The organism is Hymenobacter terricola (assembly GCF_017921975.2).
Lineage (GTDB): Bacteria > Bacteroidota > Bacteroidia > Cytophagales > Hymenobacteraceae > Hymenobacter > Hymenobacter terricola.
This window is the reverse complement of sequence record NZ_JAGEMO020000008.1, coordinates 1-56,332: the sequence shown is the minus strand read 5'-3', so window position 1 is coordinate 56,332 and position 56,332 is coordinate 1. Positions and strand designations below refer to the sequence as shown.

Here is a 56,332-nt window from a genome sequence, read left to right as displayed (position 1 = left end):
CCAAGCTGATGGCCGCGTCGGACTGTGCCAGCTGCCACAAGGAGAAGGAGAAGCTGGTGGGCCCGGCCTACGCCGATGTGGCCCAGAAATATCCTTCCAACGAAGCCAATATCAGTATGTTGGCTAATAAAATTATTCAGGGCGGCCAGGGCAGCTGGGGCGCCGTGCCCATGACGCCGCACCCCGGCGTAACGGAGGCCGACGCGCGGGAAATGGTGAAATATATTTTGACCCTGAAATAACCTAGCCCATCATGCCCTCGCCTCCCACCCGCCGTACGGCCCTCAAAAACATTCTGGCGGGTACAGCTGCGGCTGGGGCCGCGGGTGCCCTCGGCGCTTTTGCGCCCGCCGAAAACGCCCTTGACCCGCTCGCCTTGAAAAACAACATCAACCATTCGGTGTGCCGCTGGTGCTACAACGATTTGACGCTCGACCAACTGTGCGCGTCGGCCAAAAGCATTGGCATCAAGGGAATTGACCTGGTGGGGCCGAAAGACTGGCCGACGCTGAAGAAGTACGGCCTGGATTCGCCGATGTGCAACGGGGCCGAAATTAACCTCACCGACGGTTTCAACGACCCGCAGTTCCACGCCACGCTGCAAAAAAGCTATGCCGAAATGATTCCAAAGGTAGCTGCGGCGGGCTACAAGAACCTGATTTGCTTCAGCGGCAGCCGGCGCGGTAAGGACGACGCCACCGGCTGGACCAACTGCGTGCAGGGCCTGACGCCCCTGCTGGCGCTGGCCGCCAAGCACAACGTGGTGCTGGTGATGGAGTTGTTGAACAGCAAAATCGACCACAAAGACTACCAGTGCGACCACACCGCCTGGGGTGTGGCGCTGGCCAAAAAGCTGGGCTCGGAGCATTTTAAGCTGCTTTTTGACATCTACCACATGCAGATTGATGAGGGCGACGTCATCCGCAACCTCACGGATAACCACGCCTACATCGCGCACTACCACACCGGCGGCGTGCCCGGCCGCCACGAAATCGACGAAACGCAGGAACTGTACTACCCGGCCATTATGCGGGCCATCGTGGCCACCGGTTTTAAGGGCTACGTGGCGCAGGAATTCATTCCAAAGCAGCCCGATAAAATTGCCTCGCTGCGCAAAGCCGTGCAGCTGTGCGACGTGTAAACCATTCATTTACCATGGAAAACCCAAAGAACCAGCGCCGAAATTTTCTCAAGCAGGCCGGCTTGTTGTCGGCCCTTGCCGTGGTGCGGCCGGGAGAGCTTTTTGCGAGGCCGACGGACCTGAAAGTGGGCCTCCAGCTCTACACTTTGCGCGACTACATCGGCAAGGACGTGCCGGGCGTGCTGGCCAAGGTGGCACGCGCCGGCTACGGCGAGGTGGAAACCTACGGCTACAGCCCGCAAACCCACTTCTGGGGCCTCGCGCCTAAGGAATTCAAGGCAGTGCTGGCGGCCAATGGCCTCACCACTTCCAGCGGGCACTACGAGATGAACGGCTTCGTGCGGGACGGCAATGCGGATGCCCTAAAGGCCTATCTGGAAGCCGCCGCAATCTGTGGCCAGGCCTATATCGTGGTGCCGCATCTGGATGAGCAGCTGCGCAAAACGCCCGATGATTTCAAGGCCATTGCCGACAAGCTGAACAAGGCCGGCGCGCTCTGCAAAGCGGAGGGCCTGAAGCTGGCGTACCACAACCACGATTTCGAGTTTAAGGCCATCGGGGGCACTTCGCTGTACGACGTGCTGCTGCGCGAAACCACGCCGGCGCTGGTTGATTTTGAGCTGGATTTGTATTGGGTGGTGCGCGCCGGAAAGGACCCGTTGCAGCTCATTGCGGCCCATCCGGGGCGCTTCACCATGTGGCACGTTAAGGATATGGACAAGGCCCAGCCGGAGCATAACACCGAAATCGGGGCGGGCAGCATCAACTTCAAAACCATCTTCCAGCACGCGAAAACGGCGGGGCTTACTCATGTTTTTATGGAGCAGGAATACTTCGCCATCGACGCCTACCAGAGCATCACCCAAAGCGCGGCCTACATCAGAAACAAGCTGCTTTCGTAACCGAAAACTACCCACGGATTAACTTCCTCGTCCCATGAAAATTCGCCTGTTGCTCACCACCCTTCTGGCCGCCAGCCTGGGGGCCGCGCACGCCCAGCAAACCGCCAAGCCCGAGGATACGGAGGTGTACGAGCCCGTGCCCCCGGTGGTGATGCCCGGCAAAACCACCGCCGACGCGCCCTCCGATGCGCTGGTGCTGTTCGATGGCAAAAACCTCGACCAATGGGTGCTCACCAGCGACCACAAGGCCCCGGCCAACTGGACGGTGGCCGGCGGAATAATGACGGTTAAAAAAGACGTGGGCAACATTGAAACCAAGCGCAGCTTCGGCAGCTACCAGCTGCATCTGGAGTGGCGCATTCCGGCCAACATCAGCGGCACGGGGCAGGCCCGGGGCAACAGCGGCGTGTTTCTGGCCTCGACGGGCAGCGGCGACCTGGGCTACGAGCTGCAAATCGTGGACGCCTACCAGAACAAAACCTACGTGAACGGCATGGCCGGCAGCCTCTACAAGCAGGCCATCCCACTGGCCAACCCCGCCCGCAGGCCCGGCGAATGGCAGACCTACGACGTGGTGTGGACGGCGCCGGTGTTCGGCTCCGGCGGCGCGCTGGTGACACCGGCCTACGCCACCGTGTTTTTCAACGGCGTACTGGTGCAGAACCACACCGCCCTCACCGGCCCCACGCAGTACATCGGCAAGCCCTCGTACCAGGCCGCGCACGGCCCCTTGCCCATCAAGCTCCAGGCCCACGGCGACAAAAGCGAGCCGTTAAGCTACCGCAACATCTGGATTCGGGAACTGCCGGCGGCGGCAACTAAATAGGGCTTACTAATTATTGTGCTGAAGAACAGAAGAAGAACGTCATGCTTCGGTTGCGCTCAGCATGACGTTCTCTACCCTTGGCCTTGCCCTTCTGCCCTACACCAGGTTTTTCTTGATATAAGCCAGGCTTTTGCTGGCGCTGTCGAAGGGTGAGCCGGGCGTGATGTCCTGCTCCACGAAGAAATATTGCAGGCCGGCCTCAGCAGCGTGGGCGAAGATTTTCTTGAAGTCGATGCTGCCGTTGCCGACTTCGGTGAACGAATGCGGCACGGCCTTGTCCATGTCCTTGACGTGCCAGAGCGGGAAGCGGCCGGGGTTCTGCTTGAACAGCGCCAACGGGTCGTGGCCGGCTTTGGTGGCCCAGTAGAGGTCCAGCTCCATTTTCACCAGTTTTTTATCGGTAGCGAGCAGGATATCATAGGGCAGTTTGCCATCCTGGGGCGCGAATTCAAAATCATGGTTGTGGTAGCATAGCTGCAGGCCCGCCTTTTGGCAGCGCTCGCCGGCTTTGTTAAGCTGCTCGGCAATGTACTTGTAGTGGTCGAGGTTGCCGCGCTCGGGCTCCGAGAGGTAGGCGCAGACCATGTATTTCACGCCGGCCGCCGCGGCATCGTCCACGGCGCGGTCCCAGTCGTGGAGGATGGTGCCCATGGTGGGGGCGCCGTTGGTGGTTTCTTCGCCCAGCCGGTAGTGGCTGCTGGGCATTATCAGGCCGTTTTGCTTGAGCAGGGCAGCGAAGGCCAGGGGCGTCATGCCGTAGAATTTCTGGCTGCCGGTGTAGGTGGCGCCTTCCACCGAGTTGTAGCCCATTTTGGCCAGCTGCGCCAGCGTGCCGGCGGGGTCCTTGGCCATGGCATCGCGCACGGTGTAGAGCTGGAGGCCGATGTACTTTTTGTTGTAGGCCTTGGCGCGGGCCAGCAGCGTCGGCGATACCAGTAGACCGGCCGAAAGCAGGGCGGCCGAGGCGAGGAAATCTCTACGAGTAGTCATGGGGGCAGCGGGAGTTGGGTGGGAAATTTGGATGGAACGCCGGAGCGCCGCGCGAAAAGATAAAGCAAGATAGCGACCCCGTGCGTTTCGGGTCATTTATTGGGCTAAACAGGCAAAAACCAGCCCCTTGCAAGGAGCTTGCCACGCGTGGCGCAACCAACTTCAATGAGTAGATTTGACCCGGAAAACCCGCCAGATTTTTGCCTCGCCTGATGAGAAAAAATTTCCCGCTGCTAACGGCCGCCACGCTGCTCTTGAGCGCCGCCTCGTTTCGGACTGCTCCGCCCAAAGGCTGGGAGCCCCTGCTCGACCAAAGCCTAAGCAAGTGGCAGACCTTTGAGAGCCACCGGCATGTGCCCGGCGACAAAGGCCAGCCGCCCACCGATGCCCAGGGCCAGCCCCTGCCGCCCATCGGCTACGGTAAGAACGAGGGGAATGTGTTTTCGGTCACCATGCAGGGCGGCGAGCCGGTGCTGCGCATTAGCGGGGAGATTTACGGCTGCGTGTTTACGAAGCAGGATTTCACGAATTACGACCTGAAGCTGAAGGTGAAATGGGGCCAGAAAAAGTGGCTGCCGCGCCTGGATGAGCCGCGCGACAGCGGCATTCTCTACAATAGCCAGGGCGAGTGCGGCGTCGACTATTGGCACAGCTGGATGCTGAGCCAGGAGTTTCAAGTATCGGAATACCAGAAGGGTAACTCCATGGGCGACTATTGGTGCATCGCCAATTCCGCCGCCGACATCACCGCCCGCCGCACCCAGGACACTCTCCGCTTCGACCCCGCCGCACCCACGGTAAAGCTGGGCGGCGGCACCGCCTACTTCTGCTACGCCGCCAGCCCCGAGCGCCCCAACAGCGAATGGACGGAGCTGGAATTAATCAACGTGAACGGCCAAAGCCTGCACCTCGTGAACGGCCAGGTAGTAATGGCCGTGAACAACTCCAGCTACGTAAAAGATGGCCAGCGCCAGCCCCTCACGCACGGCAAAATCCAGCTGCAAAGCGAAGCCGCCGAGGTGTTTTACAAGGGCATCGTCATCAAGCCGCTGGCGGCTATGCCGGCGCAGTATGCCAGGTATTTTGCGGGGAAGTAATCGGGCTTAAAAAGGGTCGTCGTTCACTTCCAGCCAGAAATTATCCGGGTCCTGCAAGTAGACTTGCTTGATGCCATCGGGCCGCAGGGTGGTTTGTTTTTCCTCGCCTTTCCAGGTGCCGTAATGCACGTTGGCTTTGTCGAGGTGAGCCATGAAAGCGGGCAGGTTTTTGACACTGAAAGCCAGGTGCGAGTTGATGTCGTGCGGCTCCACTTTGGCGGCCCCCTGGATGATGTGCAGCTGGCTGTGCGGCCCCGTCCGGAACCAGATGTGACGGCCATCCTTGAACGGCTCGGGAATTTCGGGCAGGTTCATCACGTCGCGGTAAAAGGCTTCGCTTTTTTTCAAATCGAAGACGTAGAGCGCCGTGTGGTTGACGGCCACGGGTACCTGCTGGGCAGCGGCCGGGGGCCCCGCCAGCAGCAACGCGGCCAGCGCCACCGTGCTTAGAAAAAGGAGGGGCCGGTGGGCGGGGATGTTGCGCATGGCGGCGGGTTTGAAAGGGTGGGAGCAGGCCAGCAATTTACTGAAAATATGGAGCCTTAGAGCCAGTGAAATCAGTCTCTACCTCGTTTCATGGATGTGCATTGACTGCCTTTTTACTGCGCCAGCAGCAGCACCCAATTCAGGAGCAGCACGCCCAGCAGGCCCACCACCGAGACAATGGTTTCCATGGCCGACCACGAGCGCAGCGTGTCGCGCACCGAGAGGTTGAAATACTGCTTAAACAGCCAGAAACCGCTGTCATTCACGTGCGAAAACAGCAGGCTGCCCGCCCCAATAGCCAGCACCATCAGGTTGGGGTTGACGGCTGAGTGGGCCATGGTGGGCAGCATCACGCCGGCCGCCGTGAGGCCCGCCACCGTGGCCGAGCCCAGGCACACCCGGATGAGGCCGGCCAGCAGCCAGCCCAGCACCAGGGGCGGCAAGCCGGTGTCGTGCAGGCCGGCGGCAATGGCCAGGCCCGCCCCGCTTTCCACCAGCACTTCCTTCAGGGCCCCGGCTCCGCCGATGATGAGCAGCAGCGGCGCCACGTCGCGGATGGCTTCGCCGTAGGTTTCCATCACGGCGGCCATGCTTTTGCCCTGCCTGAGGCCCAGGCTGAACGTGGCCACGCCCACGGAAAGCAGCATCACCACCCCAGGGTCGGCCAAAAAGGCGAGGGCCGGGGCCAGCGGCCCGCCGGGCGGCAGCACTGCCTGCAACCCCAGCACGGCCGCCAGCACGAGCACCGGCAGCAACGATGAGAGGAAGCTGTTGCGCGTGCCCGGCAGCGCAGTTTCCGCTTTCGCGGCACTCACAAAACCCGCCAGCGGCGCCGATACCATGCCCCGCAGCGTGCGCGCATACAGCGGCCCGGCAAGAACCACGGCCGGCACCGCCACCAGCAGCCCATAGCCAAACGTGAGGCCCACATTGGCGTGGAACAGCGCCACCAGCGCCGTGGGCGCGGGGTGCGGCGGCAGGAAGCCGTGCAGCACCGAAAGCGACGCGAGCATGGGCAGGCCCACGTACACGGCCGGCAGCCGGTACTGGTACACCACCGAGAATATCAGCGGGATAACCAGCAGGAAACCCACGTTGTAGAACAGCGGAATGCCGATGATAAAGCCCGTCACCATCATCGTCCACTGAATATTTTTTGCTCCAAACGCGCCCATGAGCACGGCGGCAATGCGCTGAGCCGCACCGCTTTCGGCCACCAGCTTGCCCAGCATGGCCCCCAGCACCACCACCAGCACCACCGAGCCCAGGGTATCGCCCAAGCCCTTTTGCACAGCGGCCAGCACCTGCCCCGGCGCCAGCCCCAAGGCCAGCCCCGCCGGAATGGTCACGAGCAGAAACGCCAGAAACGCATTGACTTTGCCCCAGGTACTGAGGATGATAAGGGCCAACACGGCCAGCACAATGATGAGGAGGGTCATGCCACGGGTAATCCTGGGTCAAAAATCTCAGGCTTCGGAAGCAAACATACCCCCGGGTGGCATAACTAATTCACCGGCAGTAACACACTGCCGCCCGTTCGGCGCCTGTGGGCGAAAGCGCCGCTGGCCGGGCGGCACTATTATCAGGCGTCAGGCAAGGGCCTGCTGGTCATTTGAAGGGTGGCCAGGGGCTAAAATCAATTGGAATAAAGTAAAGCGCGGCCGCGAATCGTTTTCTGCAACAGCCGCCTACATTCTGCGCAGTGACTTCCCCCAACCAGCAAACCCTCGTTCAGACCGTGAAGCAATACAGCAAGCAGCTGTTTGCGTTCGTGCGCGGGCGGGTGGCGACGGACGAGGACGCGGAAGATATTCTGCAGGACGTGTGGTACCAGTTCGGCAGCCAGTCCGAGCTGGGCGCCATCGAGCAGGTGAGCGGCTGGCTGCACCGCGTGGCCCGCAACAAGATTGTGGACAAGAGCCGCAAAAAGCACGAAGAGCGGCTCGATGACTACAGCTACGAGGACGAAGATGGCGGCGTCAGCTTCCGCGACATTCTATATGCCGAAGCACCCACGCCCGAAGCCGAGGACCTCAAGCAGCTGTTCTGGGACCAGTTATTTCTGGCTTTGGAGGAGCTGCCGGCTGCGCAGCGCGACATATTCGTGCAAAACGAGCTGGAAGAGCGCACGTTTCAGGAAATCGCCGACGAAACCGGCGAGAACATCAAAACCCTGATTTCGCGCAAGGGCTACGCCGTGAAGCACCTGCGCAAGCGCCTGGAAAGCCTGTACCAGGAATTTATCAACTATTAACCTTTCGCCCATGTCCTTCTTCCGACAACGCCGCGGCCCGTGGGGCCTGTCACTCTTCTTTCCGCTGGTGGCCGGGGCTGCTGCCCTGGTCCTGGGCGGCGTGGTGATGGCGCTCTGGAACGCCATTTTGCCGGAGGCCGTGCACGCGGGCCGGCTCAGCTACTGGCAGGGCGTGGGGCTGCTGGCGCTGTGCCGGGTGCTGTTTGGCTCGTTTGGGCCCGGCCGGGGCGGGCGGCCGGGCGGCGCCGGTTGGCAGCGGCACCACGAAGGCCGGGAAAAATGGCAGCGCATGAGCGAAGAAGAGCGGCACCAGTTCCGGCAGCAGTGGCAGGCCCGCGCCCGCGCCTGGGGCCGCCCGCCTCAGGGCCCGCCCCCCACGGCCTAGAGCCGTTAATTTCACTGATGCAAAATGCCCGGTTTCGACCAGGTCTTTTCGGTTTATGCGCTGGCTGAAAACTCCGCTTTTCCCCCAGCCCCAAAGCCTCATTTTAGCCCTCGGCAGCTGTTTTGGGGCGATATGAAAAAAAAGTTGGGGCCGGTTAGAGTAAAACCACCCCGTCATTCGATTTCTATAGAGAAGACCGGGCGGCCCACTTGCCCACGAATGCCAGGCTGAGCTAGCCCCGAAAACGGCTTGCATTCGAAACCGGGGCCCGCTGCCCGCGCCGCTTCATTCAACCATTTCCTGTTATGAAAAATATCCTGAAAATCATCGGGGCCTTCCTGGTCCTGGGCGTTGTATTCCGGCTGCTGCGCGGCGGCCGGCGCCGGTTTGCCGGCGCACTTTGGAGCCGCCGGATGGCGAAATTTGGGCCCGCCTTTGGGGCGATGTCCGGCGTCCGGCCGGTGCCCATCGACGACCAATGGTACCGGCCCGCCATGACGCCAAGCGGCCCCACCCGCTCCGTTAAAGTAGCGTAAACCACCTTTCTTTTCATCACCTAACTCCCTCAAATCATGTACAATCAACAAGCCACCGATTCTTATTCTCAACAAGGTGCGCACGCCGGCTGCGGCGGGCGGGGCCGGCACTGGGGCCGCCATTTTGGCGGCCAGCACGGCCACCGCGGCGGGCCACCCTGGGCCAAATTCTTCGGCGGAGCCTGGCAGCCCGTGCCGGTCAACATCGAAACCACCGAAACCAGCTTCGTCCTGACCCTGTTCGCGGCCGGTTTGGTGAAGGAAAACATCACGCTCAAAGTAGAGAACGACGTGCTGATCATCGCCTACCAGGGTGCCGACGCGACCCCGGAAGCTGAGGGCGCCGCCGACCCGCGCTACACCCGCCGCGAGTTCCGCAACGCTTCCTTCGAGCGGGCCTTCCAACTTAACGGCAAGGTGCTGGCCGAAGGCATCACGGCCAGCTACGCCGAAGGCATCCTGACGGTGACGCTGCCGAAAAACCCCGCCACCAACCAGCCCGCGCAAACCATTGGCGTGAGCTAGAGCAGGCCCCAAGCACCAATCAAAAAAGCCTCCAGGGAATTTCCCGGAGGCTTTTTTTAGTACGAATGGGCGCTGCGGCCGGGCTTACTGGCGCTCCAGAGCCGGCCGGTCCCATCGGGCGAGGGTGGCCGCGGCCTCATAGGTGCTTTGCAGGAAATCGAGCACGGTTTGACGCGGGCTGGCGGCCGTGCGGGCGGCTTCGTAGGGCAGGAAAAACTCGCCCATTTCCGGGCTGAAAATGGCTTCGGCCGGTTGGATTTTGGCGTGGGCCAGCTCCGGGTTGCCGGGGTAGGCGTAGCTGTAGAAGGCGGCTTCCTGGCCGTTGCCGCCGGGCCACCAGCCGGCGGCGCTTTGCTCGGCCGAGTACGACTCGCGGGTGACCCAGTCGGCCAGGTGGGGCATTCCGCCGGGGTGCGGCGGCGCGGGCCGGCCCGAAAAGCGCGTCACGGCCAAATCGAAGCTGCCCCAGAAAAAATGCACCGGGCTGCACTTGCCCAGGAAACGGCTGCGAAACTCCTGCAGCACCTGGTCGGCCCGCAGCAAGATTTCCCAGAACGTTTCCACCGCGGCGGCATCGTAGGCGCAGTGGTGCTGGTCCTGGTCAAACGGCGTGGCGTCCTCCACTTCCACTGGCACGGGCCAGATTTTTACGGCAATGCCGGCCTCGCGCAGCAAGGCCCGGTACTGGCGGTAGAAATCGGCCACGGAGACGGGTTCCAGGGCCATTTGGTGGGCGCGGCCGTCGCTGGTGTGCACCCGCAGCTGGTGCGCCCGGAAGTCGAACACCACCTCGCAGCTGCCGGCGGCGTAGGGCATCGGCCCCGTCGAAAGACCCCGCGGCGTGACGTACAGCGGCACCTGCCACCAATGGTTGAGCATGGGACTGAGGGCCAGCCGGGTTTTGCCCACCATCTGCGTCCACATGTGCAGGGTCTGGCGGGTATCGGTCCAGGAATCGGCCGGCAGCGCGGGCCAGGAGTCAGCAGTCATCAGGTTATTCACGGCAGTGGAAATTATGTACGAATGCATTGGTCCTCAGCTTTCTTCGCGATGGGTGGGCCGGGGCGGCATGCACAAGTTAAGGCGGGCAGCATTCTTTTCCGCCAGCTATGGCCAACCATGGCCGGACGGCTACTCCTGGTTTTTCTTCTTCACCATCGTGAGGATGGTGGCCACGGCCACGGTTTCGCCGGTCTGGTCGGTCACTTCCACGTACCAACGCACGATGCCCTTGGCCACGTCCTCCGCATCGCGCTTTTCCTGGCCGATTTTCTCCTTCACCGTCAGCGTCACGCCGATGGTGGTGCCGGGGTACACCGGCTTGGTGAAGCGGCATTCGTCGAGCCCATAGTTCAGCAGAACCGGCCCTTTGCGCGGGTCCACGAACATGCCGGCGGCCTTGCTCAGGATGTAGTAGCCATGCGCCACGCGCCCGGTAAAGAGCGTGCCTTCCAGCGAAGTAGCGTCGACGTGGGCGTAGAAATTATCGCCCGATACCTGCGCAAAACTGCTGATGTCGGCCTCCGTCACCGTGTGCTTGTGCGTGGTGTAAGTCTGGCCGATTTCCAGCTCCTCGAAGTAGTGCTGAAAGGGGTGCTTGTCCTTCTCAATCTGCTTCGCCTTCGGCTGATACACCTCCGTGATGGCCGTAATCATGCTCGGCGAGCCCTGCAAGGCCACGCGCTGCATGAAGTGCTCCACGCCGCGCATGCCACCCATTTCCTGGCCGCCGCCCGCCCGGCCCGGCCCGCCGTGAATGAGCTGCGGCAGCGGCGCGCCGTGCCCGGTGCTTTCCTTGGCCATCTCCTCGTTGATGACCAGAATGCGGCCGTGGTGCGTGGCCGCGCCCAGCACAAAATCCTGCGCCGTGCGCGCATCATTCGTGGCAATGGAGCACACCAGCGAACCTTTGCCCATGTTCACGAGCTTCACCGCCTCGTCGGTGTCGCGGTAGGGCATCAGCGTAGCCACCGGCCCGAAAGCTTCTATTTCGTGCGAATCGAGGTGGCGGAACGGCTCGGAATTAAGCAGCAGAATGGGCGAGCAGAATGCACCTTTATCAACGTGCGCGCCGCGCTCCTGGCCCAGGATTTCCACCTGGTCGAGGCTGCCGTACACGATGGGCGTGTGTTGGGCGAGGTGCTGCACTTGCTCGCGCAGGCGCTGGAGCTGCTCGCGGCCGGCCAGCGCGCCCATGCGCACGCCCTCCGCCAGCGGGTGGCCCACGGTGGTTTGCTTCAGCAGCTTGCCCAGGGCAATCTGCACGTCTTCCAGCACGTTTTCGGGCACGATGATGCGACGAATGGCGGTGCATTTCTGGCCCGATTTGCCGGTCATTTCCTTGCGCACCTCCTTCACGAAGAGGTCGAATTCCGGCGTGCCCGGCACCGCATCCAGGCCCAGCACGGCCGCGTTCAGCGAGTCGGCCTCCATCGTAAACGGCACCGCTTCGCTGAGAATGCGCGGGTGCGCCCGCAACTTGCGCCCCGTGGTGGCCGAACCGGTGAAGGTCACCACATCCTGGTAGGTGACGTGGTCGAGCAGGCCCACGCCCGAGCCCACCACCAGCTGCAACGCGCCCTCGGGCAGGATGCCGGAGGCGATAATCTCGCGCACCACCGCCTCGGTGAGGTAGGCCGAGGGCACGGCGGGCTTCACCACGGCGGGCATCCCGGCCAGCAGGTTCACCGCAATTTTCTCCAGCATGCCCCACACCGGGAAGTTGTAGGCGTTGATGTGCACGGCCACGCCTTCACGCGGCACCATCAGGTGCTGCGCCATAAAGGTGCCGCCCTTCGACAAGCCTACCGGCTCGCCCTCCACATAAAACGGCTTGTCCGGAAACTTGCGCCGCAGCGACGCATTGGCAAACAAATTCCCAATCCCGCCCTCAATGTCCACCCACGAATCGGCCCGCGTCGCGCCCGAGCGGTAGCTCAGCTCGTAGAACTGCTCCTTCTTCTCCTGCAAGTGGAAGGCCAGCGCCTTCAGCATCCGGCCCCGCTCGTGGAAGGTCATTTTGCGCAGCGCCGGGTTGCCCACGCTGCGGCCGTAGTCGAGAATGGCTTCGAAATCGAAGCCTTCGGTGTTGGCCAGGGCAATGACTTCGCCGGTACTGGCATCGAGGAGTTCCTGAGGAGAAGATGCGCCGGTGGTCCAGCGGCCGAGGGTGTAGTTTTCGAGGGTGGTGGGCATGGTGGTGCGGGTCACCTCACCCCCTAGCCCCCTCTCCCGCGGAGAGGGGGGACTAGTTTCTAGCGCTAGAAACTAGTCTTTTCAGTGAGTGAGGTGCTTTTTAGAGGTGGGAGTCTAACTGTATCAAAGACTAAAAACTAGTTCCCCCTCTCCGCGGGAGAGGGGGCTAGGGGGTGAGGTTATGCGAGGTTTACACGCGCTCAATAATCACGGCATAGCCCTGCCCCACGCCGATGCACATCGTCACCAGCGCGTAGCGTTTTTGCTGTTTTTGCAGCTCAATCGCGGCCGTGTTCAGCAGGCGGGCGCCGCTCATGCCCAGCGGGTGGCCGAGGGCAATGGCCCCGCCATTGGGGTTGATGCGCGGGTCGTTATCCGCCAAACCAAAGGCGCGGATGCAGGCCAGCGACTGCGCCGCAAACGCCTCATTCAGCTCAATAATATCGATATCCTTCAGCGTCAGGCCGGCTTTTTTGAGCGCAATGTGGCTGGCCGGCACCGGACCGATGCCCATGATGCGCGGCTCCACCCCGGCCACGCCCATGGACACGATGCGGGCCTTCGGTGTGAGGTGGTGCTGTTTGATACCTTCTTCCGAAGCCAGGAGCAGGGCGGCCGCGCCGTCGTTCAGGCCGGAGGCGTTGCCGGCGGTCACGGTGCCGCCGGTTTTGCGGAAGGCGGGGCGCAGCTTGGCGAGGCCTTCGAGCGTGGTGTCGGGCTTCAGGAATTCATCCTGGGCGAAGAGCACCGGCGCGCCCTTGCGCTGGGGAATGGGCACGGCCACGATTTCCTCGGCCAGACGGCCGCTGCGCTGGGCGGCGGCGGCTTTCTGCTGCGAGGTCAGGGCAAACTGGTCCTGGTCGGCACGGCTGATGTGGTCGCGGTCAACCAGGTTTTCGGCGGTTTCGCCCATGGCATCGGTGCCGTACAGCTCCTGCATCCGGGGGTTGATGAAGCGCCAGCCGAAGCTGGAATCGGCCATTTGCGAATCGGTGCCGAAGCCTTTGGACGGTTTCGAAACCACCAGCGGGGCGCGGGTCATGTTCTCCACGCCGCCGGAAACGAACAGGTCACCGTCGCCGCTTTGGATGGCACGGGCCGCCGCAATGCTGGCCGAGAGGCCCGAGGCGCAGAGGCGGTTCACGGTTTCGCCGGGCACCGTGGTGGGCAGGCCGGCCAGCAGCGCGGCCATGCGGGCCACGTTGCGGTTGTCCTCGCCGGCCTGGTTAGCGCAGCCGAAAATGACGTCGGCCACGGCGCTGGGGTCGGCGTTGGGGTTGCGTTGCAGCAGCTCGCGGATAACCAGCGCGGCGAGGTCGTCGGGGCGCACAGCGGCCAGCGTGCCGCCAAAGCTGCCGATGGGCGTGCGGATGCCGTCGATGATATAAGCTTGGTTCATGAGTTGGTTTCTTGCAGAATGTCGTTGCTGGTGCGGTAGGCTGTGCCTTTGAAAAGCGCCAGTGTGAGGCCGTTTTGGTTAATGACGCGCACCTGGTACACGCCTACTTTATGCTTCAGGCTTTCCTCCCGCGCTTCCACCGTGATGACGTCGCCGAGCCGGCCGGCTTCGAGGTAATCCACCGTCACGGTCAGGCCCACGCTTTGGCGGCCGTGGCTGTTGCAGGCAAAAGCAAAGGCCGAATCAGCGGCCGAAAACGTGACGCCGCCGTGCAGCGCCGCGAAGCCGTTGAGCATCTCGGGCCGCACCGTGAAGTGCAGGCGGCAGTAGCCGGGGCCTACTTCGTCCACCTCCAAACCCAGGAGCTGGCTGTACGAATCATTGGCCAGCATGAGGTCTTTCACGGCCTCGGCGCGGCGGTTAGGGCTGGTGGTTTCCGACGACGGGCTCATGCGTAAAGAACGTTTGGTTGGCCCGCACCATGCGGCGCAGCAAGGCGCTGGCGCGGTACCGGTCTTCGTGGTATTCGTCGTACAGGGCGTCGAGCGTGCCCAATACCTGCGGCAGGCCCAGCTCATCGGCCCAGGCCAGCAGGCCCTTGGGGTAATTCACGCCCTTGGCCATGGCCAGCTCCAAATCCTCTTTCGAGGCCACGTTAAGGGCCAGCGCATCCACCGCTTCGTTGATGAGCATGGCCAGGATGCGGCCCAGAATCTGGCGGCCCAGCGCTTCGTCGCGGTTCGGCTCGGGCGGGGTGGCTTCCGCCGCGTAATTGTAGAAGCCGCGGCCCGATTTGCGGCCGTAGTAGCCGGCTTCGAACAGGCGCTTTTGGGTGAACGAAGGCTTGAAGCGCGGGTCGTAGAAAAAGGCGGCAAACACCGATTCCGTAACGCGGTAATTCACGTCGTGGCCAATGAAATCCATCAGCGCGAACGGGCCCATGCGGAAGCCGCCCAGCTCCGTCATGGCCCAGTCGATGGTGGCAATATCGGCCACGCCTTCTTCCAGCAGCCGGATGGCCTCGCCGTAGAACGGGCGCGCCACGCGGTTCACGATGAAGCCCGGCGTGTCCTTGGTCAGCACCGGCAGCTTGCCCCAGCTTTGCACCAAATCACGCACTTCTTCAGCCAGGCCTTCTCGCGTCTGCACCGCCGGAATGACTTCCACCAGCTGCATAATGGGCGCGGGATTGAAGAAGTGGATGCCGATAAACCGCTCCGGCCTCTGGCAAGCCGCCGCAATGGAGGCAATGGACAGCGACGAGGTATTGCTGGCCAGAATGCAGTCAGCCGTCACCACGCCCTCGACCTGCCGGAACAGCTGCTGCTTCACGGTCAGCTCTTCCACAATGGCTTCGAGCACCAGCCCGCAGCCGGCGAAATCCTGCATGTTGGTAGTGGGCCGCAGCCGGGCTATGGCCGCAGTGGCCGCGTCAGCAGTCATTTTGCCCTTCTCAGCCAGCTTGCGCAGGCTGGTGGCGATGCCGGCGGTGGCGCGTTCCAAAGCCGTGGCGCTCTGGTCGAGCAGGAACACCTCGTGTCCCGCTACGGCCACCACTTGCGCAATGCCCGCGCCCATAGCGCCGCTGCCGATAATTCCGATGGTCATATGGTGAGGTGAAATGTATTCGGACGTCATGCCGAGCGCAGCCGAGGCATCTCGCTCGCTTCGTCCAACGATTGAATTAGTAGCGGCACGCGAGATGCCTCGGCTACGCTCGGCATGATGTTCTGATTTGTTGTTCGGTCAGCTAGTTGTGGCATTTGAAATAATCGAACGGCTCCAGGCAATCATCGCACTGATAATGCGCTTTGCAGGCCGTAGAGCCAAATTGGCTGACCAAATGCGTATGCTCGGACTTGCAGACAGGGCAACGCACGGCCGTGTCCTTGCCGAACAGATTCAGCATATGGCCCGTTGCCGTACCGTCCACGGGCGGGGCAATACCGTAGGCCTCCAGCTTCTCGCGGCCGGCCGGCGACATCCAATCGGTGGTCCAGGCCGGGCTGAGCTGGTTGTTGATAATCAGCTTGGCATAGCCCTCCGCCAGCAGCCGCAACCGGATATCGGTGGCAATAACGTTCATAGCCGGGCAGCCCGAGTAGGTGGGGGTGATGGTGACGATTATCTGCTTCCCCTCAACTAGTACCCCGCGCACAATGCCCAGGTCCAGGATGCTGAGCACCGGGACTTCGGGGTCCGAAACTTCCTCCAGCAATTGCCAGATGCGAGCTTCAGTAGGGGTGGGAGCGATGGGCACTACCACGTCAGGCCGGGATAAGTGCGTTGCATGTATTGCAGCTCCGACAGCAGGTAGCCGAGATGCTCGGAATGGCGGCCGGTTTTGCCACCCAGCTGCGCGAAAGCCGGCGCGGGCAGCGGCACGGTGGCCTGGGCAAAAACGTTTTCGGTATGCGCCTGCATCTCTGCCAACAGCGTGGCGTAGTCGGGCAGCACCCCGATTTCCTGCAAAGTCGTTTCGGCCGCCGTGGGCGTAGTCAGCTCGCCGGCAAAACGCCAGAGCGTGGCAATGGCTTTATCGAGCCGCTGCCGGCTTTCATCGGTGCCATCGCCGAGGCGAATCATCCATTCCGAGCTCCATTTGAGGTGATAAGCGGCTTCCTTTACCGACTTCTCCGCAATGGCAGCGAGGTGCGTATCGGGACCATTTTTCAGCGTTTTTAGCAAATGATAATGAAAATTGTCGAACAGAAACTGCCGCACGATGGTGTGCGCGAAGTCGCCATTGGGCTGTTCCACCAGCAGCGGGTTGCGGTATTCCACGGCGCTGCGCAGGTAGGCGAGGTCGTCCTCGGTGCGGCCCTGGCCTTCGAGCTCGGCGGCGTATTGGTAGTAGCTGCGGGCCTCGCCCAGGAGGTCGAGGGCAATGTTGGCCAGGGCTAAATCCTGCTCCAAAATGGGGCCGTGGCCGCACCATTCCGAGAGGCGGTGCGCCAGAATAAGGCTGGTATCGGCCAGCTGCAGCACGTACGGAAACAGCAGCGACGGCTCCGCGGCGGCAGTGGCTTTGGCGCTGGAAAGGTCTTGCGTCAGCATGGCAATTACATGTGTTTGATGGAATCCGGCACGTCGTAGAACGTGGGGTGCCGGTACACTTTGTCGGCCGCCGGGTCGAAGAAGGCTTCGGAATCGTCCGGATTCGAAGCGTGGATGTGGGTCGACTCGACCACCCAGATGCTCACGCCTTCGAGGCGGCGGGTGTACACGTCGCGGGCGTTTTGCACGGCCATCGTGGCATCGGCCGCGTGCAGGCTGCCGACGTGCTTGTGGTCAAGCCCCTGCTTGCTGCGGATAAAAACCTCCCAGAGAGGCCATTCGGATTGATTCATGTTGATTTGGGGACTTGGGGTCTTGGTCGTCATGCTGAGCGTAGCCGAAGCATCTCGCGTGGGGCAGTAACTAAATCGTAGAACGGTTTTGATTACTGCTGCCCGCGAGATGCCTCGGCTATGCTCGGCATGACGTTCTTTTTCCTGCTTTCAAAAAATTACGCCGCAACCGCTTCCCGCGCCGCGCGCTTCGCCGCGTGGGCGTTAGCTGCCTCGCGCACCCAGGCACCTGCCTCGTGGGCTTGCACCCGCGCTTGCAGGCGCTCGTGGTTGCACATGCCGTTGCCCTTCACCACGGCCCAGAACTCTTCCCAGTTCACCTCGCCGAAGTCGTAGGCCTGGCGTGCCTCGTTCCATTTCACGGCGGGGTCGGGCACGGTGAGGCCCAGGAATTCGGCCTGGGGCACCATCATGTCCACGAATTTCTGGCGCAGCTCGTCGTTGGTGAAGCGCTTGATGCGCCAGTTCATGCTCTGCGCCGTGTTGGGCGACTCGGAGTCTTTGGGGCCGAACATCATCAGCGTAGGCCACCACCAGCGGTTGAGGGCCTCCTGGGCCATTTCCTTCTGGGCCGTTGCGCCCTCGCACAGCGTCTGCATTATCTCGAAACCCTGGCGCTGGTGGAAACTTTCCTCCTTACACACCCGCACCATGGCCCGCGCATACGGGCCGTAGGAGGTGCGGCACAGCGGCACCTGGTTCAAGATAGCGGCGCCATCCACCAGCCAGCCCACGCAGCCCATATCGGCCCAGCTCAGGGTGGGGTAGTTGAAAATGCTGCTGTACTTGGCCTTGCCGGAGTGCAGGTCGGCCAGCATCTGGTCGCGGGTGGTGCCGAGGGTTTCGGCGGCGCTGTAGAGGTAGAGGCCGTGGCCGGCTTCGTCCTGCACCTTGGCCAGCAGGATGGATTTGCGCTTGAGCGAGGGGGCCCGGGTTATCCAGTTGCCCTCCGGCAGCATGCCCACCAGCTCGGAGTGCGCGTGCTGCGAAATCTGGCGGATGAGGGTTTTGCGGTAGGCATCGGGCATCCAGTCCTTGGGCTCGATGCGGATATCCGCGTCGATGCGGGCCTGAAACTGCTCTTCCGGGGTGAGGACTTTTTCGAGGGTTTCCATGGGGCTGGATGGGTTGAGTTTGGAAGGAAAAGAATAGAACAAAAGTCTACGAAAGAACGGTCATGCTGAGCGCAGCCGAAGCATGACCGTTCTGGTTTTACGGATTCCTGATTAATGGTCGTAATCCACCGTGACGGCGGCTGAGGTAGGACGAGCCTGGCAGGTAAGTACGTAGCCTTTGGCCACTTCGACGTCAGTCAGCGAGAAGTTCACGTCCATCGCGGCCGTGCCTTCGGTGACGCGGGCGCGGCAGGTGCTGCACATACCGTTCTTGCAGGAATACGGCGCATCGACGCCAGCGGCCAGTGCGGCATCGAGCACGGTATCACCGTAGTACGACATATCGAGCAAATAGGCCCGGCTGTCGAGGCGCACGGTCACCTGGCTTTTCTGGTCGTCGTCGCCCACCGGGCGCTGCACGGCGGCGTGGGCCTTGGCGCCGTTGGCAGAGGTGAAGAGCTCGAAGTGAATATTGTCGGGCGCTACGCCGGCCTCGGTGAGGGCGGCGCGCACGCCGTGAATCATTTCCTCGGGCCCGCAGATGAAGCACTCATCCAGCAGCGAGGCGGGCAGCACTTTCTGGAGCAGTTGGGCGGTCTTGTCGTGGTCGAGGCGGCCGAAAAACAGGTCGCTGTCGCCCTGCTCGCGGCTCAGGACGTGAAACACGCTCAGCCGATTCAGGAACTTATTCTTCAGGCCCTCAATGGCTTCCTTGAAGATAATCGAGTTGCGACCCCGGTTGCCGTACACCAGGTACACCTGGCTGCCCGGCTCGGTCAGCAAAATCGTTTTGATGATGCTCAGGATGGGCGTGATGCCGCTGCCGGCCGCAAACAGCGCGTAGCTCTTCGTGTGCGCTGGGTGCAAATTGGCGGTGAAGCGGCCCTGCGGCGGCATCACATCCAGCGTATCGCCGATGTGCAGGCCGTCCATAGCCAGGGTCGAAAACCGGCCTTCGGGTACCTTCTTGATGGCTACGCGCCACTCCTGCTCCAGCGGGCTGCTGCAAATGGAGTAGGAGCGTCGCAGCTCTTCGCCCTCGTGCTCGCGGCGCAGGGTCAGGTACTGGCCGGGCGTGTAGCGGAAAGCTTCGCGCAGCTCGGCCGGCACCTCAAAGGCCAGCGACACGCAGTCGGGCGTTTCGCGGGTGATGCTCTTGATTTTTAATTTATGGAAGCGACTCATTTTATTTTTCTGACTCTGCCCGTCATGCTGAACGCAGCCGAAGTATCTCTACTGCTCAACTAATTATTTATCATTGCAACGAAGCGGTAGAGATGCTTCGGCAAGCTCAGCATGACCGTTTTTACCACGTTCCGCTTTAGCGTGCTTTTACTTCAAATCCCGCAAATCTTTCACCCGGCTCAGCTTGCCGCCTTCGCTGCGCGGCAGCTGCCCGCAACCCAGCAAATTCACCCGCATGCTGAGGCCGATGTTGTCCTTGATTTTTTTGGCGAATGAGCCTTTCAGCTTCATCAAACAATCGTGCTGCTGCACCAATTCCTCGGTCAATGTATCGAACAGGCCGATTTCGCGCAGCACATGCTCGGCTACTTCCACGTTCACTTCCACCTCGTCGAGGCTGCCGCGGCGGGTGGCCACCACCTGGTAGTAGGCGCTGACTTCGGGCAGGCTGGCGATGATGTCCTCCACCTGCGTGGGGAAGAAATTGACGCCGCGAATGATGAGCATGTCGTCGGCCCGGCCGCGGATGGGACCCATTTTAACGTGGGTGCGCTTCACCGAATGGTTGTAGTAGATGTTGGTGATATCACCCGTCCAGTAGCGCAGGATGGGCATGGCTTTTTTGGTGAGGGTGCTGAATACGAGCACGCCCAGCTCACCTTCGGCCACCGGTTCGCCGGTGAGGCGGTCCACTACTTCGGGGTAGAAATGGTCTTCCCAGATGTAGCTGCCGGTGCCACGCTCGTCCACGTCTTCCTGCGACACACCGGGGCCGATAATCTCGCTCAGGCCGTAGATGTTTGTTGCTTGCACGCGGAGTCCGCTCTCTACCTGCTGGCGAATGGCTTCTGTCCACGGCTCGGCCCCGAGCACGGCAAATTTCAGGTTGATGGCATCGGGCGCAATGCCGCGCTTCAGCATTTCCTCGGCCAGAACCTGGGCGTAGGAAGGCGTGGCGCAGATGATTTCGGGCCGGAAGTCCTGTAGCAATTGCAACTGCCGGTCGGTGCTGCCGCCCGATACGGGAATGACGGTCAGGCCCAGTTTTTCAGCCCCGTAGTGAATGCCCAGGCCACCCGTGAAGAGGCCGTAGCCGTAGGCGTTCTGCATTTTCATGCCGGGCCGGCAGCCGGCGGCGGCCAGCGAGCGGGCCACTACTTCGGCGAAAATCTCCAAATCGCCGGTTGTGTAGCCGACCACCGTGGCTTTGCCCGTGGTGCCGCTGGAGCAGTGCAGCCGCGACACCTCCGTTTCGGGCACCGCGAACAGGCCGAAGGGGTAATTATCCCGAAAATCCGACTTCCTGGTGAAGCTTATTTTATGTAAATCTTCCAGGCCTCGAAAGGTGGTGGGGTCGATACCGGCCTCGGCAAACTTGCGCTGGTAGAACGGCACCCGCGCATTCAAATACCGCACCTGCTCTTTCAAACGGGTATTTTGCAAGGCCCGGAGCTGCGGCAGCGGCAGCTGTTCGATTTCAGGACTGAAAAGCATCGGGGTGGGAAGTGAGGGGTAAGACAAAAGTACCTTTCTTTTTGCAAAAGCTAACGAATGTTTGTTTTTCCAATGGGCAAAAAAATTGACTGTTGTAGAGACGCATACTTGCGTCTCTACAAACACGCTGCTAAGCCGTAGCCATTTCAGCACGAACGTGCGCTGGCGCGGCCAATTGCGCACCCTGCTTAATCATATCAGCCGCTGATAACTGGGCGCGGTAACGGGCTGCCTGGTATCGTGCATAACGGTGGCCAGCAGGTGGCTGTGCGGGTTTTTGCCCACGCCGGCCACCACATCAATACCCAGCGCCTTCAATTCCTCCGCGTTGCTGATGCCGGAGAGCTGCAAAATCTGCGGCGGCTTGATGGCTCCGGCCGTATTTTTGGCGAGGGCGATGTTAAATTCTTCGTAGGTCATGCCAGTGCCGGAAATAGTTGAGTGAGATTGAAGCTGTTTAGAAATTCAGTTCGAGGATGCAGAGACGCAAATATGCGTCTCTACGCCGTTCTGGTGAATTCCTAAACAGCTTCATTGCCTGCTAAAAGTGGGTGCTTACTCACCCGGCACGGTATGCCGATAGTCTCATTGTGCCGGTGAATCGTATCAAGTAGCTAAACGCGGCCGGCCCATGGTAGCCATGATGCTGAGTGGGCGCAAGGTGCTGCGCTGGCCCGAGCGGCCCACGTTTGCCTTGGGGCCGGGCGTGGTGTTTGTGCCGCCGGTGGCTGAGCAGCTGGCCGTGGATTTGCCCGAAGCTTCGTTCGAACCCCCCCGCGCTGCTTGGCGCATGTGGCAGGATACATCAAGCAGCACCTCCGCGAGCCACTCACAATTGCGCAGCTGGCCGGCCGGCATGAGCAATCCAAATTTCTTCCGCTGCTTCAAGAACGAGTTCGGCCTGAGCCCTGGAATACATTGAGCAGGAGCAAATAAAAACTGTCAACGCGCCGTTGCTCGACCCGCGCAACACGCTCACGGATGTGTGTTTTCGCACCGGCTTTCAGGGCATGAGCCACTTCATCAGCATCGTGAAGAAGCTGGCCGGCCACACGCCGGGCGAGCTGAATCGGCGGCTGATGACCGTCCAGCCTCGCGGATGCAGCGGCGAACGCCTGCTGCCGGCGCTACTCCGGCACTTCAAATACGCGTATTTTGCGGCCTCCCGGCAAGGCTTGGCCGCCTGAAAACCGCAACCAGGTTTTTTTCCACTTACGGGGGCAGTGCGGCGGGCCTGGCAAATTAAGCTCGGCAGCGGGAACACCGGGCAACCTTCTTACCGTTGAGGTCCAACGCCTAGTGTCGAATTAAGCCGATATATTAACGGTGTCAATACACCTCCATCTATCGGTCAACGCCCATGGCAAAACTCACAATCGGTATTATCGACTTGGTCTGCAAGGGGCCAACTACCACGCTCTGGGCCCGTGCCATGCACGCTAATCTGGCCAGCATCATGCCCCAGGTGGTGGCTACCTGGTGCGAGCAGGCGGGACACGACGTGACCCTTATCTGCTACACCGGCCAGGAGGATTTGCGCAAGGAACTGCCCCCGAAAGTCGACCTCGTCTTCATCAGCGCCTTCACCCAGGCCGCCCTGATGGGCTATGCGCTCAGCAATTATTTCCGCAGCCAGGGCGCCGTGACGGTGCTGGGCGGCCCCCACGCCCGCTGCTACCCCGACGATGCGGTGCGGTATTTCGACTACGTGCTGGGCTTCACGCACCAGGCCACCATTCAGGAAGTGCTGGATGAGTGCCAGCCGCAGCGGCCCGAGGGCAAGCACCTGTCGGCGGGGCGGCAGCCGGCGCAGTTGCCGGGCGTGCAGGAGCGCTGGAAATTCATTGCCCCAACGCTGAAAAAAGCCCCCGTACTGCAAATGGTGCCCATGATTGGCAGCGTGGGCTGCCCGTACACCTGCCCATTTTGCATCGATGCCACGGTGGATTATCAGCCGCTGAGCGTGGACGTTATCAAGGACGATTTGCGGTTTTTGCTCACTAAGTTCAAGCGGCCCGTGGTGGGCTGGCACGACCCGAATTTCGGGGTGCGCTTTGGCGAAACCATGGATGCCATTGCGTCCGCTGCGCCGTTGGGAAGCTTCCGCTTTATGGCCGAAAGCAGCCTGTCCATTCTCACCGAAGACCACCTGAAAGTGCTGAACCAGCATGGGTTTGAAGCCCTGCTGCCGGGCGTGGAGTCGTGGTACGAACTGGGCAACAAGTCGCGCACTTCCCGCATGGCCGGGGCCGAGAAAGTGGAGCGCATCGCCGAGCACGTCAACCTGATGTTCAAGTACGTGCCCTACGTGCAAACCAATTTCGTGCTGGGACTGGACAGTGATTCCGGCGACGAGCCATTTGAGCTCACCAAGCGGTTTGTGGATTTGGCGCCGGCCGCCTTCCCCGGTTACTCCCTGCTCAGCGCGTTTGGCGAGGCGGCCCCGCTCAACCTCGACTATCAGCAGAATAATCGGGTGCTGCCCTTTCCCTTTCATTTTCTGAACAACCACTTGTCCATGAACGTGAAGCCGCAGAACTACGGCTGGGTGGATTTTTACGACAAAGTCATCGACCTGACGGCTTATACGTTTTCCCCAAAGGCCATTTACCGGCGCCACGCCGCCTCGCCCACCTGGGCGGCCAAGTGGATGAATACCATGCGGGCAGTGTCTTCGGAAGGGTTCGGCCGCCTGCGCTTCTTCCGGCAGGTGCGCCGGAACCTGGTGCATAACCGCCCTTTTCGGGATTATTTCGAGGGGCAGTCGCAGGAACTGCCGGCATTTTATCGGCAGATTATTGAAAAGGATTTGGGCGAATGGCTGCCCTGGCTGCCAGCGGGCGCCATGGAGCACAACCCCAATGCTTACCTGCAGAAAACGAGGGCGGCGGCGTTAGTGCAGTAAACACGAGGGAAGAGTGCACACCCTGATAATATTCGGGCGTCGTGCGGGTTGGTGGGCCTGGGGAGAGTAGCTTCGTCAAGCGGCGCTTTGTCCGGCCGGCCGCGCTTTCGCTATGCTCTTATCTACTCCCTGCCGGCGGCGATATGCCGGGCTCGTACGTGTCTGGTGCCTGGCGCTGCTGCTGGGTTGGTCGTTGCGCGGGGCGGCTCAGCCCGCCCACGCGCCCGTCGTTTCGGGGGCTACGCTGCTCCGCCCTGCCGCGGTGTTCGATGGGCAGGACCTGCATCCGGGCTGGGCCGTGCTGGTCGAAAATGACAAGATTTCGGCCGCTGGCCCAGCGGCTCAGCTGGCGCTGCCGGCTGGGGGCCGACTGCTTGAATTGCCGGGATTGACGCTGTTGCCGGGGTTGATTGAAGGCCATTCGCACCTGCTGCTGCACCCTTATAATGAGAAACTCTGGAACGACCAGGTGCTGCTGGAGTCGCAGGCCCTGCGGGTGGCGCGGGCCACGGTGCACGCCCAGCGCACGCTGCTGGCCGGCTTCACTACCGCCCGCGACCTGGGCACCGAAGGGGCCAGCTACGCCGATGTGGGCCTGAAGCAAGCCATCGACGAAGGCATTATTTCTGGCCCGCGCCTGCTGGTGGCCACCCGCGCCCTGGTGGCCACGGGCAGCTACGGCCCCAAGCTGTCGGTGGATGAGAACGTGCCCCAGGGTGCGCAGGAAGCCGACGGCGTGGACGGCATCATCCGGGCCGTGCGGGAGCAAATCGGCAAAGGCGCTGATGTTATCAAGGTCTACGCCGACTACCGCTGGGGCATTGATGGCACGGCCCAGCCCACGTTTTCGCAGGAAGAATTAACCTTGATTGTTCAAACGGCGCGCTCCGCTGGGCGGGGTGTGGTGGCTCACGCCGTCACGCCCGAGGGCATGCGCCGCGCCATCCTGGCCGGCGTCGAAACCATTGAGCACGGCGACAATGGCACGCTGGAAGTCTTCAAGCTGATGAAGCAGCGCGGCGTAGCGCTGTGCCCCACCGTAGCGGCCACCGATGCCGTGGCCCAATACAAAGGCTGGCACAAAGGCCAGGACCCGGTCCCGTTGCGCATCCAGCAGAAACACGCGAGCATGGAAGCCGCCCTGAAAGCCGGCGTCACGCTGGCCTTCGGTGGCGACGTGGGCGTATTTGCCCACGGCGACAACGCCCGCGAAATGGAGCAGCTGGTGCGCGACTACGGCCTCACGCCGCTGCAGGTGCTGCACCAGGCCACCAGCGGCAACGCCCGGATTTTCCACCTCGCCGACCGGGGCAGCATCCGTCCCGGCCTGCTGGCCGACCTGGTGGCCGTGGCCGGCGACCCCACCCAGGACGTGGCCGCCGTGCGCCAAATCCGCCTCGTGATGAAGGGCGGCGTGCTGTATCGCCAGCCTTAAGAATAGCCTCAGTGTCTTTGCGAAGCAGGTTTAAGGAGAAAATCGCCGCTGAAAAAGGAGGAACAATCCTACTGTTTCAAGTAGCTTTGCTTCGCAATAGCTATGATTCCGCTCGGTATTTGAGGAGAAATGGCAATTGCACTCACCTTTCTCACCGGTTTTTAATGACATTTTCTACCCGTTTTCGAGTTGCTGTAGGCGTTCTGAGCGTGTGCACCCTGACCGCAGCCCATGCCCAAACCGAGGCCCCAGCCGCTCCCACACCGCCAGTGGCGACTACTCCGGCCGTAGAGCCGCTGCTTATGCCTGACAAGGTGAAGGGCAAGTACAAAGACTACCTCAACCAGCGCTACACCACCGACAAAGAGGCCCGCGCGGCAGTTCACATGTTTGGTCGCAAGCAGACGGGAGGTGCTGTCTGGCTCGTTGGCGGGGGCGCGTTTCTGGGTATTTTATCTTCGCAAACGGGCACTACCACCAACGGTTCAGGCACCACCACATTCACCATTTCCCCGCTGGGGTATGTGGTATTTATTGGGTTGCCCGTTGCCTTAGCCATCAGTAAGTTTTCGCGGTTTAATAACGGCGAGCTGTACGAAATGCTACGGGAATATGATAAGACGCATGCGCTGCCCGGCTACGTCGTGGCTAAGCTAAGCAAGTCGGATTATCAATAGCCGCCGGGCAGTATTCGCCCACAAAAAAAGCCCCCGCAAACATGCGGGGGCTTTTTTTACAACGCTGCAGGAGTATTGAGCTGCTAGGGGCGCGGCAGGGCGCGCCGAAACAAGTAGCGCGTCTGCGAACTGGTTTCAATGGAAGTGGTGCCGGTGTAAACCGGCGTGTTGGGGTCGTTGAACTTCAACGACTTTTCCACTTTTTGCACGGCTTGCACGGGCTGGTTCACTGTGCGGATTTCCAGTAGTTCCCAGCCCTCGGCGGCCATCTCATTCAGGGCCTGCATCAGCAGGGCATCCACCTCGCCGGCTGCGTCATAGTTCAGAAATTTGCGCGCCGGTTCCAGCTTGGTTTGCCCGCGCCAGGCCGGTGCCAGCCAGATACGGCCATCGTCAAGATGCACCAGCTGGTACTGGTAGCGCACGCCCGCTTCGGTGCTCACGGCGGTGGTGCTCACGGTAGCGGTGAGGCTGGTTTCGGGCAGCGCCGAAAAAGTGGGGGCGTGTTGGGCCAGTGCCACGGGCCCCGACAGCAGGGCCAGCCAGAGTAGACGGTAATTCATCAGCAAAAACGAGTAAGGGGTTGGTAGAAACGGCCACTGGGGCCACCTACCGACCCCTTACTCGAAATATTGTGCCAACCAATTAGTCCCGCTTGCCCTTGAGCATGGTCCGCAGGGCGGCCAGCTCGTCGCGCAGTTTGGCGGCCGTGAGGAAGTCGAGGTCCTTGGCGGCCGCTTCCATTTGCTTCTCGGTGTTTTTGACGAGCTTTTCCAGCTCGGGCCGGGTCATCATGGCCACCACGGGCTCGGCGGCCAGGGCCAGGGCGGCGCCTCCATCATCAGGGCCGGCATAGGCCTGCGTGTCGAGTACGCGGTAGTCGGAGAGCGAGGTCTGGCCCAGGATTTCGGCGTGGCTCTTGCGCACCGTGCGCGGCGTGATGCCGTGCTCTTCGTTGTAGGCCGCCTGGGTGGCGCGGCGGCGGTTCGTCTCGTCAATGGCGCGCTGCATCGAGCCGGTCATGCGGTCGGCGTACATAATCACCTTGCCCCGGTCGTTCCGCGCGGCGCGGCCCATGGTCTGAATCAGGCTGCGCTGGTCGCGCAGGAAGCCTTCCTTGTCGGCATCCAGAATGGCCACCAGGCTGACTTCAGGCAAGTCGAGGCCTTCGCGCAGCAGGTTCACGCCAATCAGCACGTCGATTTCGCCCAGCCGCAGCTTGCGCAGAATCTCCACGCGGTCCAGCGTTTTTACGTCCGAATGCACGTATTCCACCTTGATGCCGAGGCGGTCCATGTACTTGCTCAGCTCCTCGGCCATGCGCTTGGTGAGGGTCGTGACGAGTACCCGGTCGCCCATTTTCACGCGGTTGTCCACCTCGTCCAGCAGGTCGTCAATCTGGTTCACGCTGGGCCGGATGTCGATTTCGGGGTCGAGCAGGCCGGTGGGCCGGATAATCTGCTCCACCACCACGCCGCCCGCTTGGGCCAATTCGTAATCTGACGGCGTAGCCGAAACGTACACCGCCTGCCGGTACATGCTCTCGAACTCGTTGAATGTGAGTGGCCGGTTGTCCAGGGCCGAGGGCAGCCGAAAGCCGTACTCAATGAGGGCGGTTTTGCGGCTGCGGTCGCCGCCCCACATGGCCCGGATTTGGGGCATGGTGGCGTGGCTTTCGTCCACCACCAGCAGGTAGTCGTCGGGGAAATAATCGAGCAAACAGAACGGCCGCGAGCCCGGCGTGCGCCGGTCAAAATACCGCGAGTAGTTCTCGATGCCCGAGCAGTAACCCAGCTCCCGAATCATTTCCAGGTCGAATTCCGTGCGCTCCATGATGCGCTTGGCCTCCGAGTCGCGCCCTTCCTTTTCGAAGTAGGCGTGCTGGTGCACCATGTCGTCCTGAATTTCCTTGATGGCCGTGTTCAGCGTTTCCTTGCCGGTCACAAACAGGTTGGCCGGGTACAGGGCAATGCCGTTGGCCTCGTCGCTCAGCTTCTTGCCGCTCACCGGGTCAATCTTGTGCACCGACTCAATTTCATCGCCGAAAAAGTAAATGCGCACCGCGTAGTCGGCATAGGCCGGAAACACGTCCACCGTGTCGCCCTTCACCCGAAACGAGCCGCGCGTAAACTCCACCTCGGTGCGCGAGTACAGAATCTGCACGAACTGATAGAGCAGGTTATTGCGCGTGTAGCGCATGCCCGGTTTCAGGAAAATGACGTTTTTGGCAAATTCCTCCGGGTTGCCGATACCGTAGATGCACGACACCGAGGCAATCACAATCACATCGCGCCGCCCGCTGAGCAGGGTGGAGGTGGTGTGCAGCCGCAGCTTCTCGATTTCCTGGTTGATGGCCAGGTCTTTCTCAATGAAAACGTCGGTGCTGGCAATGTAGGCTTCCGGCTGGTAGTAGTCGTAGTAGCTGATGTAGTACTCGACGGCGTTGTTCGGAAAAAATGCCTTGAACTCGCCGTAGAGCTGCGCCGCCAGGGTTTTATTGTGGCACAGCACCAGGGCCGGCTTGCCCGTTTCGGCAATCACGTTGGCCATGGTAAACGTTTTGCCCGTGCCGGTGGCGCCCAGCAGTACCTGGGCGTGGTCGCCGTTGTTCACGCCCTGCACAAGCTGGGCAATGGCCGTGGGCTGGTCGCCGGTCGGCTTAAATTCAGAGGTCAGTTGGTACTCCATGCAACGGGAAAGGTAGGCCGAAAAGGTCAGCCTAACTTAACCCCAAACCGGTATTTTGGGTTTCGCCGGAAGTAAAATGGGCAGCCGAGAATTACCGGCCAAACTCCATGCCGGCTTCCAGGCCGAAGCTATAGGCGTGGCTCTGCGCGAAATAACTCTGCGCCGGGTGGGCATTCATCGACGTCAGGCCGATTTCGGCCACCGGGCCCAGCGTGAGGGCCCAATTGCCGGTGCCGGTGCGGAACTGCGCGCCCGCCCCGCCGCGCAGGCTGCCCAGCACGCGGCGGTACGGCATCCCCGCCGATGCGATTGAGTACGTGCGGGTAGCTTCCGGATTGCCTTCCACATCGCTGCGCGCGCCCAGCAGGGCGCTCACCACGCCGCCCAGGCGGCCGTAGAGGCTCCAGCCGCGCTTCACGGGGTTGGTGTAGCGCACTTCGACCGGAATGCTGGCCAGGCGGTAGCGGAAACCGGTGGTGTGCATCGGCCCGGTGCTGGACTGGCCCAAATCAAGCAGCTGCTCGCCCACAAAAGCCGTCGACGAAGCCGACCTGGCCGTGGCCTGGCTGAGTTCCACGCCGGTGCCGAGCGACCAGTGGCCCGTGAGGTGGCGGGTGGCCAGCAGGGCAATGCGCTGGCTGAGGCCGGGGCGCAGGTTTTGGCGGTACTGGGTGGCCGCCGCTTCGGTGAGGGCCGGCGAGCCCGCGCCCAGCGCGGGGTTGTAGCCATACTCGGGGGCGATGCCGGCCCGCGAAAAATTGACGTTGGGATTGAACACGCTTGCCGTGTAGCTGGCCCCATAATGCCAGCGGTGCGCGTCCACAGCTGCTTCGGGCTCGGGCAGCGGCAAGGGCGCCAGGCCATTCGGTAGCGCCGTGGCCTTGGCCAGGTCAAGCGCCGCCGAGCGGGCGGCCAGCAAGCTCATTTGCTCCGGCGCCACTACTGCCGCCGCCGATGTGAGGGATGCCGCTGGCGCAGCCGTAGCGGTACTGGCCAGGGGGCCGCCAGCCGCCGCTCCATTTGTTGCCGCCGTTGAGGCAGCAGCAGTCGCCGTGGCCGATTCGCGGGAAGCAAAAGCCTGGCCCGCCGTTTTAGCGGCAGCACTTACAGTAGCATGTTCAGCAGCAGGAGTTTGTGTAGCACTGGCTGTAATGGGTTGACTAGTTATGTTGGTGGTGGTATTCGCCGTTTGCAGGGCAATAGGACCGGCCGGGCTGGTTCCAATTGTTCCGGCCCCATTGGGGCCAGTCGTGGCCAGGCCAGTTTCCAAACCGCCGCGCACTGCTGCCGACCCAAAACCGGGCCGGCGCACGGCCATAGTAGCCGCTACGCCGGACCGACTGGCCGAATACGTGCTGCTACCCGTTGCATTGCGCTGCCCCAAAAGCTCGCTGGCCGCGGTGTTGGCCGAACCAGCCGCCGCTACCGAAGCCGTTGCCCCGTCGGCCCGGTATCCCATCGTGTTCGGGCGGGGGCTATTGCCGGCCGTCGCGCCATTATTGTTACCCCCAATCGAGCGCGTCTGCGAGCCGGCCGGCTCGCTGGTCGTGGCCATATCGGTGCCGCCGAGGCGGGAATCGCGGATGCTCCACCAGCCCGTGCCGGCCAGCGTGGCCAGCAGCAGGCTGGCCGCCGCCACCCAACGCGTGGCCGTGAGGCGCCGCCGATAGATTTCGTTCTGCCGAATCAACAGAGAATTGTCAATCTGGTCCCACAGCATGGGGCGCGGCGGCACGGCGGCCTCCTCCCCCAGGTGGTGGCGGAATAATTCCTCCAGGCTGCCGGTAGTTTTAGGCGTAGCGTTTTCGTCGATAGGATTAATTGACATGGCGGGTTGGAGCACTGAGGCGCTCCAGTTTAGTTTGCAGGATGACGCGGGCCCGGGAATATTGCGACTTGCTGGTGCCCTCGGTAATACTCAATAATTCGCCAATTTCTTTGTGCGTATAGCCTTCAATGGCGTACAGGTTGAAGACCATGCGGTAGCGCGGAGCCAGTTCCTGCACCATTTTCAGCAGCTCCTGAAAGTTATAATTGCTGAGGGTAAATTCTTCGCTGGCCAGGGTTTCGGGGTAGTCGCCGTCGCTCACCGCCACCAGTGAGGCATTGCGGCGGTGCTGGCGCAGGGCCGCATTAATCATGATACGGCGAATCCAGAATTCCAGCGGACATTCGCGCCGAAAGCTGCCCAGCGTGCGAAACACAGTTAGAAAACCCTCCTGCAGAACGTCTTCGGCTTCGAAAGTGGTTTGGGCGTAGCGCAGGCACACCACCATCATTTTGCCGGCGTACTTCTCGTAAAGGAGCTTTTGGGCCAGCTGGCGGCCGCGCAGGCAGCCGTCAATCAGCTCGGCTTCGGTGGGGGGGCTGGTCACCGCGCCCCGGCTGGCCGTGAGGCGCGGGGCCGCGGCCGTTTGGTTGGGTCGCACGTCATCGGCGCCGAACGCAAACCACGTCGCGGCGCTCATGCGGGCAGCCAATAACCCAGGCCAGCGGGGGAAAGACGAGTAGATAGGGTCATTTTCTGCAGCATAGAAAAGCGAATCAACCTGATAAAAACCGGCCTGTGAACGGCCTGCTGCTGAGGTGAGGCCCGGCCGGGCCAAAAGGTTGCAAGCGGGCGCGTTTATCAGTTATCAGTTAATAGTGAACAGTGAGCAATGTCAGAACAATATTGCTCACTGCTCACTGCTCACTGCTCACTGCTCACTATTAACTATTAACTGATAACTGCTTATTTCCCGTTCCAGATATTCCACGCGGCCTCGGCTTGCAGGCACAGCATCTCAAACCCGTTTTTTACCTGTGCCCCAGCCTCCTTGCCTTTGGTCATAAACAGCGTTTCCGTGGGGTTGTACACCAAATCGTACAGGTAATGCTGCCCGGTGAGGGCATCGTAGGGCAGTTGCGGGCACTCGTCGACCTGTGGAAAAGTGCCCACCGGCGTGGCGTTGATGATGAGCCGGTGCCCGGCCACCAGCTGCGGCGTCAGCTCATCATAGGTGAGGCCGGCGCCGAGCGGGTCACGGCTCACCTGCCAGCTCGGAATGCCCAGCTCCTGCAGGGCCACCACCACGGCTTTGGCCGCGCCGCCCGTGCCCAGCACCAGCGCGCGGGCATCCTGCCGGTCCGGAAAAAAGGTGCGCAGCGAATCGCGGAAGCCCACATAGTCGGTGTTGTGGCCCCGCAGCAGGCCGTCGGCGGTGCGCTCAATCACGTTCACGGCGCCCACCCGGCTGGCCGAGGGCGCCAGGTCGTCGAGGTAGGGCACAATGGTTTCCTTGTAGGGCACGGTCACGTTCAGGCCCACCAGGGCGGGGTGCGCGGCCAGCAGGGCCGGAAACTCGTTCACCGCGGCCAGCTCAAACAAGTCGTACTGGTGCTCAGTCAGGCTCAGCGAATAGAATTTCTGGTTGAAATACGTCTGCGAAAACGAGTGGCTGAGGGTGCGGCCAATAAGTCCAAATTCACGCATAGTATTGGGTATTATAATATAGTAGTGTAATAAGAATCCGCATTGGCCCAGGCCAAAGCGGCAAGCAAATCCGGCCTATGCCCGCTTGCCCAGCTTGCCTTTCACAAACGACCACAGCGGCGGCACCACCGATACCAGGATAATGGCGTAGATAACCAGCGTGAAATTGTGCTGCACCCACGGAATGTTGCCAAAAAAGTAGCCCGCCAGCGTCAGCACAATCACCCACAGGGCCGCCCCGGCTATGCTGTACGAAGCAAAATAGCGGTACGTCATGGTGCCCACCCCGGCCACAAACGGCGCAAACGTGCGCACAATGGGCACGAAGCGCGCCATGATGATGGTTTTGCCGCCGTGCTTGGCATAGAAAGCCTGCGTTTGGTCGAGGTACTTCCGGTTCAGAAACTTGAAATTTTCTCGAAACACCTTGGGGCCTAAATAATCGCCCACGACGTAGTTGAGGTTGTCGCCGATGAAGGCGGCCGCCATCAGCAGCGGGATGAGCACGGCGATGTTCAGCAGCGGATGGCCGGTTTCGGGGTTGGGCTGGGCGGCCAGGGTGCCGGCCACAAACAGCAGCGAGTCGCCGGGCAGGAAGGGAAACACGATGACCCCGGTTTCGGTGAAAATGATGAGGAACAGGATGAGGTAGGTGAGGTTGCCGTAGTCGTGCACCAGCAGCTTGAGGTGCACATCCAGGTGCAGGATAATGTCGAAAAAATGCTTGAGAAGTTCCATGCCGAGCGTAAGTGAGCCACAAAGAAAACCGGCTGCTGCCGAAACTGCCTCACGCCCGCTCACAGAGTTGCCAGCAGGTTAGGGTAAGGGCGCAGAATACGGTACCTTTGCACGCCGTTTGACGACCTGATTGTATTTGGGTCGGTATTATTTGTTTATTTTCTTCATTCAGTGAAGGTCCAAAAAATGGCCATTCGTGGCCGCAAGGCTGTTTTTGGTGGTTTTCGAGCACCCCTGATTCGCCTCACCCGCAACCATATAGCGCTAAAGTGGCATGACCTATGATATGGCCGGCGGCGAGTACGCCAGCCAGTGTCGCCCTATTTTGGGCATGGTTACCGTTGCGCTTCTAATTGGCCCAACCTCAACAGGGCCTTCGCCGTTGCAGGACAAAAATTACTTATTCGATGATAGTTTATCAGGGAGGAGACTGGTGGCGTGCCTTGGTGCACTTCCACACCTCTTCAGTTATTCGCTTGCTGCTGAAACGCGTGGCGCTGGTGGGCCTCTATGGTTCGGCCCTGGCCATCGTCAGCATTGACTTTCACAGCCTCAACGTCCGAATTGGGCGCGAATACCTGTCCATTCTGGGCATTCTGCTCAGCTTATTGCTCGTGTTCCGTACCAACACGGCTTACGACCGCTACTACGAGGGCCGCAAAGTGTGGGGCGTGTTGGTGTCGCAGTGCCGGGGCCTGGCCATGGAAATGAACGCCTTGCTGCCCCGCGAGGCCAAATCGAGCCGGCGCTACTTCGCCGCCCTCATCTCCAACTTTCCCATTGCCCTCGAAGGCAGCCTGCGCAACAAAGTACGCTTCGACAAGATGGAAGCCACCCCCGACGTCATCGAGCGCCTGCAAAAGGCCGAGAGCGTGGCCTCCACCATCATTGCCGTGCTTATGGAAAGCGTGGAGCAATTGCGGCAGGTGCAGATTTTCGACCCCATTCACCTCATCAATATCAAGCAGCACTACTTGGCCATGATGTCGGTGAGCGGCACCTGCGAGCGCATTAAGGCCACGCCGATTCCGTATTCCTACAGTTTTTTCATCAAGTGCTACATCACCGTTTTCATCATGATAATGCCTTTGGTGCTGGTCGATTCCTGCGGCTGGTGGATGGTGCCCGTCACCATGATTGGGGCCTACGCCATGCTGGGCCTGGAAATGATTGGCAACGAAATCGAGAATCCGTTCGGCTACGACAGCAACGATTTGCCCATCACCCAGCTCTCCAACAAAATCCGGGTGAGCGTGCACGACCTGTTGGGCGTGGAGCTGCCCGCCGAGAAAAAAGCCCTGGCCACCGTGCCCTACAGCGTGGTGCATTGATGAATATTAAAACATCATATATAAGAGATATAAAAGCCGCTAAGCCTCTGTACTGTTGTACTTAAAACAGTCTGGTTGTACTTAGCCAACAACCTGATAATTTTTTTCCTCAAGCCCTTACCCTTTTTTTAAGCACTGCGTATAGCGCCTCATTGCGATACGCTCCCCTCGCGTTTCATTCCTCGTTTACTTCAATTTTTAATCATTTCCATGCACACGTTAACCTTTACTCAAAAGCTGTTGCGACAGCGCCGCTTCCTAAGCACTTTACTTCCGCTCTTCGCCATCTTCTTGGGGCTGGGCGCTTCGCAGACCGCCCAAGCGCAGACGCTTAATACCTCAAGCGTTTTCGTTGATGCGAATGCAACGGGCACCAACACATCTTACTCGGCTAAAGCAGGGGCTAACCCCCAGTTCCAGGCTGCTAACCTTGGGACCTTCGATATCAACACGGGCCAACTCATGTTAAACGGTGGCCAAGTGACTACCACTGACGGTGATGACGGAACCGACGTTTACACGTTTAACAACGTAACGCTGCAGTACGCTGTCTACAAAGCAGGTACTACAGCACCTGCTTTTCAGAATCTTACCCTTAACCTGACTAGTGGGCCTGATGCCAGCGGCAACCGGATTTTTAGCTTAACGACTGCTCAGCTTAATCTCATTCGCCAATCGGCTGTTACCACGAATGGAGGAGGAGCTACACCGGGTACTACATATAATATTAAGGTTCAGTTTTTGGCAAGTTTTATTGCTAATTTGGTTTCGGATGGTACGCGCGACCCCGACAATGATGGTACTATCATCGATGCACGCAATGTTAGTAATGGTGGTTATGTAGCCAATTTTAAAGTTACCGGCACTATTCCTCCTCCTAGCAGCGTAACATTCTCTAATCCAACGGTTCTAGTAGACCAGGGGAATGGCAGCCAGACTTACACTGCTCCTGCTTTCAATACTACGCCAATTATTGACCAGAAGCCAAGCTCTACTACGACTCCGGCATTCGACATCAATGCAGGCCAACTCATCATTAATGGTGGTTCCATCACGACAACTGAAACTGGTGCCCGCCAAGTAAATGGTGCGTTCTTAGATTATACTGTCTATGACCCTAATGGCACCCCTCTTTCGAATGGTACACTCCAACTGACACAGACGAATACCACTGTAACCAACGGTGTACGCAATTTCGCTCTCACAACGGGTACCACCAATGTGATTCCTTTATCACAGGTTGCAGCTAGCTATGTTCTTTCGGTTACTTACCACGCAACTTACCGTGACAATGGGGTGGTTACGAACCCTCCACTGCGAACTAATTATGACCCTAATGGCAATGGTTTCAATGGCCATTATGACGTAGTTGGTACCCGCTTCCCGGCACCTACGGTTTCGGCCAGCACGATTGTTATTGCCCCCAACGGCAACGCCGACGTGACTTATAACATTAACCCGTCGACCCCTCGCCCATTCCAGGGTGCTGATTTGAGCGCTGCTTCCAACAACGGTACTGGTTACGACGTGAACAACGGCCAGCTGCGCCTCAATGCCACAACGGTAAACACCGACGAAGCCGGCAACAACATCATCAGCAGCGTGGTGCTATACTACCGCACGCGTTTGAGCGGTACCAGCGGCGGGGCTTTCCAGCCCATCACGCTCACGCAGACAACTGGTAGCAACGGCGGCCCCAAAACCTTCGTGCTCGACCCCAACCAGGGTGGCAACAGCAACCCCCAGCCCAACCTGATTGCCACGCCTGCCGTGACCGCCGCCGGTACTTACCTGCTGGATGTGTACTACCAGGCCAACGGCTACAACTCTGCTACCAACGCCACCTTCACGGTGACTGACCCGCCCACGGGCGCTTACACGGCCAGCTTCACGGTGACGGGCACACCAATTGCTACAACCATCTGGACCGGTGGCAAAAACGACAACTGGTTCGATGATGCCAACTGGAGCAATGGCAAACCCACTGCTACCACCAACGCCCTGGTGCGCGACCTGGGTGCTGGTATCGCTGTGCCTTACCCCAATATCAACTCCGATGTACGCGTTATGACGGCTGGCGGTGCTTTGCTCTACGACAACACGGGTTCGGGCCCGGCAGTGGCACTTAACCTGACCATGGGCGGTACTTCGCAGGCCGCGCGCTCCATTACCCGCCTGGTAGTGGGCCAGTTAAAGGTTTTCGGGGACTTCAGCAACTCATACGACAGTTTTGTGCAGCGCGAAGGCACGATAATGGAATTTGCCGGTGGCAATCAGGCCATCACGGGCGGTTCGTTTGTACGGGTTGATATCTCCGGTGGCGGTACCAAGACAAATGGTGGCGTTATGACCATCGCGGAGTCGCTCAACTTCCTGACTCCTGACGTATATACCAACTCTGCTAATCCGATTATTGTCAATCCCTATACTGCTCTCAGCGCCAATGCTGGCGTGTTGGCAACTGATATTAGCCGGCCCACTGTATCATTGGTAACCCTGGCCGACCGTGCGCCAACCAACTTCAACAACGGCGCTCAGCTAAACGGCGAAACAGATGCTTCCTTCCTGTTTGGTTTCGTGCGGACCACCCGCCAGACGGTACTTGTCGGCGAAACCCGTACCTACGGTAACATTGGCCTGACCATCACTTTCACCGGTGCCAACTCCCCCGGCAACGTGGACGTGACCCGCAACACGGTGGAAGCATACTCGCCGATTAACAGCAAGTATGGCATCCGCCGCATCTTCGGCGTGCGTCCTTCCGACCCGCAAACCAACACCGGGGGCTTGGTTGCCACAATGGTTTTCCACTACCGCGATGCCGAAACCATGAACCTGGGTGGCCCGAGCACTACCACTCCGGGCACCCAGAGCATCACCGAATCCAACCTCGTACTGTTCGTGTCGACCAACTCCGGCAACACGTTTGGTTTCCTGGGCCGCGATGTGCCGGTTGATGAGACGAACAACCTGGTGACGAAGTCCGGCATTACGACCTTTGCCACGTTCACCCTCGGCGATAAAACGAATCCGCTGCCCGTGCGCCTCACGGCGTTCGACGCCAAGCGCGTTGGCACCGATGCTTTGATTACCTGGCAGACGGCCAGCGAAGTGAACAGCAAAGGCTACGACATCCAGGTATCGACCAATGGCACCGAATTCCGCACCCTGACTTCGGTACCCAGCGCCGCACCTAATCTCGTGCGCACCACGGACTACCGCTACGTCGACAAGGAAGCCAACAAGTCAGGCCTGCGCTACTATCGCTTGCGCCAGGTGGACCTGGACGGCAAAGAAACCTTCTTCGCCCCGGTTAGCGTGAGCTTCGACGGCAAAGCCGCGGCCTCCTCGCTGTCGGCTTACCCGAACCCCTTCACCAGCGGCGACGAGCTGAAGCTGGATGTTCAATCGGCTGCTTCGGGCAAAGGCCAGCTGCGCATCACCGACATGACAGGCCGCACCATTCGTCAGGAAGCCATCGACGTAGCCTCGGGGGTTACTACCATGACGGTAAGCAACTTCGGCAGCCTGAAAGCCGGTGTGTACCTCGTGCGGGTATCGTTGCCCTCGGGCGAAACCAAGAACCTGAAAGTGGTGAAGCAATAAGCGCACTGCCCAAGGCACAAAAAACGCCGGTCTCCGTGAGGAGGCCGGCGTTTTTTGTGTTCGGAGGGATACCGCAGCGTTCGTAGCTACCTTACCGCCTTAGGTGTTTTAGCCGCGGGGCATGGAGGTGCCGGGCTTGCCGGTTTTGGCGGCCGGGCGGAACATAGGGTCCACGGCGTCCATGTCGAGGAAGTGCGAGAACGTGTCGCCGCGCAGCCCCAGGCGGATGGTTTCGAGGCTCACCGCCTCGTTGGGGGCAATGTTGCCGAGGTTCACATTCGCGCCCAGCAGTTTGATGAACCACACTTGCTGCGCTTTCTGCGGGGCTTCCCAGATGATTTTTTCGGAGGGAATCTTGGTCAGAATTTCTTCGACCAGGCCCGAGCGCACCTCGCCGGTGCTACGGAACAGGCCCACGTTGCCGCCCTCGCGGGCCTCGCCGATAACCTTGATGGCGCCAGCGGCCAACTCGGTTTCCATCTGCGAAATCCACTTGTAGGGCGGAATGATTTTCTCGGCGTCTTTCGAGCCGACTTCGCTCAGCACCCGCACCGACTTGCTCAGCTCGCGGATGTACTCACATTTACGCTCGTGGTCGAGGTCGATGCTGCCGTCGGATACTTCGGCGTAGCCCATGCCGTATTGGTCCAGCAGACGGCGGTAATCGTCGAACTGATTGCGGATGATGAAGGCCTCGAACAGTGTGCCGCCGAAATACACCGGAATATCGGCCGCCCGGTATATTTCGAGCTTGCGTTTCAGGTTGGGTACCACGTAGGACGTGGCCCAGCCCAGCTTCACCACGTCGGTGTAGGCGCCCGCCACTTCCAGGAAATCCTCCACTTCGCGCATACTCATGCCCTTGTCCATGACCATGGTGTAGCCTTGTTCGCGGGGTTTTTCGGTACGCTCGGGGAGTTGAGAAAGGTCGTAATTCATCAAAATAGGGGTAATAGTTGGGGTGTTGAAGAGAAAACTGCCGGTCGCAAAACGGGTGGGGCCGGCAAAGAAAAACCGCCCGTCGGGTAACGGGCGGTTGCAAAAGTAACGTCGAAGCTAAATGTTATTTCCGAAACTGCTCAATGAGCTTTTTCAGGCCCGGCTGCTCGCGCAGCTCCGGGAAGTAGTCGAACAGCAGCACATGCTGCTCATAATTGAGCGTAAGGGCTGTTTCCAACGTGTTATAAGCTTCGCGCATCCGGCCATCGGCCAGCAGGTAAGCGCACAGCATGTAATGAAAATGTGCCTCGTGCGGGTGCAGCTCCACGGCATGGCGCACCAGCTCTACGGCTTCGGCAAAATGGCCTTGCTCGTACAGGATGGCGCTCCAGCTCACCCAGCCCTGCACGTCGTCGGGGGCCACTTCGGTGGCTTTCTCGTACGATTCGAGCGCGCTTACCACGTTGCCTACATGGTTTTCGGCCGCCCCCAGCGCCGACCAGTACTCGCCGCTTTCGGCGTATAACTCGGTGGCCTTGCGGAAGTAATGAATGGCCTCAAACCAGCGCCCCTGCTCTTGCAGCAGCACGCCCTGGCCAAACCAGGCCTCGTCCATCTGCGGGTTCAGCTCCAGTGCCTTGCGGTAGTACTTGCGGGCGGGCTCCCATTCGCGCAGCTTCTCGTAGCACTCGCCAATGTTACACAGGGCCTCATCCGTGGGCTCGCCCGTTGGGTAAGCGAGCTCGAACTCCGGAATGGCCTTCTCATACTCCTGCTGGCACACAAATGTGTCGGCCAGCCAGTGGTGGGCATCGTGAAAATCAGGGCTGATGACCACGGCGAAGTCAAACGCTTCGGCGGCTTTGGTGAAATCCTCGCGGCGGTACCAGTACTGCCCCAAGTTGTACCAGGCCGTGGCCGAATACGGGTCGTCGTCGGTGAAGCGCTTGAAGAACTCCTCGTGCTCCTCCAGCCGGGCCGTGATATCGAGGCAATGCAACAGCTCCTGCACGCCGGTTTCGTTGTCGGGGTTGAGGCGCAGGCTCTGCTTGTAGTGCTTGGCCGCGCTCTTGAATTTCTGCCAGCTCTGAAACGCCAGGCCGAGGTTGAAGTGAATGTCCTCCCGCTCCGGTTCCTGCTCCAGCCCGGCCCGGAAAAACTCAACCGCCTGCGCAAACTCGCCCCGCTGCGTGCTGATGATGCCCCGCGTCACGGCCACGTCGGCGTTGGTGGGGTCCAGGGCCGCTACTTCGTCAATCTGGCGTTCGGCTTCGGTGTAGTCGCCGCGCATGGCCGTCACCTGCGCGCGGTCAATCAGTAATTCCGTCGAGAAAGGATACTGGCCCAAAGCGGCCTCACAGGCTTGCAGGGCCTTATCAAATTCGGCGTTGGTGACATAATGGTCAATAATGTTCTCGAAGTCTTCTAAGTCGAAGAAAACGGGCTCCTGCTGAGCCACCATGCGCTCGAAGCGGCGCACGGTATCCAGCACAGCCCGGTGGTTTTCAAAATGTTCGTTCATGCGCATAAAATCGCAGTTAAGTGGATTAATCCGGTTTTGCGGCTGGCCGAATCCGGCGGCGGGCTCTTGTTGCCACGCTGCGCCTCAACGCCCTTCCCCTCCACTTGCTAGTTGTCTATCAATAATAACAAATATTAGCCAAAACCGTGCAATTCGGTTATTGCTAAGATACGATAACAGTCGGAGAGGTGGTTGAGTTATCGGCTAATTCAGCGGCGCACCACGCCAGTGTATCGGCTAACGGGCGGAATGCGAGGCCGGTAGCGCTTTGTACTTTGGCGTGCGCGTACACCACGGGTTGGCGGCCGGCACGGGCTGTATCCCTGGTGATGAGCGGCCGGGCCCCGGTCACTACGGCCCGGGCGTGCTCCAGGCGCCAGATGATTTCAGCGGCCCAGTCGGGCACGGCCACCGTGGGCGGCCGGCGCTGCATAGCCGCCGCTGCCCGCCGAAAAAAGTCGACCAGCGGCAGGGCCTCCGCACTCAGAATAAATCGCTCGCCATTCACCGCCGGCAAGTCCAGCGCCAGGGCCAGAAGTTGGTCCACCACGTCGCGCACATCCACGAAATTGACCAGGCCCTTGGTATAGAAGCGGTGCTGCTGGTGGGCATACCGCAGCAAGCGGGTGCTGCTGCGGTGCCAGTCGCCCGGTCCCAGCACCACCGACGGATTAATGACAACGGCCGACAAGCCTTCCGCCACGCCACGCCACACCTCCAACTCTCCCAAGTACTTGGAGGTGGCGTAGGCCGGATGCGCCGCGCCCAGGTCCCAAGTGGCGGTTTCGGTCACCGTCCGGACTGCATTCGGGGCGGGACTGCTGCCCGCAGTCGAGCCTCCCAACGCCGCTACCGACGACACATGCGCCAGCCGAACACCCGGCCGCTCCAGGCAGGCATCAACCACACCGGCTGTACCCTGCACGTTCACGGCCAGCAGCAAGTCCTCGTCCTGCGGGGCATACGACACCAGGCCGGCGCAGTGAAATACATGCGTGACGTCGGGGGTGAGGGCGGCCCGGAGTAAATCAGTGTCGAGTAAATCGCCGGCTAGCCACTCCACGCCCGGTGCGGCCCCGGCCGGCACCGCGCCCCGATGCAGTGCCCGCACGGCCAGGCCGCGCGCCCGCAGCGCCCGCAACAGAAAAGAACCCACGAGGCCTGTGCCGCCGGTAACAAAAATCATGAGGCTGGTCGTCATTCGGTCGCTGGCCATTGCCGTTTGTTGGAGCAGTCGGTTAAGACTGACAACGAGCAAGTGCCAACGAATATTCTTAAAGCGTCTTATTCAGCAACGGCATCTGGAGCAGCCGCTCCATGTGCGGATGGGGCAGCGTACGGCGGAGCAAGGTATCGGTGTGACGCAGGTGGTGCGTGTCGGTCCCCACGAAATCGACCAGGCCAGCTTCAATCAGCATCTCGGCTACTTTTTTGGCTGGGGGTGAGTAGTAGCCGGCCAGCGAGTTGAGGTTAACCTGGAGCAGCACGCCGTGGTCGCGGCGCAACTTTTCCAGGTCGGCAAAGCGGCCGTAGAAATAGGTGTAGCGCTCCGGGTGGGCCAGCACCGGGCTATACCCCTGGGCCTTAAGCTCAAAGATGATGTCGAACAAGTTGAGCGGCTCGTTCATGTACGACGTTTCGAACAGCAAATACCGCTTGTCGCCACCAAAGGTGAGCATCTCGGTGCCATCGGCCAGCTTGCGTCCCAGAAATTCGTCGAGGTAGTATTCCGCCGCGCAGTCGAGCTCAACATCGCCCAGGCCGGCTTCAATCGCCGCTTCACGCAGCCCCTGCAAGGCCGCCCGAATGCCTGCCGGCGTGTTTTTATAAAAGTCGCCCATGATGTGGGGCGTCATTATCAGTTTCCGATAGCCCAGGTCCCGGAGCGCCCGCAGCAGATCCAGGGAGTGCTCCATTGTTTCGGCCCCGTCGTCGAGGCCGGGCAGCAGGTGCGAATGCATGTCGGCACCAAGCACGGCCAGGGAGGGCAGGACCGCCGGAGCGGGCGCAGCCCCACCAAAAAGTCGTTGCCAGAGCGAAGCCATCTACAATATTGCTGTTAGGTGAAAAACTTCTTCAGCTTTTCGCCAAAGGTGAGCGGCTTGGTGGCCGGCTCTTCGTAATAGCCCTGACCGTAGGCACCATACCCGTACCCGTAGCCATACCCGTAGCCATACCCGTAGCCGCCGCTGTTGGAGTTGGCATCGTTGAGAATGGTACACATGCGCGTGAAATTATTGCTGCGCATCAGCCGGTTCATGTTTTTGATAAAGGCCTTGCGTGAGTAGTCAGCCCGCACAATGTACAGCGGAATATCAGCCTTGCGCATAATCAGGATGCCGTCCGTTACCAGGCCCACCGGCGGCGTGTCAATCAGCACGACGTCGTAGGTTAGAAACAGCTCCTGAATCATCTGGTCGAACCGGTCGCTCAAAATCAGCTCCGAAGGATTTGGTGGCGTAGGGCCGGCCGAGATAAACTGCAATGAATCAATGGTAGTGGGCTGAATGCACTCCTGCACGCTGTGGCGTTCAATAAGAATGGTACTCACGCCGCGCGTGTTTTCGGCACCGAAAGCGAGGTTAATCTTAGGCTTGCGCATGTCCAGGTCCAGAATGATGACCCGCTGTCCCGAAAGAGCGATGATGCCGCCCAGATTCACCGTCACAAAAGTTTTGCCCTCACCCGAGATGGTCGAAGTCACCGAAATCATCCGTTTCTTCTTGGCCGAGCTGATAAAATCCAGGTTGGTTCGAATGGAGCGGATGGATTCCGAAATAGCGGATTTGGGGTTCTTGTCCACCACCAGCCGCGATATTTCCATCTTCTCCTTGTCGTAAGTCGGGATAATGCCCAGCACTGCGGCTTTGGTGTTGCGCTCCAACTCGCGCACGTTGGTCACGGTGTTGTGCATGAAGTACCGCACCGCCGTCAGCCCCAGGCCCAGCAGCAGGCCACCGGCCAGGCCCACGGCGTACACAATGAGCCGGTTTGGGAAAATAGGTGCAGTGGGTGGTGAGGCCGGCGACAGAATCTGGAAATCGGCCGTATTGCCGGCTTTCTGAATATTGAAATCAATCTTTTTCTCAAACAGCATCAGGAAGTTTTTGCTGTAGAGTTCCAGCGGCCGTTGCAGGCGTGCTTGTTGGGTGGCCTTCTCGGGCAAGCTCATCAGCAGGCCGTTCAGCTTGGCGCCCTTTTGGTCCAATAGCTCCACTTTGCGCCGCAGCAGCTTTTGGTCCTGAAGCAACAAACGCCGAATATTTTCGCGGGTGAACGCCAGGTTAGCTTTCCGCTGCTGTACCGCTTCCGTTTTATCGGTACTAGAGCGCAACAGACGCCGCATGTCCCACTGCTGGCTGTTCAACTCATTCAGGGCCGTGGCCAACTGTGGGTCTTCGAGACTAGGCAGGGTAGGAATGCTTTGCTCAACGGTTTCATTTTCCGAGTGGGTAAGTCGTTCCTGGTCGGCTAGTCGGGTTATGTCGGCCAGCAGAGTTATCTTTTCTTCCAGTTCGGTCCGCGCGGACTCCAGGGCATCTAATTTATTGGCAATCAGGCCAACGTCCGACTTTACGTCGTAGGTTTTGGTTTGCTCCGTAAAGCCTTGCAACCGGTCTTCGGCCTGTTGCAGGTTGCGTTCGGTTTCGTGCAGCGTCTGGTCCAGAAAGCGCAATTGCAACGCCGTCGATTCCGACATCCGGGCCACCTTTTCGTGCAGATATACCGTGTCGATTTTATTGACGATGCTCTGAGCCTTGGATGGATTAAAATCCGTGAATGAAATCAGAATCGTATTGGCTTCCGGATTGACAATTTCAACGGATAGGTTTCTATCTAGGTAGCCGTTAACCGTGCTTTCGTCCTGTATCGTGAAGTGATAATCTTCTTCAAGCGCTTCCTTTGTAAGCTGCGGGGTCCCGGTTATCTGAAGCTTGAGGCCAGGAAAGGTGATGCTCTGTCCCAAACTGTATTCGCCTGCCTGGGGCCGGCCCTGGCCCACGAAATCGAGTTTGAAGCGTTGTGGGCTAATAAACTTCAGATTGAATTTTCGGTTGTATAGCGACGGGTCGGTAACGGCGTATTGGACGTGAAACGGCGAGGAACCATACAATTCCGTTTCGAGCACGGTGCCCTGCACGTAGTAGTTGACGTCCAAAGCAAGCGAATCCTTCAAACGGCGATAGATAATCCCCGATTTAATCAATTCCACTTCGCCGGCGAGTTTGCTGCCACGGGCTTTATCCGTGACGGGGGCTGCTTGGCTGGCCAGGCCCAGGGCATTAGCCTCAGTCCGTTCGTCAATCTTCAGCAACGAGGCTGACTTATACACCGGCTTAGTATAGCGCAGGTAAAGCCACGACGCTGTAACCCCCAGAACGATGAGTAGCAGCATCCAGAGCAGACTACGCCGGGCCACCAGCACTAAAGTGGAAAGGTCCAGTCCCGCCGATTCATCATCGTCGCCATCTGACGCGCCGGCAAAAGGGGCAGTTGGCGGCGTAGCCACGCCGCCAGTGGCATTGCGGATGAGTTCTTCCAGTTCGGTGTTTTCGTTTATAGCCATTGCAATGGAATTACCAACCTTAACCTAATTAATACAACAATACCAAGTGTTAATACGCATGACTGGGTAAGCCAGAGATGTTTCTTCTTATCGAATTTGGCTGATAATAAAATAGGTGGTTGTCAAGATGATACTACTCAGGCTAATAATAGGGCCGGCGTCAGCCAGTACATCCAGGAAAGGGCGCCGAATAGGCTCTACATAGATAATGTCATTGGGTTCTACTTGCAAATTTGCGCGCCGCATGCCGTCGAGGGTAGATAAGTCGATTTGCTGCACTCGTGGATTCTTCAAATCACCCCGAATGATACGGATATTGTCGGCCCGGCCACCGTTGCGATAGAATCCGGAGCCGCCGCCTCCCCCCGCCCCGTCAATGCCCCCGGCTAAGGCCAGTACTTCCAGCAGGTTCATGTTGTCGTTGGTAAGCGGAATGACCTGCCCGCCAGCCGCACCCAGTATAATTACCCGGTTGTTGTTCACGACGGTCGTCACGAAGGCATCCTTATAGTATTCATTGAAACGAATGGCCAATGTGCTGTCGGCTTCCAGCAGCGTCAAGCCGCTCAGGCGTATCCGGCCCACCAGCGGCAGTACCACCGTGCCATTTGCCTGCACCAAAAATCCTGAGCCGGAAGTGGCAGGGCCAGCGCCCAGGCCGGTGCTGCGTGAAGAACCTCTTGCGCTGCCTGTGGCAGCGCCGCGGCTGGGCAGTGTGCCGCTGGGCTGGCCGAATTGCAGCTCGCCGTTGGGGTCCAAAATGCGTTCGCCCTTGTTGGTGTTCACCCGTACATCCAGGTAATCATTCGGCTGAATGACATAATTGCGCTCCGAGCGGTTCACCGCAATCCGCAGCTTGGTGCTGTCAAGCTGCCGGCCCTGGCTATCGGTAAGCCGAAACAAGGTGCGCTGGTGGTAGTATTTGGTCGAAACACACGACGAGAAAAGCAGCGCCACCGGTAGGGCTAGCAACCACAGCCGCCCGAGGCGACGAAGAAAAAAATTCGGCATGAAGGCCAATTAGTACAGAATCAGATGAATAAAAACGCAGGAAAAGCTGACTGCAGCGGCCAGATTCTCCCCAAAAAGCCTCAAAAGTAACGCTTTTGCCGTGCCCATTCAACAACAGGCCGTTACGGTATCGCTTCCCGCAGGCGATTTCAACAACCTAAACCGTACTTTCGTGGACCCAAAGCCAGCAGTTGATGGTTGCGGGAATACCGGACTTTACTTTATCACCAATCCCACCCCTAGTTCCCCGTTTATGGAAGCAGTAGCCACCGAAAACCAAACCATGATTGCGCAGATGGTGCGCGACTTTGGCGCCCAGCACATCAAGCCCAATATGATGAAATGGGACGAAAGTCAGGAATTCCCCATCGACGTTTTCCATAAGCTGGGCGAGCTGGGCCTGATGGGCGTACTCGTGCCCCAGGAGTATGGCGGGGCCGGCTTCGGCTACGTGGAGTACGTGACGGCCATTGCGGAGCTATCCAGGATTGATGGCAGCATTGGCTTGAGCATGGCGGCCCACAACTCGCTGTGTACCGGCCACATTCTGCAGCATGCTTCCGAAGAGCAGAAGCACAAGTACCTGCCCAAGCTGGCCTCCGGCGAGTGGATTGGCGCGTGGGGCCTCACCGAGCCCAACACCGGCTCCGATGCGGGCAACATGCGCACCACCGCCGTGCTCGACGAGAGCGGGGATTATTATATTATTAACGGGGCCAAAAACTTCATCACCCACGGCAAGTCCGGCAATGTGGCCGTGGTCATCGTGCGGACCGGCGAGGTGGGCGACTCTCATGGCATGACGGCGTTCATTATTGAGCGTGGCACTCCGGGCTTCGCGGCTGGCCGCAAAGAAGACAAGCTGGGCATGCGTGCCTCGGAAACCACGGAGCTGATTTTTACCGATTGCAAAGTGCCCAAGGAAAATGTCATCGGCAAAGTCGGTGACGGCTTTGTGCAGAGCCTGAAAGTGCTTGATGGCGGCCGTATCAGCATTGCGGCGCTCAGCCTGGGCATTGCCCAGGGTGCCATGGCCGCCGCCACGCAGTACAGCAAGGAGCGGCACCAGTTCAATCAGCCCATCAGCAGCTTCCAGGGCATTGCCTTTAAGCTGGCCGATATGGCCACCGAAATCGAAGCCGCCAGCCTACTCACTTACCGCGCCGCCGATATGAAAGACCGTGGCCTGAACGTGAACCTGGAATCGGCCATGGCCAAGCTCTACGCCTCCGAAGTGGCCGTGCGTACCGCCAACGAAGGCGTGCAGATTTTCGGTGGCTACGGCTACACCAAGGACTATCCGGCTGAAAAATATTACCGTGACGCCAAGCTGTGCACCATCGGCGAAGGCACCAGCGAAATCCAGAAGCTGGTTATTGCCCGCGCCCTGCTGAAGGAGTAAATCTCATGCATTCAGCCGACTTGCATTGATAATTACTTGTTTTGCCTAACAATTCTAATTATCTTTGCGGCCCGATTTACTCGGCTCCCCTCCTGAAAATCTCCCTCATTCCCTGATATGATTATCATTCAAATCAAAGACAACGAATCGGTTGACCGCGCCCTGAAGCGCTTCAAAAAGAAGTTTGAGCGCACCGGCGTGCTGAAAGAGCTGCGTCGCCGCACTTTCTTCCAGAAGCCCAGCATCACGGAGCGGAAAATGAAGCAGAAGGCTGTGTACAAGCTGGCCACCTACGGCCAGCCTGGCGAATAGCCCTAAAGTTTTAGGGCCGTTTAGCGTTGCTAAAACCGGCTGGCTTGCTTCAAAGGGCAAGCCAGCCGGTTTTTTCGCGCCCGTACGGTAGCGGTTTGGGTTGTGGAAAATAAAAAAATGCTACATTGGATGCCCGGCCCAAACGCCGGGCATTTTTGGTGTTGGTATGGATGCTTTTCTTGATTTTTTGCGCTTTGAGCGGCGCTACAGTCCGCACACAATTGTGTCGTACCAAACGGACCTGGGCCAATTTGCGGCCTACCTGAAATCGGCCTATGAGCTGGCCGACCCCGCGCAGGCCACGCACCCGCTCATTCGCGGCTGGGTGGTGGAATTGATGCAGGAAAACCTGGACCCGCGCACCGTGAACCGCAAGGTGGCCTGCCTGCGCTCCTACTATAAGTTCCTGCTTCGTGCCGGGCGCATCGAGGCCAACCCGATGCTGCGCATCAAGGCCCCGAAAATGGCCAAAAAGCTGCCCGAGTTCGTGCCCGAAGAAGCGCTGAATGGCCTGCTGAACTCGTTTGAGTTCGGCGATGACTTTGCCGGCCAGCGCGACCAGTTGGTGCTGGAGATGCTGTACGGGACTGGTATTCGATTATCAGAGCTTATTGGCATTCATGCGGATGATGTGAGCCTGGGGGCCAGCACGGTGCGCGTTACGGGCAAGGGCAACAAGCAGCGGTTGGTGCCCCTGAATCCTACCCTGAAACTGGTGATTGAGCGCTATCAGGCCCGGCGGGCCCACGAATTTGGCCCGGTGGCCGGCCCGCTGTTGTTGACCGACAAGGGCGAAGCGATGTACGAAAAGTTTGTGTACCGCACGGTGAAACACTACCTAAGCCAGATTACTACCTCGAGCGCCCAGCAGCACCCGCACGCGCTGCGGCATGCCTTTGCCACGCACTTGCTGGGCAAGGGCGCCGACCTCAATTCCATCAAGGAATTGCTGGGGCACGCGAGCCTGACGGCCACGCAAGTGTACACGCATCTGTCCGTAGACCGCCTGAAATCCGTATTTGAACAAGCCCATCCCCGGGCTTGAGTTTCTGTTTACCCTTTTACCTCTTAATCACCCGCTTTATGAAAGTACAGATGCATTCGGTGCACTTCGACGCCGATAAGAAACTGCTCGATTTTGTTCAGCAACGCCTCAATAAGCTGGAAACTTTTTACGATAAAGTGACCGAGGGCGAAGTCATCATGCGCCTCAACAACAAGGACGGCATCGAAAACAAAACCGTGGAAATAAAGCTGCTGGTTCCCGGCAACATCCTGTTTAGCCAAGAAGACGCGGCCTCGTTCGAAGCGGCCACCGATGCCGCCGCCGAAAGCCTGCGCCGGCAAATTACCAAACATAAAGAGAAGGCCATCGCCCATTGATAAGTCTGGCATCCGCCAACAAAAAGCCCCGCCTGAATTTCAGGCGGGGCTTTTTGTTGGGTTTCTGGTGGCTTACAAGCCGAACTCCGCCTTAATCTGGGGCACGTAGTCGAGCTTTTCCCAGGTGAAGGTTTCGAAGGTTTTCTTTTCACCGTCGGGCATCACTACGTCCACGGTGCCGGGCTGGCGGCCCATGTGGCCGTACGCGGCCGTTTGGCCGAAAATGGGGTTCTGCAGGCCGAAACGCTGCACAATGGCGTAGGGGCGCAGGTCGAACAGCTTATTTACTTTCTCGGCAATCTCACCGTCGGTGAGAAGGGCACCGTTGGCGCCTTTGGCTTTGGTGGTGCCGTAGGTGGTCACAAACACGCCTACGGGCTGGGCCACGCCAATGGCGTAGGCTACCTGCACCAGGACCTGGTCGGCCACGCCGGCAGCCACCAGGTTTTTGGCAATGTGGCGGGCGGCGTAGGCGGCCGAACGGTCTACTTTCGAAGAATCTTTGCCGGAGAAGGCGCCACCGCCGTGGGCACCCTTGCCACCGTAGGTGTCCACGATGATTTTGCGGCCGGTGAGGCCGGAATCGCCATGGGGACCGCCGATGACGAACTTGCCGGTGGGGTTGATGTGGTAGGTAATCTGGTCGGTGAACAAGGCTTGCGCGTCGGGGCTCAGCCCAGCTTGCACGCGGGGGATGAGCACGGCGAGCACATCGGCTTTAATCTTGTCCAGCATCACGCTTTCCGACGCATCAAACTCGTCGTGCTGGGTGCTGATGACGATGGTGTCGATGGCCTCGGGCTTGTGGTCGTCGGAGTAGCGAATGGTGACCTGGCTTTTAGCGTCGGGGCGCAGGTAAGGCATGTCGCGGGCTTCGCGGCGGATGGCGGCCAGTTCCTGCAGCAGGCGGTGCGACAGGTCCAGCGCGAGGGGCATGTAGTTGGCCGTTTCGTGGCTGGCGTAGCCGAACATCATGCCCTGGTCGCCCGCGCCCTGGTCTTCGTCCTTGGCGCGCTCCACGCCCTGGTTGATGTCGGGTGACTGCTCGTGCAGGCGGTTCATCACCTCGCAGGTGTCGGCGTTGAAGAGGTATTCGGGTTTGTTGTAGCCGATGCGGCGAATGGTCTCGCGCACAATGGGCTCGGCATCAACATGGGCCGTGGACTTGATTTCGCCGGCAACGAGGGCGAAGTCCGTAGTCACGAGGGTTTCGCAGGCTACTTTGGCGGTGGGGTCTTGGCGCAGGTACTCGTCGAGGATAGCGTCGGAAATCTGGTCGGCAACTTTATCGGGATGGCCTTCCGAAACCGATTCGGAAGTGAACAGATAGGGCATTGAAAGCGCGTAAAGGGCGAATGTATAAAAGACGAAGCACCCGCTGAGCCAAAAGCCGGATGGCGGACGCTGCGCAAAACTACGGAAATCCGGGTTATCAGCAGGCACAAATAATTGACACGAATGACATAGCGGTCAGCTATCGTGGCATTTTGCGCTCTGCAATTGAGCAGTATGGTCTTCTCGACGACCTTAAACAGCGCTGTGCAGGCACTGAGGTGCTTTCTGGTGGCTTTGCCTACAGCTGGGCCAGGCGGCCGCCGTCGACAACCAGCGTGGTGCCGTGAATGAAACTGGCCTCGGAGGAAGCCATGAACGCGATGGCGGCCGCGAGTTCCTCCGGTGTGCCCACCGTGGCCTTGTCAATTTTCTCGACGCCGTCTTTCACGTTGGGGTTGCCCCAGAGCATGGGCGTGTCCACCGCGCCGGGGGCTACGGCGTTGATGCGGGTTTGCTTGCGGTCGAGTTCGAGGCTCATGCCCCGCACGAAAGCCTCCACACCGCCTTTGCTGGTGGCGTAGGGCACCACGTTTGCGGTGGTTTGGTGGGCGTGCACCGAGCTGATGGCCACGATGGCGCTGCCCGCGGGCATGTGCGGCAGGCATAGCTGCGTGAGCTGGGCCAGGGAGCGCAGATTTACCAGCATCAGCAAATCCCACTGGGTCAGCGGCAGGTCGACGAGGTGGTCGAAAGTCATCATGGCCGCATCGCACACCAACACGTCGACGCGGTGGTATTTGGCCAGCACTTTGGCGACGGTAGCGGTAATGGCGCGGGGCCTGGCCAGGTCGCAGGCCATAAAAGTGGCTTTCCCGCCCGCTTTGGTGGTGAGCCGGACAGTTTCGGCGCCGTCGGCTTTGTCGCGGCCCAGCACCACCACAGTACCTCCTTCGGCCGCCAGCCGCACACAGGCGGCCCGGCCAATGCCCGACGTGCCACCCGTGACTACGCACACCTTATCTATGAACCGCATCGAAAAGAAGAATGATTAGCGAAAAGCCCGTTGCCTACGCAAGCCGAATGCCCGGGCCTTTGTTTAGGCCGCAATGGTAGCGGGCACTTTCTCGCACACCAGCACCACGGGCCGGCCGCGCAGGTCGGTGGTGGCGAACAGGTACACCTCGCCGCCCTCGCGGATGCCGGTGCGCCGCCGGAAATCAGCCACCGAATCGGGAAAGTTGCGGGTGGTGACGTGGGCACGGGCCTCGGGGCCTAAATGAGCTTTCAGAGCGGCCCCGTCGGCTTTTTCCACGGCCAGTACCCGGAAAATCCGCCCCGGAAAATCCGTCCGCAGCACGTCGGACGTGTAGAGGTGGCTGTGCTGGTGGAGCTTGAGCAGCTCGTAGGCCGTGCCAATGCTCCGAAAGGCGCCGGCTTTGAGCACGGCCGCGTTGGGCTCGTATAAAAACTGCTGCGCTTCGGCGTAGCGAGGGGTGGCCCTGGCCTCACGGGCACGGTTGAGGCGAAATTCCTGCTGGGTGCCGTCGCGGCGCAGGTTCAGGGCGTAGCGCTCCGGGTCGACGGCGGGTTCCTGGCCCAATTCGTACAGCACTTCCTTCACTTCGTTGTCCACGGCCACCACCCAGAGGCGGCGAACGTGGCCCAGGCCCTGCACGGCGTGCTCGATGTCGAGCATGGGCGAGGTTTTGAGCAGGATTTTATTGGCCTTATGCAGCAGCAAGGGCATTAGCTTCACCACGTCGGGCTCGCAATCGCGGAGCAGAAAAATCTTGCGCGCCGCCGTGTCGCGCCGGGCAGGGTCCAGGTACAGCCAATCGAAATGCTGGGGCGTGCTTTTCAGAAAAGCCAGGGCATCAGCGGCGTGTACCGTCACATTGTCGACACCCAGCTGAGCTAAGTTGTAGCGCACGATGGCAGCAAGAGCCGGGTCGCGCTCCACGTACTCTACCTGGCCAATGCGGGCGGCAAAAGCCGCCGTATCAGCCCCGAAGCCACCGGTGAGGTCGGCTAGTCGCTGCCCGTCCACCAAACCGGCTTTGAAGGCCGCCGTACGCGCCGAAGAAGCCTGCTCGACGGAAAGGCTGGGCGGGAAAATCAGGTCGGGGTTGTCGGCCCAGGCGGGCAGTTTGGTGCGGGCCTTCTGGCGGGCCTGAATTTGGCGCACGAGCTCGGGCACGGGCAGGCCGGGATGGCGGCGGGCTTGAAGGGCCAGGTGAGCGGGGTCGTCGTGCAGGTGCGCGGCCACGTAGCGCCTGGCCGCTTCGGGCAAGGGATAATCCATGAAAAAGCCTATACGAAAAAACGCAACGTTTAGCGCAATGCCCAGCGCAAAGCCAGCACGGGCTGGCCCGTGGGCGCGGCTCCCATTCCGATGGCGGTGGGCCGTAGGCGTGGCCATAGCCCACCGCGGGCAATGCCCGCATTATAGGAAGTGACAGCCTTTTGCAGGTACGAATTGGTGTTTCGATTGATGAAAACCGTGGCCAGTACGCTGGCCGCGAACACGCCGATGGCCACCTTTTGCGTATTGTTGAAATACTGGCGTTCGTCGCCGGCCAAAATCTGCTGGCCGTAGAGGCCAAAAGCGCCGACGGCTACCAGCCGGTCAATCAGAAAAACGGTTTTCTGCCGGCGGTATTCGTCGAGGTGCGCCAGCGCCTCGGCATTGCCGGCCAGGTAAGGCCGCAGCTTCTGGCCGAAAAAGCCAGCGGTTTGGTAATTATTGCCGGTCGTGCCGGGGGCCAGAAAGTCGAAGTTGTGCTGCGGGCCGTTGAGGCCACGTTCGGCATCTTCAGGCAACAAGCGAACGGCGGCGGGAGCTTGCTGGGCCAGGGCCGGAGTCAAAAAACTAATAGACAAGGCTATGATAGCCGCGCCGCGTAGCCGCCATTGCGAGGCGGCCAGCTGGGTAATTTCATGCATATAACAAAGATAGTGTGGCTATTGGGCCGGAAATAGCAATCTTTACTGAACAATTTTCGGTTGCTAACTCAACAAACTGGCCCGCTTGTACGTTCAGGCCGGGCCGGCCAGACCTTGCTGGACGGTACGTCTTACTTAAAAATTGTACTTTTTATGGAAATAACTTTCATTCTCCGTCGTGCCGCTCAGGCTCTTCTGCCGGCTACCCTGCTGCTTGCTTCGTGCAGCAAAAGCGACACGCCCACGCCCACGCCAGCTGTGGATACGGGAAAAATTAATGTCTACCACGCGGCAGCGAACGCCAGCGTAAACCTGAAGTTCCTGGTTGACGACGCCGAGAAAGCAAATCTCACCTATGGTCAGAATGCAGGGTATCAGACGGTGAATACTGGCGGCCGTGTCATCAAAGTCAATGTGGCCTCCACAGGGTCCACCGCAAATACACAAACGGTGGCAGTGGAAAAGGACAAAAACTATTCGCTTTTCGCATATGCAAGTTCGCCTTCGGCGGTCACTAGCCTGTTTGTTACAGACGACCTCGCAATTCCAGCCGCATCTGCGGGAAAAGCTAGAATTCGCCTCGTGCATTTAGGGCTGGGGGTTGCCAGTCCTGCCAAATTATCCACCGTCGTGGCAGGGGTTGCGGATATTGCAGGCACTGATGCACAGTTTGCTGGCTACTCCTCCTTCGTTGACATTATTCCTGGCCAGTACAACATCGCAGTAACCAGTGGTACCCCGTCGGTTGTTATCGCAAACGTTGCTGACGGTAGCGGCTCAGGTACCGGCACCAACAAAACATACGAAGCCGGTAAAATCTACACAGTGATTCTGCGCGGTATCGTTAACCCGTTGCTGGCAGCAGATTTGCAGCCTAAAGCAGTGCTAATCCAAAACAACTAATTTTCTGGGGTAGTAAAGTAGGCAGTTGCAAAAAGCCTGGACCGTTAAGGTTCAGGCTTTTTTGTGCCATTCCATGAACAAATGCCGTATCTTTGCAGTTGAACCCCAACACAACACACTAACCTGCATCATGGTGGAAACCACGACGAAAACGTACGTTCCGTACAAAGTAAAGGACATGAGCCTGGCCGAATGGGGCCGCAAGGAAATTCGCCTTGCCGAGGCCGAAATGCCTGGTTTGATGAGCCTGCGTGAGGAATTTGGCGCATCGCAGCCCTTCAAAGGCGCGCGCATTGCCGGTTGCCTGCACATGACCATCCAAACGGCCGTACTCATCGAGACCCTGCAAGCGCTGGGTGCCGAGGTGACGTGGTCGTCGTGCAATATCTTCTCGACCCAGGACAACGCCGCCGCAGCCATCGCTGCCGCCGGTACCCCGGTATATGCCTGGAAGGGCATGAACGAAGAAGAATTCGATTGGTGCATTGAGCAGACGCTGTTTTTCGGCGAAGACCGTCAGCCGCTGAACATGATTCTGGACGATGGTGGTGACCTGACCAACATGGTGCTGAACCGATTCCCCGAGCTGGCCGCTGGCATCAAGGGTGTTTCGGAGGAAACTACCACCGGCGTGCTGCGTCTGTACGAGCGGGTGAAAAATGGCACGCTGCCTTTCCCCGCCATCAACGTAAACGACTCGGTGACGAAGTCAAAATTTGATAACAAATACGGCTGCAAAGAGTCGGCCGTAGACGCTATCCGCCGGGCTACCGACGTGATGATGGCCGGCAAAGTGGCCGTAGTGGCCGGCTACGGCGACGTAGGAAAAGGTACTGCTGCTTCGCTGAGCGGCGCCGGTGCCCGCGTTATCGTGACCGAAATTGACCCCATCTGCGCGCTGCAGGCGGCCATGGACGGCTACGAAGTGCGCAAGATGAAGGACGCCATTCCGCGTGCCGACATCGTTATCACCACCACCGGCAACTGCGACATCATCCGCGAGGAGCATTTCCGGGCCCTACGCGATAAGGCCATTGTCTGCAACATCGGTCACTTCGATGATGAGATTGACATGGCGTGGCTGAATGGCAACTACGGCCACACCAAGGACACGGTGAAGCCCCAGGTAGACATCTACACAATTGACGGCAAAGAGGTGATTATCCTCGCCGAAGGCCGCTTGGTGAACCTGGGCTGCGCCACCGGCCACCCTTCGTTCGTGATGTCGAATTCGTTCACCAACCAAACCCTGGCCCAATTGGAGCTGTGGGAGCGCGGTGGCCAGTACGAAAACCAAGTGTACACCCTGCCCAAGCATTTGGACGAGAAAGTAGCCCGTCTGCACCTCGCCAAAATCGGCGTGGAACTGGACGAGTTGACGGCCAAACAGGCTGATTACATTAAAGTGCCAGTAGAAGGCCCGTTCAAGTCGGACCTGTACCGCTACTAGTAGCTGCTGAGAAGCAGGAACTCCTAAAAAGGCCGGCTCACGTACGTGAGCCGGCCTTTTTGGCTTTTGTCAGATAGAGGGACTACGCCGTTGGCTGGCCCACCAGCGCGGCCCGTACGGCGGGAGCTACCTGAGTGCCCAGCAATTTGATGGACCGCAGCACGCTCTGGTGCGGGATGCCTTGGATGACCAGCTGGGCCAGGAAACGGGTGTTATTGAACAAGCTGTGCTGATAGAGCAGCTTGTCGGTGATTTCCTGGGGGCTGCCCACCAGCAGCGGGCCCTGGGGGCCGCGCAGGTATTCGAAGTGCTGGCGGTCCATGGGCGACCAGCCACGCTCGCGGCCAATGCGGTTCATGAGCTGCGAGTAGGATGGGAAGAATTCATCGGCGGCCTGCTCGGAAGTATCGGCGATGTGCAGGTGGCAGTTGATGCCCAATTGCAATTGCGCCAGGTCGTGGCCGGCTTTTTGGGCCGACTCGCGGTAGAGCTCCGCAAAGGGCACGTACTGGGCCGGGGCACCGCCCAGGATGGCAATGGTGAGCGGCAGGCCCAGTTGGCCGGCCCGGATTACGGAGGCGGGCGTGCCGCCCACCCCTATCCAAATGGGCAGTTTGGCCTGCGCGGGGCGCGGGTACACGCCTTTTTCCACGATGGGCGGCCGGTGCTTGCCTTGCCAGGAAACGACTTCATTGTCATTGATTTTGAGCAGCAGCTGGAGCTTTTCAATGAAGAGGGAATCGTAGTCCTTCAAGTCCTGGCCGAACAGCGGAAAGGATTCAATGAAGGAGCCGCGCCCCGCAATAATCTCGGCCCGGCCATTGGAAATGAGGTCCACCGTGGCGAAATTCTGGAACGTGCGCACGGGGTCGACGGAGCTGAGGACGGTG

54 protein-coding genes (1 of these 54 cut by a window edge) are annotated in these 56,332 nt (G+C 59.9%); 22 read left to right on the top strand and 32 right to left on the bottom strand.

Annotated elements, in window-relative coordinates:
- The 4 genes in view from J4G38_RS08695 to J4G38_RS08680 are tightly spaced (at most 34 nt apart) and all read left to right on the top strand, a layout consistent with a single transcriptional unit that may run on beyond the window.
- Nucleotides 1-242 carry the 3' portion of a c-type cytochrome gene (locus J4G38_RS08695; protein WP_210513572.1) on the top strand. 232 nt of this gene lie to the left of the window's left edge, so 242 of the gene's 474 nt are visible here — the last part of the coding sequence; its start codon lies off the left edge, out of view; the stop codon is at nt 240-242.
- Between the two features lie 11 nt (nt 243-253).
- A complete protein-coding gene (locus J4G38_RS08690) occupies nt 254-1,141 on the top strand; it encodes a hydroxypyruvate isomerase family protein (RefSeq protein WP_210513573.1) in 888 nt (295 codons plus the stop codon).
- Between the two features lie 14 nt (nt 1,142-1,155).
- Nucleotides 1,156-2,043, top strand: a complete 888-nt coding sequence (locus J4G38_RS08685) for a sugar phosphate isomerase/epimerase family protein (RefSeq protein WP_210513574.1) — start codon at nt 1,156-1,158, stop codon at nt 2,041-2,043.
- Nucleotides 2,044-2,077: 34 nt separating this feature from the next.
- On the top strand, nt 2,078-2,869 hold the full coding sequence (locus J4G38_RS08680; protein ID WP_210513575.1) for a 3-keto-disaccharide hydrolase: 792 nt from the start codon (nt 2,078-2,080) through the stop codon (nt 2,867-2,869).
- A 96-nt stretch (nt 2,870-2,965) separates the two neighbouring features.
- Here the strand turns inward: J4G38_RS08680 and J4G38_RS08675 are convergent, their stop codons facing one another.
- The gene (locus J4G38_RS08675) at nt 2,966-3,859 is read right to left on the bottom strand and encodes a sugar phosphate isomerase/epimerase family protein (protein ID WP_210513576.1); all 894 of its coding nucleotides are present in this window, start codon (nt 3,857-3,859) and stop codon (nt 2,966-2,968) included.
- A gap of 212 nt (nt 3,860-4,071) precedes the next feature.
- Here J4G38_RS08675 and J4G38_RS08670 point away from each other — a divergent pair, with 212 nt between their 5' ends.
- Entirely contained in the window at nt 4,072-4,956 is an 885-nt protein-coding gene (locus J4G38_RS08670; protein WP_210513577.1) for a 3-keto-disaccharide hydrolase, read from the top strand.
- A gap of 6 nt (nt 4,957-4,962) precedes the next feature.
- Here the strand turns inward: J4G38_RS08670 and J4G38_RS08665 are convergent, their stop codons facing one another.
- Together J4G38_RS08665 and J4G38_RS08660 are read right to left on the bottom strand one after the other, a co-directional pair.
- Nucleotides 4,963-5,442 (bottom strand): VOC family protein, encoded by a 480-nt coding sequence (locus J4G38_RS08665; RefSeq protein ID WP_210513578.1) that lies wholly within the window; start codon nt 5,440-5,442, stop codon nt 4,963-4,965.
- A 113-nt stretch (nt 5,443-5,555) separates the two neighbouring features.
- On the bottom strand, nt 5,556-6,881 hold the full coding sequence (locus tag J4G38_RS08660) for a gluconate:H+ symporter (protein WP_210513579.1): 1,326 nt from the start codon (nt 6,879-6,881) through the stop codon (nt 5,556-5,558).
- 263 nt (nt 6,882-7,144) lie between these two features.
- Here J4G38_RS08660 and J4G38_RS08655 point away from each other — a divergent pair, with 263 nt between their 5' ends.
- The 4 genes from J4G38_RS08655 (at nt 7,145) to J4G38_RS08640 (ending at nt 9,142) form a co-directional block, all read left to right on the top strand.
- Nucleotides 7,145-7,696, top strand: coding sequence for an RNA polymerase sigma factor (locus tag J4G38_RS08655; protein WP_210513580.1), 552 nt, complete (start codon nt 7,145-7,147; stop codon nt 7,694-7,696).
- Nucleotides 7,697-7,706: 10 nt separating this feature from the next.
- Nucleotides 7,707-8,081 carry a hypothetical protein gene (locus J4G38_RS08650; protein ID WP_226163302.1) on the top strand — a complete coding sequence of 125 codons (375 nt, stop codon included), beginning with the start codon at nt 7,707-7,709 and terminating at the stop codon, nt 8,079-8,081.
- 305 nt (nt 8,082-8,386) lie between these two features.
- Nucleotides 8,387-8,617 carry a hypothetical protein gene (locus J4G38_RS08645; protein ID WP_210513581.1) on the top strand — a complete coding sequence of 77 codons (231 nt, stop codon included), beginning with the start codon at nt 8,387-8,389 and terminating at the stop codon, nt 8,615-8,617.
- A gap of 36 nt (nt 8,618-8,653) precedes the next feature.
- Nucleotides 8,654-9,142: an Hsp20/alpha crystallin family protein gene (locus J4G38_RS08640; protein WP_210513582.1), complete on the top strand. Its 489-nt coding sequence runs from the start codon at nt 8,654-8,656 to the stop codon at nt 9,140-9,142.
- Between the two features lie 84 nt (nt 9,143-9,226).
- Here the strand turns inward: J4G38_RS08640 and J4G38_RS08635 are convergent, their stop codons facing one another.
- The 12 genes from J4G38_RS08635 to J4G38_RS08580 form a co-directional block, all read right to left on the bottom strand.
- Complete coding sequence (locus J4G38_RS08635; RefSeq protein WP_210513583.1) at nt 9,227-10,144, bottom strand: DUF5996 family protein; 918 nt, start codon at nt 10,142-10,144, stop codon at nt 9,227-9,229.
- A gap of 129 nt (nt 10,145-10,273) precedes the next feature.
- Complete coding sequence (gene paaZ / locus J4G38_RS08630) at nt 10,274-12,337, bottom strand: phenylacetic acid degradation bifunctional protein PaaZ (RefSeq protein ID WP_210513584.1); 2,064 nt, start codon at nt 12,335-12,337, stop codon at nt 10,274-10,276.
- Nucleotides 12,338-12,527: 190 nt separating this feature from the next.
- On the bottom strand, nt 12,528-13,736 hold the full coding sequence (pcaF, locus tag J4G38_RS08625; RefSeq protein WP_210513585.1) for a 3-oxoadipyl-CoA thiolase: 1,209 nt from the start codon (nt 13,734-13,736) through the stop codon (nt 12,528-12,530).
- Complete coding sequence (gene paaI / locus J4G38_RS08620) at nt 13,733-14,188, bottom strand: hydroxyphenylacetyl-CoA thioesterase PaaI (RefSeq protein ID WP_210513586.1); 456 nt, start codon at nt 14,186-14,188, stop codon at nt 13,733-13,735. The genes pcaF and paaI overlap by 4 nt, the downstream gene beginning before the upstream one ends.
- A complete protein-coding gene (locus J4G38_RS08615; RefSeq protein WP_226163300.1) occupies nt 14,157-15,344 on the bottom strand; it encodes a 3-hydroxyacyl-CoA dehydrogenase NAD-binding domain-containing protein in 1,188 nt (395 codons plus the stop codon). The genes paaI and J4G38_RS08615 overlap by 32 nt, the downstream gene beginning before the upstream one ends.
- Before the next feature lie 142 nt (nt 15,345-15,486).
- The gene (gene paaD / locus J4G38_RS08610; protein ID WP_226163298.1) at nt 15,487-15,996 is read right to left on the bottom strand and encodes a 1,2-phenylacetyl-CoA epoxidase subunit PaaD; all 510 of its coding nucleotides are present in this window, start codon (nt 15,994-15,996) and stop codon (nt 15,487-15,489) included.
- Entirely contained in the window at nt 15,996-16,793 is a 798-nt protein-coding gene (gene paaC / locus J4G38_RS08605) for a 1,2-phenylacetyl-CoA epoxidase subunit PaaC (RefSeq protein WP_210513589.1), read from the bottom strand. Before paaC ends, paaD begins: the two co-directional genes overlap by 1 nt.
- Before the next feature lie 5 nt (nt 16,794-16,798).
- Nucleotides 16,799-17,086: a 1,2-phenylacetyl-CoA epoxidase subunit PaaB gene (gene paaB, locus J4G38_RS08600; protein WP_210513590.1), complete on the bottom strand. Its 288-nt coding sequence runs from the start codon at nt 17,084-17,086 to the stop codon at nt 16,799-16,801.
- A 158-nt stretch (nt 17,087-17,244) separates the two neighbouring features.
- Nucleotides 17,245-18,201, bottom strand: coding sequence for a 1,2-phenylacetyl-CoA epoxidase subunit PaaA (gene paaA, locus J4G38_RS08595; protein WP_210513591.1), 957 nt, complete (start codon nt 18,199-18,201; stop codon nt 17,245-17,247).
- A gap of 111 nt (nt 18,202-18,312) precedes the next feature.
- Complete coding sequence (paaE, locus tag J4G38_RS08590; protein WP_210513592.1) at nt 18,313-19,386, bottom strand: 1,2-phenylacetyl-CoA epoxidase subunit PaaE; 1,074 nt, start codon at nt 19,384-19,386, stop codon at nt 18,313-18,315.
- A gap of 147 nt (nt 19,387-19,533) precedes the next feature.
- Entirely contained in the window at nt 19,534-20,880 is a 1,347-nt protein-coding gene (locus J4G38_RS08585) for a phenylacetate--CoA ligase (RefSeq protein WP_210513593.1), read from the bottom strand.
- 192 nt (nt 20,881-21,072) lie between these two features.
- On the bottom strand, nt 21,073-21,300 hold the full coding sequence (locus tag J4G38_RS08580) for a GMC family oxidoreductase N-terminal domain-containing protein (protein ID WP_210513594.1): 228 nt from the start codon (nt 21,298-21,300) through the stop codon (nt 21,073-21,075).
- 211 nt (nt 21,301-21,511) lie between these two features.
- On the opposite strand from J4G38_RS08580, the gene J4G38_RS08575 reads away from it, so the two are divergent.
- From J4G38_RS08575 to J4G38_RS08555, 5 genes are all read left to right on the top strand, one after another.
- Nucleotides 21,512-21,802, top strand: coding sequence for a hypothetical protein (locus tag J4G38_RS08575; protein ID WP_210513595.1), 291 nt, complete (start codon nt 21,512-21,514; stop codon nt 21,800-21,802).
- A 31-nt stretch (nt 21,803-21,833) separates the two neighbouring features.
- The gene (locus J4G38_RS08570) at nt 21,834-22,067 is read left to right on the top strand and encodes a helix-turn-helix domain-containing protein (RefSeq protein ID WP_226163296.1); all 234 of its coding nucleotides are present in this window, start codon (nt 21,834-21,836) and stop codon (nt 22,065-22,067) included.
- A gap of 173 nt (nt 22,068-22,240) precedes the next feature.
- A complete protein-coding gene (locus J4G38_RS08565; protein WP_210513596.1) occupies nt 22,241-23,785 on the top strand; it encodes a B12-binding domain-containing radical SAM protein in 1,545 nt (514 codons plus the stop codon).
- Between the two features lie 112 nt (nt 23,786-23,897).
- Nucleotides 23,898-25,220: a metal-dependent hydrolase family protein gene (locus J4G38_RS08560; RefSeq protein WP_210513597.1), complete on the top strand. Its 1,323-nt coding sequence runs from the start codon at nt 23,898-23,900 to the stop codon at nt 25,218-25,220.
- A 302-nt stretch (nt 25,221-25,522) separates the two neighbouring features.
- The gene (locus J4G38_RS08555) at nt 25,523-25,897 is read left to right on the top strand and encodes a hypothetical protein (RefSeq protein WP_210513598.1); all 375 of its coding nucleotides are present in this window, start codon (nt 25,523-25,525) and stop codon (nt 25,895-25,897) included.
- Nucleotides 25,898-25,980: 83 nt separating this feature from the next.
- Here the strand turns inward: J4G38_RS08555 and J4G38_RS08550 are convergent, their stop codons facing one another.
- The 6 genes from J4G38_RS08550 to J4G38_RS08525 all read right to left on the bottom strand — a co-directional run bounded on the left by J4G38_RS08550 (nt 25,981) and on the right by J4G38_RS08525 (nt 32,798).
- Nucleotides 25,981-26,460 (bottom strand): hypothetical protein, encoded by a 480-nt coding sequence (locus J4G38_RS08550; RefSeq protein WP_210513599.1) that lies wholly within the window; start codon nt 26,458-26,460, stop codon nt 25,981-25,983.
- A gap of 82 nt (nt 26,461-26,542) precedes the next feature.
- Nucleotides 26,543-28,585: an excinuclease ABC subunit UvrB gene (uvrB, locus tag J4G38_RS08545; protein WP_210513600.1), complete on the bottom strand. Its 2,043-nt coding sequence runs from the start codon at nt 28,583-28,585 to the stop codon at nt 26,543-26,545.
- Nucleotides 28,586-28,676: 91 nt separating this feature from the next.
- Nucleotides 28,677-30,413: a porin family protein gene (locus J4G38_RS08540; RefSeq protein WP_210513601.1), complete on the bottom strand. Its 1,737-nt coding sequence runs from the start codon at nt 30,411-30,413 to the stop codon at nt 28,677-28,679.
- Nucleotides 30,403-31,053, bottom strand: coding sequence for an RNA polymerase sigma factor (locus J4G38_RS08535; RefSeq protein WP_210513602.1), 651 nt, complete (start codon nt 31,051-31,053; stop codon nt 30,403-30,405). The genes J4G38_RS08540 and J4G38_RS08535 overlap by 11 nt, the downstream gene beginning before the upstream one ends.
- A gap of 266 nt (nt 31,054-31,319) precedes the next feature.
- Complete coding sequence (locus tag J4G38_RS08530; RefSeq protein ID WP_210513603.1) at nt 31,320-32,060, bottom strand: shikimate dehydrogenase family protein; 741 nt, start codon at nt 32,058-32,060, stop codon at nt 31,320-31,322.
- Between the two features lie 75 nt (nt 32,061-32,135).
- A complete protein-coding gene (locus J4G38_RS08525; protein ID WP_210513604.1) occupies nt 32,136-32,798 on the bottom strand; it encodes a DedA family protein in 663 nt (220 codons plus the stop codon).
- 407 nt (nt 32,799-33,205) lie between these two features.
- Between J4G38_RS08525 and J4G38_RS08520 the strand changes: the two genes are divergently transcribed.
- Complete coding sequence (locus tag J4G38_RS08520) at nt 33,206-34,129, top strand: bestrophin family protein (RefSeq protein WP_210513605.1); 924 nt, start codon at nt 33,206-33,208, stop codon at nt 34,127-34,129.
- 1,491 nt (nt 34,130-35,620) lie between these two features.
- Entirely contained in the window at nt 35,621-37,735 is a 2,115-nt protein-coding gene (locus J4G38_RS08515; protein ID WP_210513606.1) for a T9SS type A sorting domain-containing protein, read from the top strand.
- Nucleotides 37,736-37,843: 108 nt separating this feature from the next.
- Here the strand turns inward: J4G38_RS08515 and J4G38_RS08510 are convergent, their stop codons facing one another.
- The 6 genes from J4G38_RS08510 to J4G38_RS08485 form a co-directional block, all read right to left on the bottom strand.
- On the bottom strand, nt 37,844-38,674 hold the full coding sequence (locus J4G38_RS08510) for a phosphosulfolactate synthase (RefSeq protein ID WP_210513607.1): 831 nt from the start codon (nt 38,672-38,674) through the stop codon (nt 37,844-37,846).
- Nucleotides 38,675-38,798: 124 nt separating this feature from the next.
- The gene (locus tag J4G38_RS08505; protein ID WP_210514060.1) at nt 38,799-40,196 is read right to left on the bottom strand and encodes a tetratricopeptide repeat protein; all 1,398 of its coding nucleotides are present in this window, start codon (nt 40,194-40,196) and stop codon (nt 38,799-38,801) included.
- A 163-nt stretch (nt 40,197-40,359) separates the two neighbouring features.
- Nucleotides 40,360-41,412: an NAD-dependent epimerase/dehydratase family protein gene (locus tag J4G38_RS08500; RefSeq protein ID WP_226163294.1), complete on the bottom strand. Its 1,053-nt coding sequence runs from the start codon at nt 41,410-41,412 to the stop codon at nt 40,360-40,362.
- A 58-nt stretch (nt 41,413-41,470) separates the two neighbouring features.
- Nucleotides 41,471-42,241 carry a tyrosine-protein phosphatase gene (locus J4G38_RS08495; protein WP_210513608.1) on the bottom strand — a complete coding sequence of 257 codons (771 nt, stop codon included), beginning with the start codon at nt 42,239-42,241 and terminating at the stop codon, nt 41,471-41,473.
- A 14-nt stretch (nt 42,242-42,255) separates the two neighbouring features.
- Nucleotides 42,256-44,763, bottom strand: coding sequence for a polysaccharide biosynthesis tyrosine autokinase (locus tag J4G38_RS08490; RefSeq protein WP_210513609.1), 2,508 nt, complete (start codon nt 44,761-44,763; stop codon nt 42,256-42,258).
- Between the two features lie 87 nt (nt 44,764-44,850).
- A complete protein-coding gene (locus J4G38_RS08485) occupies nt 44,851-45,774 on the bottom strand; it encodes a polysaccharide biosynthesis/export family protein (protein WP_210513610.1) in 924 nt (307 codons plus the stop codon).
- Nucleotides 45,775-46,027: 253 nt separating this feature from the next.
- Here J4G38_RS08485 and J4G38_RS08480 point away from each other — a divergent pair, with 253 nt between their 5' ends.
- The 4 genes from J4G38_RS08480 to hpf all read left to right on the top strand — a co-directional run bounded on the left by J4G38_RS08480 (nt 46,028) and on the right by hpf (nt 48,871).
- Nucleotides 46,028-47,176 carry an acyl-CoA dehydrogenase family protein gene (locus J4G38_RS08480; RefSeq protein ID WP_210513611.1) on the top strand — a complete coding sequence of 383 codons (1,149 nt, stop codon included), beginning with the start codon at nt 46,028-46,030 and terminating at the stop codon, nt 47,174-47,176.
- Nucleotides 47,177-47,293: 117 nt separating this feature from the next.
- On the top strand, nt 47,294-47,488 hold the full coding sequence (gene rpsU, locus J4G38_RS08475) for a 30S ribosomal protein S21 (RefSeq protein WP_168672574.1): 195 nt from the start codon (nt 47,294-47,296) through the stop codon (nt 47,486-47,488).
- A 166-nt stretch (nt 47,489-47,654) separates the two neighbouring features.
- The gene (locus J4G38_RS08470; protein ID WP_210513612.1) at nt 47,655-48,533 is read left to right on the top strand and encodes a tyrosine-type recombinase/integrase; all 879 of its coding nucleotides are present in this window, start codon (nt 47,655-47,657) and stop codon (nt 48,531-48,533) included.
- A 38-nt stretch (nt 48,534-48,571) separates the two neighbouring features.
- A complete protein-coding gene (hpf, locus tag J4G38_RS08465; RefSeq protein ID WP_210513613.1) occupies nt 48,572-48,871 on the top strand; it encodes a ribosome hibernation-promoting factor, HPF/YfiA family in 300 nt (99 codons plus the stop codon).
- Between the two features lie 72 nt (nt 48,872-48,943).
- Here hpf and metK read toward each other — a convergent pair whose 3' ends face one another.
- The 4 genes from metK to J4G38_RS08445 all read right to left on the bottom strand — a co-directional run bounded on the left by metK (nt 48,944) and on the right by J4G38_RS08445 (nt 53,089).
- Complete coding sequence (gene metK / locus J4G38_RS08460; protein WP_210513614.1) at nt 48,944-50,206, bottom strand: methionine adenosyltransferase; 1,263 nt, start codon at nt 50,204-50,206, stop codon at nt 48,944-48,946.
- A gap of 238 nt (nt 50,207-50,444) precedes the next feature.
- Nucleotides 50,445-51,179, bottom strand: coding sequence for an SDR family NAD(P)-dependent oxidoreductase (locus J4G38_RS08455; protein ID WP_210513615.1), 735 nt, complete (start codon nt 51,177-51,179; stop codon nt 50,445-50,447).
- Between the two features lie 63 nt (nt 51,180-51,242).
- Entirely contained in the window at nt 51,243-52,448 is a 1,206-nt protein-coding gene (locus J4G38_RS08450; RefSeq protein ID WP_210513616.1) for a class I SAM-dependent methyltransferase, read from the bottom strand.
- Nucleotides 52,449-52,477: 29 nt separating this feature from the next.
- Entirely contained in the window at nt 52,478-53,089 is a 612-nt protein-coding gene (locus tag J4G38_RS08445) for a hypothetical protein (protein ID WP_210513617.1), read from the bottom strand.
- 60 nt (nt 53,090-53,149) lie between these two features.
- On the opposite strand from J4G38_RS08445, the gene J4G38_RS08440 reads away from it, so the two are divergent.
- Both J4G38_RS08440 and ahcY read left to right on the top strand, forming a co-directional pair.
- Entirely contained in the window at nt 53,150-53,992 is an 843-nt protein-coding gene (locus tag J4G38_RS08440; RefSeq protein WP_210513618.1) for a DUF4397 domain-containing protein, read from the top strand.
- 130 nt (nt 53,993-54,122) lie between these two features.
- Nucleotides 54,123-55,442 (top strand): adenosylhomocysteinase, encoded by a 1,320-nt coding sequence (ahcY, locus tag J4G38_RS08435; RefSeq protein ID WP_210513619.1) that lies wholly within the window; start codon nt 54,123-54,125, stop codon nt 55,440-55,442.
- A gap of 82 nt (nt 55,443-55,524) precedes the next feature.
- On the opposite strand, the gene J4G38_RS08430 is transcribed toward ahcY, so the two are convergent.
- Nucleotides 55,525-56,332: LLM class flavin-dependent oxidoreductase (locus J4G38_RS08430; protein WP_226163292.1), on the bottom strand; the 808-nt coding region annotated here is incomplete at its 5' end.

Coding starts and splice junctions, on each gene's coding strand:
- J4G38_RS08690 (WP_210513573.1), top strand. CDS start 254: ATGCCCTCGCCTCCCACCCGCCGTACGGCCCTCAAAAACATTCTGGCG.
- J4G38_RS08685 (WP_210513574.1), top strand. CDS start 1,156: ATGGAAAACCCAAAGAACCAGCGCCGAAATTTTCTCAAGCAGGCCGGC.
- J4G38_RS08680 (WP_210513575.1), top strand. CDS start 2,078: ATGAAAATTCGCCTGTTGCTCACCACCCTTCTGGCCGCCAGCCTGGGG.
- J4G38_RS08675 (WP_210513576.1), bottom strand. CDS start 3,859: ATGACTACTCGTAGAGATTTCCTCGCCTCGGCCGCCCTGCTTTCGGCC.
- J4G38_RS08670 (WP_210513577.1), top strand. CDS start 4,072: ATGAGAAAAAATTTCCCGCTGCTAACGGCCGCCACGCTGCTCTTGAGC.
- J4G38_RS08665 (WP_210513578.1), bottom strand. CDS start 5,442: ATGCGCAACATCCCCGCCCACCGGCCCCTCCTTTTTCTAAGCACGGTG.
- J4G38_RS08660 (WP_210513579.1), bottom strand. CDS start 6,881: ATGACCCTCCTCATCATTGTGCTGGCCGTGTTGGCCCTTATCATCCTC.
- J4G38_RS08650 (WP_226163302.1), top strand. CDS start 7,707: ATGTCCTTCTTCCGACAACGCCGCGGCCCGTGGGGCCTGTCACTCTTC.
- J4G38_RS08645 (WP_210513581.1), top strand. CDS start 8,387: ATGAAAAATATCCTGAAAATCATCGGGGCCTTCCTGGTCCTGGGCGTT.
- J4G38_RS08640 (WP_210513582.1), top strand. CDS start 8,654: ATGTACAATCAACAAGCCACCGATTCTTATTCTCAACAAGGTGCGCAC.
- paaZ (WP_210513584.1), bottom strand. CDS start 12,337: ATGCCCACCACCCTCGAAAACTACACCCTCGGCCGCTGGACCACCGGC.
- pcaF (WP_210513585.1), bottom strand. CDS start 13,736: ATGAACCAAGCTTATATCATCGACGGCATCCGCACGCCCATCGGCAGC.
- paaI (WP_210513586.1), bottom strand. CDS start 14,188: ATGAGCCCGTCGTCGGAAACCACCAGCCCTAACCGCCGCGCCGAGGCC.
- J4G38_RS08615 (WP_226163300.1), bottom strand. CDS start 15,344: ATGACCATCGGAATTATCGGCAGCGGCGCTATGGGCGCGGGCATTGCG.
- paaC (WP_210513589.1), bottom strand. CDS start 16,793: ATGCTGACGCAAGACCTTTCCAGCGCCAAAGCCACTGCCGCCGCGGAG.
- paaB (WP_210513590.1), bottom strand. CDS start 17,086: ATGAATCAATCCGAATGGCCTCTCTGGGAGGTTTTTATCCGCAGCAAG.
- paaA (WP_210513591.1), bottom strand. CDS start 18,201: ATGGAAACCCTCGAAAAAGTCCTCACCCCGGAAGAGCAGTTTCAGGCC.
- paaE (WP_210513592.1), bottom strand. CDS start 19,386: ATGAGTCGCTTCCATAAATTAAAAATCAAGAGCATCACCCGCGAAACG.
- J4G38_RS08585 (WP_210513593.1), bottom strand. CDS start 20,880: ATGCTTTTCAGTCCTGAAATCGAACAGCTGCCGCTGCCGCAGCTCCGG.
- J4G38_RS08580 (WP_210513594.1), bottom strand. CDS start 21,300: ATGACCTACGAAGAATTTAACATCGCCCTCGCCAAAAATACGGCCGGA.
- J4G38_RS08575 (WP_210513595.1), top strand. CDS start 21,512: ATGGTAGCCATGATGCTGAGTGGGCGCAAGGTGCTGCGCTGGCCCGAG.
- J4G38_RS08565 (WP_210513596.1), top strand. CDS start 22,241: ATGGCAAAACTCACAATCGGTATTATCGACTTGGTCTGCAAGGGGCCA.
- J4G38_RS08560 (WP_210513597.1), top strand. CDS start 23,898: ATGCTCTTATCTACTCCCTGCCGGCGGCGATATGCCGGGCTCGTACGT.
- J4G38_RS08555 (WP_210513598.1), top strand. CDS start 25,523: ATGCCTGACAAGGTGAAGGGCAAGTACAAAGACTACCTCAACCAGCGC.
- J4G38_RS08550 (WP_210513599.1), bottom strand. CDS start 26,460: ATGAATTACCGTCTACTCTGGCTGGCCCTGCTGTCGGGGCCCGTGGCA.
- uvrB (WP_210513600.1), bottom strand. CDS start 28,585: ATGGAGTACCAACTGACCTCTGAATTTAAGCCGACCGGCGACCAGCCC.
- J4G38_RS08540 (WP_210513601.1), bottom strand. CDS start 30,413: ATGTCAATTAATCCTATCGACGAAAACGCTACGCCTAAAACTACCGGC.
- J4G38_RS08535 (WP_210513602.1), bottom strand. CDS start 31,053: ATGAGCGCCGCGACGTGGTTTGCGTTCGGCGCCGATGACGTGCGACCC.
- J4G38_RS08530 (WP_210513603.1), bottom strand. CDS start 32,060: ATGCGTGAATTTGGACTTATTGGCCGCACCCTCAGCCACTCGTTTTCG.
- J4G38_RS08525 (WP_210513604.1), bottom strand. CDS start 32,798: ATGGAACTTCTCAAGCATTTTTTCGACATTATCCTGCACCTGGATGTG.
- J4G38_RS08520 (WP_210513605.1), top strand. CDS start 33,206: ATGATAGTTTATCAGGGAGGAGACTGGTGGCGTGCCTTGGTGCACTTC.
- J4G38_RS08510 (WP_210513607.1), bottom strand. CDS start 38,674: ATGAATTACGACCTTTCTCAACTCCCCGAGCGTACCGAAAAACCCCGC.
- J4G38_RS08505 (WP_210514060.1), bottom strand. CDS start 40,196: ATGAACGAACATTTTGAAAACCACCGGGCTGTGCTGGATACCGTGCGC.
- J4G38_RS08500 (WP_226163294.1), bottom strand. CDS start 41,412: ATGGCCAGCGACCGAATGACGACCAGCCTCATGATTTTTGTTACCGGC.
- J4G38_RS08495 (WP_210513608.1), bottom strand. CDS start 42,241: ATGGCTTCGCTCTGGCAACGACTTTTTGGTGGGGCTGCGCCCGCTCCG.
- J4G38_RS08490 (WP_210513609.1), bottom strand. CDS start 44,763: ATGGCTATAAACGAAAACACCGAACTGGAAGAACTCATCCGCAATGCC.
- J4G38_RS08485 (WP_210513610.1), bottom strand. CDS start 45,774: ATGCCGAATTTTTTTCTTCGTCGCCTCGGGCGGCTGTGGTTGCTAGCC.
- J4G38_RS08480 (WP_210513611.1), top strand. CDS start 46,028: ATGGAAGCAGTAGCCACCGAAAACCAAACCATGATTGCGCAGATGGTG.
- rpsU (WP_168672574.1), top strand. CDS start 47,294: ATGATTATCATTCAAATCAAAGACAACGAATCGGTTGACCGCGCCCTG.
- J4G38_RS08470 (WP_210513612.1), top strand. CDS start 47,655: ATGGATGCTTTTCTTGATTTTTTGCGCTTTGAGCGGCGCTACAGTCCG.
- hpf (WP_210513613.1), top strand. CDS start 48,572: ATGAAAGTACAGATGCATTCGGTGCACTTCGACGCCGATAAGAAACTG.
- metK (WP_210513614.1), bottom strand. CDS start 50,206: ATGCCCTATCTGTTCACTTCCGAATCGGTTTCGGAAGGCCATCCCGAT.
- J4G38_RS08455 (WP_210513615.1), bottom strand. CDS start 51,179: ATGCGGTTCATAGATAAGGTGTGCGTAGTCACGGGTGGCACGTCGGGC.
- J4G38_RS08450 (WP_210513616.1), bottom strand. CDS start 52,448: ATGGATTATCCCTTGCCCGAAGCGGCCAGGCGCTACGTGGCCGCGCAC.
- J4G38_RS08445 (WP_210513617.1), bottom strand. CDS start 53,089: ATGCATGAAATTACCCAGCTGGCCGCCTCGCAATGGCGGCTACGCGGC.
- ahcY (WP_210513619.1), top strand. CDS start 54,123: ATGGTGGAAACCACGACGAAAACGTACGTTCCGTACAAAGTAAAGGAC.